The sequence below is a fragment of the Clostridium ljungdahlii genome, assembly GCF_001636845.1.
GTDB lineage: Bacteria > Bacillota > Clostridia > Clostridiales > Clostridiaceae > Clostridium_B > Clostridium_B ljungdahlii_A.
The window spans coordinates 1-52,106 of record NZ_LITT01000015.1 but is presented as its reverse complement, the minus strand read 5'-3'; the positions used below and the strand labels follow the sequence as shown (position 1 = coordinate 52,106).

Here is a 52,106-nt window from a genome sequence, read left to right as displayed (position 1 = left end):
GCCACCAAGGGTGGTTGCTGGAAATGTTTTGCGATTGGCGGTCTATTCAGGGCGCGAGTAGCGCTTGCCAGTACCATGCCCTTATAGGGCTTAATCAAGCCACCAGCTTAGCTGGTGGTACTTGACTGCATTAATTTATCAAAAATGTCAGTATACTCTTTTGATTGCTGTGGCGTTAATCGACCATCAATTCTTAATAAAACATTTTTCTTTTGATCCAGATATTGTACTAAAGGTGCCATATTTTTTTCAATATTATCTACATAGTTTTTTCTGGTTATAGCATCTTCACTATTTTTAAAGATTTCAACAGTACAATCAGTGTGAGAATCTTTTGCTCTGCTATCCTTCCAGTTAATTTTTTCTGTGTATTGATGTGGCCTACCTAAAAGTTTATTCTCATCATTATCAGCAGTAGTTACGACTATATCAGTCATATAATTACCTTCTTTAGCTTTCAAAGTATCAACTATGTATTGGGCTGTTATTTTTGGCTTTGGTTTAGGTTTAGGTTTATTACTAGAAGTTGTATTCACAGTATTACCACATCCTACTAAGGCAAATATTAAAAACACACTCATAAAAAATACAGAAATCTTTTTAATTATATTATTATGCATATACATCCCCTCCTAAACAATATTGTAATAATTTATTTACAAATTGTCCATTGCTTATTTATAGTAATATACCAAAATAGACAATATATTAATATTTTGTTACAATATATTTAAAGTTACATAATTAAGGGGGATTTAAGAATGAAAAAAGTTATAGGAATTATAAGTATTGTATTATTTATAATTGTGGCTTTTCAATCATGTGCTGTAGGAGTAGGAAATACATTAGCCAACAACAAAGAGGCTAGTGGGTCTGCAGGTTTATTTTTAGCTTTTTGTATGCTTATTGCGGGAATTATAGCAATTATATCTAAGAATAGTAGAGGTGTAACTATTACGGCAGCAGTATTTTATTTGTTGGCTTTTATTATAGGAATTTCAAATGTAGGAACTATATATAAGGATTTACAAATATGGTCAATACTTAATTTGATATTTGCTGCATTATTGATATTTCATATATTTAAAAATAAGCAATTATATAACAGCAATAAAGATGGAAATGCAAAAGAATAATAAATATAGTGACGTAGAAACTCCAGCCTAAAACTAAGCTGGAGTTATGTTTTTATGCCTATAATTTATTATATTAATTGTGGACTTAATTGGTGGAGGCGAGGGGAATCGAACCCCTGTCCAAAAGCAGAAACATTTGAGCATCTCCGAGTGCAGTCCTTAATTTAAAATTCCCTCCTTCAGACGCCTAAGGACAGGCTTCTGAATTCAGTAGCTTCATAAATTCCGTTCCTAGGTCAAAGCTTTCCTAGGCTCGTTTTCCCGCTATCGGCGCCAGACCCTAGATCGCGGGAAGTCTAGGCTGACGGCTAGCAGACTATGCTGCTAAAGCTAAATTTTCGTTATTATTTTCGTTTATATTTAATCCTATAGTTTTTTTACGCGGGCCCACAGGTTCCCTCGACTCGCTTCTCAAACACATCACACCCCTGTCGAAACCATTGCGCCCCCATGTTGGGTTAAGTGTTTGAATACTTAATACTGCATAATTATTATCTTATGCAGTATTAAATTATATCACCCAGATTGCTATAAGTCAAATATTAAAAAAATGGGAAAAATATTTTTAAAAAATGGGAAAAAATAAGTCGTCACATGACAGAAATAGCATTTATATGAAGATTAATGGAAAACATGTTATAATTAAAATAGATTTGAGTATAAAGTATTTGGAGGAAATATGAGAATAAAAAAACCTAGATTAACTTTACAGACCACTATAACTTTACTTGTTTGTGGCGTGGTGGCCATTTCTCTATTAGTAACAGATGTTCTTATAAGCGCAAAAATATCAAGTAACGCAGAAAAAAATCTATCTAATAAGGCGTCCTATATTGCTAAGATGGTTGCCAATTCACCTACTATAATTGAATCTTTAAGTGATAAGAAGAATGAAAAATCCATTCAAGAACTAGCGAATAAAATAAGAAAATCAACTGATGTAGAATTTGTTGTAGTTACTGACATGAAAGGTATAAGAAAATCACATCCAGATATAAATCAGCTAGGAAAGCATTTTGTTGGTGGTGATGATGTAGAGGCTCTGAAAGGTCATGAATACGTTTCAACTGCTCAGGGGACATTGGGTAAGTCACTTAGAGCATTTGTTCCAATATTTACTGCAGACGGCAAGCAAGTAGGAATGGTTTGTGTTGGTATATTGTTAAACACTGTACAGCAGGCTGTCTGGCAAAGTAGAATGATTATATATTTAGGTATAGGTATAGGGTTTATAGTTGGAGTTATAGGAGCTATGCTGCTTGCCAAAAGCATTAAAAAAACTATGTTTGGATTAGAACCTTGGAAAATTGCAAAGATTTTAGAAGAGCAGAATGCGATGCTTTACTCAATAAGAGAAGGTGTTATAACTGTAGATGAAAACTGCCGAATTACTCTGGTGAATGAAGAGGCTGCTCGGATATTCGACAAAGCAGGCATTACCGACCTTATTGGTGAAAAAGCAGAGGATTGTGTTCCAAATACCAGATTAAATCATGTTCTAAGAACTGGCCAACCAGAATTTGATCAGGTGCAAGATCTTAGAGGAATAAAGATTTTGACCAATCGTACGCCAATTTTAGTAAATAAGAAAATAGTAGGTGCCATATCAACTTTTCGTGATAAAACTGAAATTAAAGTATTAGCAGAACAGCTTACTGGAGTAAAACAATATGCAGATGCACTTAGAGCACAAACTCATGAGTTTATGAATAAACTACATGTTATATTAGGTATGCTGCATATGAAATGCTATGATGAACTTACACACTATATAAGTGGCATTGCAAATAAATACCAGGAACAGATAGGATTTATAATAAGGCATGTAAAGGATCCTGTACTTGCTGGATTTATTTTAGGTAAAATGAGCTATGCTAGAGAAATCAATGTCAAGTTAAAAGTATGCGAAGATTGTTTTATCCCTGAGCCAGAAAATTCTGAGTTAACGCATGAAGTTGTAACTATACTTGGCAACTTACTTGAAAATGCAATGGAAGCTGTAAAGGATTCCAAAGAAAAGATAATAAATTTAACATTGCTATATGAGAAAGAAACTCTGACTATAGAGGTAAATGATAGTGGTTCTGGAATTGATGAAGATACGAAAGAAAAACTTTTTATAAAAGGTTATTCAACAAAAGGAAATGACAGAGGATTGGGTCTCTATTTAGTACAAAAAAGTGTAGAGAGATTAGGCGGCGAAATTGAGATATATTCAGAGGTAGGAAAGGGTACTCTATTTTCAATTTATATACCTTATAAGGAAAAAGAGGAGGGTGTTAAATGATTAATGTCTTAATTGTCGAAGATGATCCTATGGTTGCAGAATTTAATAAAAAATACCTCAGTCAGGTAGGTGGATTTAAATTAAAAGCTGTAGCACATTCCTTTGAGGAAGCTGTAAAAGTTTTAAAAACAAGCGATATACAATTGATTTTATTGGATATATATATGCCTGGATTAAGTGGACTTGAGTTACTATCTCAAGTAAGAAAAATAGGCAAAGAAGTGGATATAATTATTGTATCGGCTGCTTGTGATATTCAAACTATAAAAAAAGCTTTACAATACGGTGCAGTAGATTATTTGATAAAGCCCTTTGAATTTGATAGATTTAACTCAGCATTATCTGCCTATAGAGAAGCACAGAATTTTATGGAACAAAAAAAGGAGCTTAGCCAGACAGAACTTGACCAGCTTATTTTAAATAATCGAGAAGAAAATCAAGTATCTCCACAGCTGCCAAAAGGACTTGATAAGAATACTTTAAAAAAAGTATGGACAAAGGTAATAGAAATGAAAGAAGATACATTTTCAACAAGTGAGATTGCAAGGTATGTTGGAATATCAAGAGTTTCCATGAAGAAATATTTAAGCTTTTTAAATAAACTAGGTGCTCTACAAATGGAAGTTATTTATGGCTCTGTTGGAAGGCCTATTCATAAATATAAATGCATAGACATCGAAAATAGCTATATAAAAAAGTATATATGTTAAGAAAAAGCCTTTAGGTTAAAAACTAAAGGTTTTTTCTTTGCGCAAATTTAAGTTAAAGGTTTTCACTTACTTTAGTTACAAAATTATTTAGAAAGTTTCAATAACTTTATAAATTGCAAGATGAAATTTATAATAAACTTGAAAATAAAGTAATAAAGCAATTATTTTTATAATTTAAATATTGGTTGGAGGTAATATTCATGAATCTAAAAGAAACTGCACTAAAATTTCATAAAGACAATGAAGGTAAAATTGCACTAAAATGCAAAGTGCCGGTTAAAAACAAAGAAGACCTAACGCTAGCATATACACCTGGAGTCGCAGAACCTTGCTTAGAAATTAATAAAAATCCAGAATGCATTTATGACTATACATCAAAAGGAAATTGGGTAGCTGTTGTAACAAATGGTACAGCTGTTCTTGGTCTTGGCAATATAGGGGCAGGTGCAGGGCTTCCTGTTATGGAGGGAAAATCCGTTTTATTTAAAACTTTTGCCGGAGTAGACGCATTTCCAATATGTCTGGAAAGCAAGGATATCAACGAGATTGTAGCAGCTGTAAAACTTATGGAACCAACTTTTGGAGGAATAAATCTAGAGGACATCAAAGCTCCAGAATGCTTTGAAATTGAATCAAAGCTTAAGAAAGTTTGTAATATTCCTGTATTTCATGACGATCAACATGGAACGGCAGTTGTTTCATCAGCCTGTCTTATAAATGCATTAAAGATAGTAAATAAGAAATTCGAAGACTTAAAAATTGTTGTAAATGGAGCAGGAGCAGCAGGAACTGCTATTACAAAACTTCTAATAAAGATGGGAACAAAAAATGTAATACTTTGCGATACTAAAGGTGCTATATACAAGAAAAGACCAATTGGAATGAATAAGTTTAAGGATGAAATGGCAGAAATAACAAATCCTAATCTTCAGAAAGGAACTCTTGCTGATGTTTTAAAAGGTGCAGATGTATTTTTAGGAGTATCTGTAGCTAATTGTGTAACTGAAGAAATGGTAAAGTCCATGAATAAAGATTCAATAATTATGGCAATGGCAAATCCAAATCCAGAGATACTTCCTGATTTAGCTGTAAAAGCTGGAGCTAAAGTGGTATGCACAGGAAGGTCAGATTTCCCAAATCAGGTTAACAATGTACTTGCTTTTCCAGGAATATTTAGGGGAGCTTTAGATGTAAGGGCAAGTGAAATAAATGATGAGATGAAAATAGCTGCAGCATATGCAATAGCAGAACTTGTAAGTGAAGAAGAATTGAAACCAGACTATATAATACCTAATGCTTTTGACTTGAGAATAGCTCCAAAAGTAGCTGCATATGTAGCAAAAGCTGCTATTGATACAGGTGTTGCAAGGAAAAAGGATGCTACTCCAGAGATGGTTGAAAAACATACGAAAACTTTGCTTGGAATTTAATATGTGAGGATATGAAAACAAGGGGGAATTTACGTGCAAGATACAATTAACATGCCTAAATCTGAAAATAATAATTTTATTTCAAAATTTGTAAATTATAAAGTGGGGGTTACACCTCTTCCAATATTTATTGTACTGGCAGCAATAATCTATTTTGCTTCAGTAACTAAAAAACTTCCAGCAGATATGATTGGTGGTTTTGCCATAATCATAGTTTTGGGAACATTTTTCGGAGACCTTGGATCAAAGCTTCCAGTGTTAAAAAATATTGGTGGTGCTGCAATTTTATCAATAATAATACCTTCTATGATGGTATATTTTAAACTGCTTAATACAACATCTATCAAAGCGATTACCGGAATAATGAAAAATTCTAACTTCTTATATTTATATATTTCATGCTTGGTTGTAGGAAGTATACTAGGAATGAATAGGAAGGTACTGATAAAAGGTTTTGTCAGGATGTTTGTCCCTCTAGTTGTAGGAACTATTGTGGCAATTGCAGGTGGAATGTTAGTAGGATTATTATTTGGATATAAGCCAGGTTATACTTTCTTCTACATTGTAGCTCCTATACTTGATGGAGGAATTGGAGAAGGAATATTGCCACTAACTATGGGATATTCAGAAATTTTACACCAACCTCAAAGTCTCCTTATTGCAAAACTAGTTCCAGCAGCAGTACTTGGCAATATTGTTGCTATAGTAAGTGCTGGAGTATTGAAACGTTATGCTGAAAAGAGACCAGATCTTACTGGTAATGGACTGTTAGTAAAGACAAAAGAAGATAATGAAATACTTGCAGAACAAAAAGCTGAAAAACCTGTTGATTTTAAACTTATGGGAAGCGGACTTTTAATTGCTTGTACTTTTTATGTATTTGGTCTTTTAACTAGTCCATTTATAGGAATACCGGCACCTATCATCATGATATTTACTGCAGCAATAGTTAAGTGTTTTAACTTGATACCACCAGAAACAGAACAAGGCGTTCATCACTTATATAAATTTGTATCATCAACTTTGACTTATCCATTGTTAGTTGGTATTGGTGTATTATATACTCCATTTAGTGATTTGGTTAGAGCAATCACACCAGCATACATCATTATTTGTATTTCCATAGTTTTATCAATGATGGCATCAGGGTTTTTCGTTGGTAAGTTTATAAATATGTATCCAATTGAATCTTCTTTAGTTACAGCATGCCACAGTGGCCTTGGTGGTACAGGTGATGTAGCAATCTTGTCTTCAGCAAATCGTATGGAACTTATGCCATTTTCACAAATATCTACAAGAATTGGCGGAGCATCTATGGTTGTTATAGCAACATTGCTGCTTAAAATGTTTAGTTAATAAATTAATTTAGGGAGAAGTCATTATATATTGTTAATGACTTCTCCCATTTTAAATATTTCTATTTTGCTGAGTTCTTTTTACTGTTTTTATTATGATTTTGTCCTTCTTCAGTAATAGGTATCTGGCCTTTACTTTTTTTAGCTCTTGCCTTTTTGTTATCAGGCTGACTGTCCTTTGTCATTTATATTACCTCCTAAATTAATCCTGCTTTTTTATTTCCAGTTTTAGCTTTTCCCTGGATTTCTTTTACAGGCTTTACAGTATTTCTATTAGATTTCATCTTTTTATTACTTTCAGTACCATGAGGGTCACTTGGATCGGGCCTTCTCATTCCTGCTTTAGCCATAAAAATACCCTCCTTAGATTCAAAATACATAGTTATTTTTAGCATTGAATAAGAAAATATACACATAATAAGCAGAGATATTATTCATCAATAAATCTTACTTAGTAGGATAAAATATATGAATGATTAATAAAAAAGAGGTGGCAAGGTATGAAGAAAAAATTAAGCATTTTTATGTGCACTATGTTTCTAGTATCTTTACTTGGAGTACCTATAGTATATTCCAAGGAAGTTACAGGAATGCAAAGTGAAAATGTACAGCTTAAACAAATACAAAATAAAAATGTACAGCTTAAAATAGACTCTAAAAGGAAAGATAAGCTTCCTAAGAGATTCAGAAAAACTACAGATAACATTAAAACTTATGGTAAATCTATAAATTTAAAAGGACTATCTTCACTAAATGCCTCAGGCAGCGCACAGTTTACAGGGCAGAATATAAAAATGGTGAAAGAAGAAATAGGTGATGTACCTATATTAGTAGTAGATTTAAGGGAAGAGTCTCATGGTTTTATAAATGATTTGGCAGTTAGCTGGGTAGGAGAAGAAAAAAATAATGGAAATAAGGGACTTACTAAGGAGCAGGTATTAAAGGATGAAAGCGAAAGGTTAAAGGGTATCAAATTAAATGAAGAACTTGATATTGATAAAAAAGAAATAATTCCAACTAAAGTTCAAGATGAGAGGGAACTGGTAGAAGAAAATAAGATGTCCTATGTAAGAATACCTGTTACAGATACAGAAGGACCTACAGATGAAATGGTGGACTATTTCATAAGTATTGTAAAGAAAACTCCACCAGGTACATGGATGCATTTTCACTGCAAAGCTGGAATTGGAAGGACTACTACTTTTATGACAATGTACGATATCATGAAAAATGCTAAAGATGTAAGTCTAGAAGATATAATGGAGAGACAGATTTTGCTTGGAGGTAAAAATTTGCTTAAGCCTTCTTATAAAGTTGGCAGCAAGTCTTCGGAAAGATCTGAATTTATAAAGAAATTCTATGAATATGCAAAAGAAAATAAGGATAATTTTAATACCAGTTGGTCCCAGTGGCTAAAAAACAATAAAGATTCAGTTAAAGACTTAGATTAGGAGGTCCTATAGGTTGAAATATGAAAATAACATATTTGTCAAGATACTTGTACTTATGTGTATATTTTTTATGACAATAAACCCAAATGTGGTTTTCGCGAATAATTCAAAACATAGCTTGAATGAAGATTTACAGAAGGACAATAAAAAAATAATTTACTTGACTTTTGATGATGGACCTAGCAAACTTACAGATCAGTTTCTAGATATACTAAAGGAAAACAATATAAAGGCAACATTTTTTCTCATAGGTAATCAAATACAAGATAATGAGCAGGTAGTAAAGAGAATATATAGTGAGGGCCACAGTATAGGTCTTCACACATATACTCATAAATATAGGAAAATATACAGAAATGGTGACAGTTTTATAGATGAAATGAATAAATCTAATGAAGTAATAAAGAAAGTTACAGGGAAGGAAAGTCACTTAATAAGATTTCCAGGAGGGAGCAGGAAGCACCTAAATAAAAACTTTTTAGAAAAATTGCACAATAATAAGTTCAAAATATATGATTGGAACATACAGGCACCTGATGGAATTAACCCCAAAATTCCACCTTATAAACTAGTTAAAGAGGCTACTAAAGACCCAGACAAACACAATCCGGTAATACTTTTAATGCACTGCGATTATATGCATAAGAATACTTGCACTGCGCTGCCTCAAGTAATAAGTTATTACAAATCCCATGGCTATGAATTTAAGCCTATAACAGAAAATACAGAGGAACTTTATTTTCCGATAAAAACTAATAAGGCTTCTATATTTTTAGAAAAGTTATTTAAAAATTGACTTTTAAGTTAGAAAACCTAAAGAGACTTAGAATATGTATGATGTACGAGTTTATCTAAGTCTCTTTAGGTTTTTAAAATAATTTCTAAAAATTTAAAAAAATAAGAAGGAATTTTATATTTTCTATAGTTTATAACATATATAAATACATATGAACATATATAAACAGTATAAAACGAATTGTATGTTTGATTATAACAAAGGACTGCTTTTAAGGACTCACAGTGGAGCAGTATATAAAAACATTATAAATTATGAAGTATCATATATGGACAAGCAAGTAGCAAACAAAAATGAGAAATAGGAGGGTATATATGCCAAATGTTTTAGTGATGGCTGATGATTTTACAGGTGCAAATGATACAGGGGTACTACTTAAGACAAAGGGATTAAATGCTATTTCTTTTTTGAGAAGTGATGATGTGAAAAATTTTCATAATGATGAAGATGTTTTTTGTATAAACACAGACACTAGAGATAAGGAAAAGCAGTATTCATATAACTTGATTAAAAGTATAACCCATGAATTTAAAGATCAAGTTAAAGTTATAAGTAAAAGAATAGATAGTACCTTGAGAGGAAATGCAGGCAGTGAAATAGATGGTGTATTAGATGAATTGGAGAAAGAATATAAAGCTGTTGTAGTAGCTTCTTATCCTTTGTCAGGACGAATTTGTATCGGGGGATATGTTCTTGTAAATGGAGTACCCTTAGAAAAAACTAATGCTTCAAGGGATATTAAAACCCCAGTAAAATCATCTAATGTAATTGATATTATAAAATCTCAGAGTAGTAAAAGTGTTGGATATATATCTTTGGAAAAAGTTTTAAAAGGAAGGAATTTTTTAAGTAGAGAAATACAAGATGATTCTAATGAAATAATTGTTATAGATGCAGTAACAGATGAGGATATTAGAACTATAGCTGATGCATGTGTATCGTCACATCAGAAAATTGTATGTATAGACCCAGGACCTTTTACAGCATATTTTTCATTAAATTTGTTAACGTCAGGTAGAGAAGATTTTTGTAGAAGCTTAATGGTTGTAGGGAGTACTACAGATTTAACTAGAAAGCAAATAGAATATTTTAAAGAACATAAAAATATACTTATTTATAACGTAGACGTGAGCAATTTAATAGATAATTTTGAAGATGAATTGAAAAAGGCGTTAAGTTATTTTAAGCAAAATTATAAGAAGTATAAGTATCTGTGCATAAGTACTTCTTTAGAAAAAGGTGAAATTAAGGATAAAGCTGGTATGAGTACACCTTATATTATATCAGATAGATTAAATAAGATAGCAAAAGATATACTAACTGTAAAGGATTTCGATATTAACCTTGCTTATTTAACTGGAGGAGATATAAGCCAGGAGTTTTTGAAAAATATAAATTCAATTGGTGTGGAAATAATAGATGAAATAATTCCTCTTGCAGTGTATGGAAAAGTAGTAGGAGGGGAGTTTGATGGATTAAACATAGTAACTAAAGGAGGACTAATTGGAAATGAAACATCTGCAGACTTTATATTGTCTGCTGTAGAAAAAAACGTTAAAGGTGGTAGTAAAAATGAATAAAAAAATTGTAGCAATACCAATAGGGGATATAGCAGGTGTAGGACCTGAAATAGTAGTTAAATCTCTTAACAAAAAAATTATTTATGATAAAGTGAACCCTCTAGTAGTAGGAGAATTGAGGGCAATAAAAAGGGCCTTAGAAATAACTAACATAAATTTAAAAATAAATGTTGTGGATAAAGTAGAAAAGGCGAAATTTGGATTTGGAACGATTGATTTGATGGATCTAAATAACGTAAACGGATATGAAATAAGATTTGGAGAGGTACAAGCAAAGGCAGGAAAAGCAGCTTTTGAATTTATTAAAAAATCTGTAGAGCTTGCAGGGGAACATATGGTAGATGCTATAGCAACTACTCCTATAAATAAAGAAGCTCTAAAAGCTGCAAAAATAAATTATATTGGACATACTGAAATATTGGCTGGTCTTACAAGTACAGATGATCCTATGACCATGTTTCAAGTACGTAACTTAAGGGTGTTTTTTTTGACCAGGCATTTATCACTTAAGGATGCTGTAAATTCTGTAAAAAAGGATAAGGTTTATGAATACATTCTAAAATGCAGTAAGGGACTTATGCAGCTGGGAGTGAAAAATCCTAAGATTGCGATTGCAGGATTGAATCCTCATGCAGGGGAGCACGGACTTTTTGGAATGGAAGAAGTTCAGGAAATCGTTCCTGCGGTAGAAGATGCAAGAAAAAAAGGGGTAGATATAGAAGGACCTATAGGAGCAGATTCAGTATTTTATAAGGCATTAAAAGGTACCTACGATGCAGTAATATCACTATATCATGATCAAGGTCATATTGCTACAAAAATGGTAGACTTTGAAAAAACTATTTCTATAACTGTGGGACTGCCTTTTATAAGGACATCTGTTGATCACGGTACAGCTTTTGATATTGCAGGTAAAAATATTGTAAGTTCAGTAAGTATGGAGGAAGCAATTAAGTTGGCTTATAAATATGCCGAGGTGTACAAATAAAAACTTAGTTTTCTGTGCTAACTCATTTAAAACATACTATAATATAAAACTTTAAGTATAGAGAACTAGTTTATATAAAAATAAATTATAAGAAAGGATATGGTGTGAACATGGGGACATCAAAAAGATGGGTGAGAATTATACCCATAGCATTTGTAATGTATATGACTGCTTATATGGATAGAATAAATGTATCTATGATACTTCCATATATAGATAAGTCATTTAATTTGACAAGTGCAGATATGGGTATAGCCTCAGGAATATTTTTTGTAGGTTATATGGTACTGCAGATACCAGCTGCTATACTAGCAGATAAGTGGAGTGCCAAAAAAGTTGTATTTATACTGATTATGCTTTGGAGTATAGTTGCTATGTGTACAAGTTTAGTACAAAGTAAAGCTCAGCTATTTGCATTAAGGTTACTTTTAGGAGTATTTGAAGGTGGTGTATGGCCGTCAGTTTTAGTACTGCTTGCTAAATGGTTTCCGTCAGGAGAAAGAGCTCGTGCTAATGCTTTTTGGATGATTAACATGCCGTTATCTGCTGTTATTATGGCACCTATTACAGGATGGCTTATATCTATAACAAGCTGGCGTATGGTATTTTTAATTGAAGGACTTTTACCTCTTATTTGGGGATTTGTATGGTGGTTTACAATATCTGATAGTCCAGCTGACGCTAAATGGGTGTCTGACGATGAGAGAAAATATGTAGAAGATACAATTGCGAAAGAAAATGAAAATAAACCTAAAGCTACTGGATATGGTTCAGCTTTTAAAAATCCAACAGTTATATTGCTTTTGGTTGCCTACTTTTTCTGGATGTCTGGCTTTTATGGATATACTATGTGGGTGCCGAGTGTTGTAAAAGGCTTTAAAGGACTTAATTCTTCTGCAGTAGGACTTATAAGTGCAATACCTTTTATTTTTGCAATGGCATCTATGGCTGTTAACTCTTCTTTATCTGATAAGAGACATCAAAGGGAAACACATGTTGCTATACCTCTTTTAATTGGAGCATTTGGACTTATTGGAGGACAATATTTTGCACATACGGCTGTAGGAAAAATGATATTCTTAATTATAGCAGCTATAGGGGTATATGGACCTTATGGACCATTCTGGGCTATACCTACAGATATATTAAGACCTGAGCTTGCAGCAGCAGCTATGGGACTTATAAATGCTCTTGGAAACTTAGGAGGATTTTTAGGACCTTATATTGTAGGGTGGATTCAAGGAAAATTTGGAGGATTCTTAGGATTTGTTGTTTTAGGAATATTCTTAATGATTACGGCTGCTATTTCTATGGTAATTAAGTCTAGAAGAAGTGCTGCCAAACAAAATGTAGTGGTTTAATTAAAATGTTGTACTAGTAGTATTATAGGGGGAATTAAAATTGAGAATACTTCTTGCTCCAGATTCTTTTAAAGGAAGTTTGTCTTCAAAAGATGTTTGCAGTGCCCTTAGAGAAGGAATACTCAGGGTATCTCAGATGGATATAATGGAAGTTCCTATTGCAGATGGAGGAGAAGGCACAGTAGATGCAATTGTTTCATCTACAAAAGGTACAGAATATTTCCAAAAAGTTGATGGACCTTTAGGAGAAAAAATAAAAGCTCATTACGGAATATTAAAAGATAAAACTGCAATTATAGAAATGGCCTCGGCTTCAGGATTATATCTTGTACCTGAAAATAAAAGGAATCCACTTATAACTACATCTTATGGAACTGGACAGCTTATAGAAAGTGCTTTAAACAAAGGATGTAGAAAGTTTATAATTGGAATAGGAGGAAGTGCCACAAATGACGGTGGTGTAGGTATGCTGCAGGCTTTAAGTGCAAGTTTCTTAGATGAATGTAATAGGGAGATTGGTTATGGAGGCGGATGCCTTGATAAGCTGGCAAGGGTGGATTTAAGCAATTTAGATGGCAGAATATATGAAAGTGAATTTATTGTGGCATCGGATGTGGTTAATCCTCTATGTGGTAAAAATGGTGCATCTTTTGTGTATGGACCTCAAAAAAATGCATCGCCTGAAATGGTAAAATTGCTGGATGATAATTTAATGCATTACTCTGAGGTTGTGAAGAATACTCTCAATAAGGATTTATCACAAACTTCAGGAGCAGGTGCTGCAGGTGGAATGGGATTTGCACTTATGGCCTTTTTAAACGCTAAATTAGAAAAAGGTATAGATGTTGTAATTGATATTACTGGAATGGAAGATAAAATAAGAGCCAGTGATTTAGTTATAACAGGAGAAGGAAACACTGATTTTCAAACTGCTTTTGGAAAGGCTCCTCTAGGTGTTGCAAAACTAGCTAAAAAATACAATAAGCCTGTAATTGTATTGTCCGGTGGTCTTGGAGATAATTATAAGAGCTTATATGATATTGGTGTTACTTCCTTATTTAGCATCATAGATAAACCTATGCCGCTGGGATATTCTATGAAGCATGCATCTGAATTAATAAAGGATAGAATAGAAGATATTATAAGAACAATAGTAGGAGTTTTAAACTAAAATTTGACTTATACTAAATCATATAATGACAAATTGCGTCACCTTAAAAATTTTAGTAAGTCTAAAGTTCGGTATTTTGAAAAGCTAAGAAGCTTAGCTAAACTCGTGCCTCAAACATATCTAAGCTTCTAAGATTTTCTAAAATACCTCACTAAGACTTACAAAAAAATTTTTAAAAGTGCCTTCAATTTTGTCATTATATTTCATGTATAAGTCTAAATTTCAATTGAAAACTCTATGTGGGTATTCTAGCTTAAAATCAACTTATACGCAGGCATATTTTTACAATGCTGAAGCTCTTTTAAATATTTTGTATATAAGTCTTGGAAAAAATTCGTAAAAACTTAGAACTTTTGAATTGTCTGAGGTACGAGTTTTCAAAAGTTCTTAGCTTTTTTAGAATTTTTTACTTAGACTTATCAAAATATTTAACGAGCTGAAGGTTGTAAAAGATATCCGGAGTATAAGTTGATTTTTGCTTAGATTCCCCTATAGAGCTTATTCCCTGATATTATTTTTCATAATATCCATAAATGTATCTGGTGGAACAACTTTTATTTTAGGATTTTTATTTAACTCGGTTATTACTTTTTCTACGTCTTTCATAGATTTAGTCCATGCATGAACGTACACAAATGTATAGGCCTCAGGTTTAGATATGTTGGTGTAGCCTTTATTAACGTAATTGTTTATGTTACTTATAAGGGCATCTTCCTCTTCCAGTCCAGACCAGAGTATATCTCTGCAGGATACCACTGGTTTTCCATTGCTCCATACAATTTTACCTTTATAGTCATTTTGCTTGCTATAATTAAGGTAGAATATACCGTCAACATTTGAACAAGTAGTGTATTTATCCCATAATTTAGTATCATAAAGTGACCAGTCATCCAAAACTGATACATACCTTTCATCTACATCTGCCATATAATTGTTTAATCTTTTCAGATATGCATTTAAAGAATCTTCCTTAAATTTACTAGGGTACATATAACCATTGCCAGAAGGTGATACTACAAAGTTATCTCTATAAGGAATTGAAGATGCATTTTTATAATACAGTTTAAAGACAGTAGGTGCTAGTTCATACATAGAAGGACTTATGCTGAAGCCCATATTAAACTTACCTCTTTTAGATGAGTTGTACCATTTTTCAGATCCATAATTACTTCCGAGGTTCCACTGCTGGTTATCTCCATCTGACATTATAAAAGTTACGTAGTGCATAGGTTGAGAAAAAAATTTTTTATCAGGTTTTACACTGCTTTTTTGTGTTAAAGGTATTGATGGAAAGGCACTTAACACTGTTAAATTGTAAGACCAATCTGAAGGAACCATACTTACTCCATTTTTAGAGGCTGCACTTACATTACCATGTTCGTCAGGCCCCCACCCAAGGCACGTAGAGTCCTTTTTCATAGACCCAAAAACTTTATCTCTTAGTGAGAAATCTTTTAAATCATCCTCATAAAACACTAAACATTTACTCATGATGCCATAATCTCTAAGAGGAGCATTTTTATTTGGAGACAGCTGAATTACAACGGAATGGTTTAGTCCTGAATTCCATAAATTATTATAAGCCCAATATTTATCGGTGTTTACACAATCGCCCTGCATTTTAATTCCTGCACTTTTAGCCTTATCTTCTATAGATTTATCTATAACTATAGAATTTTTTAATGCTGCAAGAGAGCAGGCGTTGTTAATGGAAGGGTTTTTTTCAGGATAACTGCTGTAAAGTACATATCCAGATACTAGTGATTTAAATTTATCTAGCAAATACCAGGGATCTTTTACTGTGGTATAGGTTACCCCGTAATTTGTTTTTAAATCATCCAGCCATATTTTGTAATCAGGTTGATTTTTATTTAAAGTATATATTTGAGAATTTGACTTATTTGATATTACTCCTTGAAGGGTGACTATCATAGTTTTTTCTGCAGGAGTTAGATCATTTTGGTAAATTACATAAAGGTGATGTGGTATTTTCGAGTTTTTTACATAATAAGGCTTGCCTAAAAAAGCATGTACATTTGGGATAAATATACCAAATAAAAAAATAGAAAGAATTAGTACAATAGATTTTTTAAATTTCATATGAATTTACCTCCTAATTTTATTATGCAGTTTTTTGGTTAGTTTATTAGAGATTTGATTTGGTAAAGTATAGCAGCAGCTGTTTAAAAAATAGGAATATTTTTAGACGCATAATATTTGGAGAAACTCTAATTTTAAAAAATATATTGACAATAAATTTCCTGTATTCTATTATATAGAAAGAGTTTAATTAAATATAGTGATATGCAAAGAAGAGGACTAGTAGAAATGATATTTTTTTAAGAGAGGAAACGGGTGGTGAAAGTTTCTAAATGTACATTTTGAACCTACCTTTGAGTTCTGTTAGAATACAGCGGTAATTGCCGTTATAATTTATAGTTGAGAGAATATGTTTAATATTTTAAATATATTAATCAGGGTGGTACCGCCGACGTAACCTCGGTCCCTTTTGGGATTGGAGGCTTTTTTATATTTAAAGGAAAAAGTAGCTATACTAGATTCAAATTTTGGAGGTAATTAGAATTGAGTAAAAAGATGGTAGAACAAATAACATCAAGAGATGAAGATTTTGCACAGTGGTACACAGACATTGTAAAAAAAGCAGAATTAGCTGATTATTCAAGTGTAAGAGGCTGTATGATAATACGTCCTTATGCCTATGCTATGTGGGAAAATATTCAGAGTTATTTAGACAAGAGATTTAAGGAAACAGGACATCAGAATGTATATATGCCTTTATTTATTCCTGAAAGTCTTCTTCAAAAGGAAAAGGATCATATAGAGGGATTTGCGCCAGAAGTTGCCTGGGTAACTCACGGTGGTAATGAGGAACTTGCAGAAAAATTATGTGTTCGTCCAACATCAGAAACATTATTTTGTGAACATTATGCTAAGATAGTTCAGTCTTATAAAGACCTGCCTAAGCTTTACAATCAATGGTGTTCTGTAGTTAGATGGGAAAAGACTACAAGACCTTTCCTTAGAACTACAGAATTTTTATGGCAGGAAGGTCATACTATACATGAAACTAAGAAGGAAGCCCAAGAAGAGACTACAAGGATGCTAAATGTATATGCGGATCTTTGTGAAAAAGTACTGGCTATTCCAGTATTAAAGGGACAGAAAACTGACAGTGAAAAATTTGCAGGAGGAGAAGCTACATATACTATAGAAGCACTTATGCATGATGGAAAGGCACTTCAGGCTGGTACATCCCATTACTTAGGACAGAACTTTGCAAAATCTTTTGGAATGCAGTATTCAGATAAAGAAGGAAAGCTTCAATATGTATACCAGACTTCCTGGGGTGTAACAACCCGTCTTTTAGGAGCAATTATAATGGTACATGGTGATGATAATGGGCTTGTAGTTCCACCTAGAATAGCTCCTACTCAGGTAATTATAGTACCTATAGCACAGCATAAAGAAGGAGTACTGGATAAGGCAAATGAGCTAAAAGATAGAATAGCTAAATTTGCAAGAGTTAAACTTGATGACAGCGATAAAATGGCTGGATGGAAGTTTAGTGAATATGAGATGAAGGGAGTTCCTATACGTCTTGAAGTAGGACCAAAGGATATTGAGAAAAATCAAGTTGTACTTGTAAGAAGAGACAGTGGAGAAAAGATGATAGTATCCATGGATAACTTGGAGAAGGATATACCAGATTTTTTAGATAAAATTCATGACGGTATGTTTGAAAAGGCAAAAAATCTTATAGAAAACAATACAAATAATGCTGTAAATATGGAAGAGTTTAAAGATATAATGGAAAATAAAATAGGTTTTGTAAAGGCTATGTGGTGTGGAGACGCTAAATGCGAAGAAAAAATTAAAGAAGTTACTGGTGCATCTTCAAGGTGTATTCCATTTGAACAGGAACATATTTCAGATACCTGTGTGTGCTGTGGTAAAAAAGCTGATAAATTGGTTTATTGGGGAAAAGCATACTAAAATATATTTAATATAATACTTTAATTTGTGGAAATACTATCAAAATTTTGATGGTATTTCTTTTTGGTGAATAAATTTAGTGATTACTTACAAACATTATAGGCATTTGGTTAAAAATAACTTTAAAAATATTTTGTAAATACTAGTAGGAAAAAGAGTATTTATTGCTATAATATAAATAGATCACGAGTTGAAATAAAGTGGAGGCTTACATATGTTTAATAGCAAAAAATTTAAAGGTAACAAATTCAAATATGTTGTTTATTATTCACTATTAGCTGTTATAATTGTGTTTATAGTTAATGAATACTCTAGTCAATTAAAATATGAGCACATAAAATATAGTGATTTTATAAATTATATTAACCAAAATAAAATATCTAATGTACAAATATCAAAGGATAGGCTAATAATAATCCCTAAGGATAAGGATAAAGCTCACAAAGGGAAAATACTTTATACTGAAAGGGTAGATGATCAGGATTTAATTAAAAAGTTAAATAATGCAAAAGTTCAGTATGAAGGTGTGTCACAAGAAAGCGCTATAATGAAAAGTCTCTTTATGAATTATGTTTTACCTCTAAGTATAATTATATTTTTTGGAAGTATTTTAATGGGAAGACTAGATAAAAAAATGGGCAGTGGAGTTATGTCCTTTGGAAAGAATACTGCTAAAATATATGCGGAAAATGAAACTGGCGTGAACTTTAATGATGTGGCAGGGCAGGAAGAAGCTAAAGAGTCTCTCATTGAAATAGTTGATTTCTTGCATAACTCTCAAAAATATGTATCAATAGGTGCAAGGCTTCCTAAGGGGGCACTTCTTGTAGGACCACCTGGAACAGGAAAGACTCTTCTTGCGAAGGCTGTAGCAGGAGAAGCTAAAGTCCCATTTTTCTCTATATCAGGTTCTGCTTTTGTAGAGATGTTTGTAGGTATGGGTGCATCTAGAGTTAGAGATTTATTTAAACAGGCACAGGAAAAGGCTCCTTGCATAGTATTTATAGATGAAATAGATGCTATAGGTAAAAGTAGAGGTGGCAATGTATCTGGAAATGATGAGAGGGAGCAAACATTGAATCAACTTCTTGCAGAGATGGATGGATTTGATTCTTCTAAAGGAGTTGTAATTTTAGCAGCTACCAATAGACCGGAAGTACTTGATAAGGCACTTTTAAGACCTGGAAGATTTGATAGGAGGGTTATAGTAGATAGGCCTGATTTAAAGGGAAGAGAAAGTATACTTAAAGTTCATACTAAGGGAGTTAAAGTTTCAGAAGCTGTAGATTTAAATTCTATAGCAAAATCGACTCCTGGAGCTGTAGGAGCAGATTTGGCTAATATGATAAATGAAGCTGCTTTAAGGGCAGTAAAAAACGGTAGAGAAGAAGTAATTCAGGAAGACTTAGAAGAATCAGTAGAAGTAGTTATGGCTGGAAAAGAAAAGAAGGATAGAATTTTATCTGATGCTGAAAAAAGAGCTGTTGCTTTTCATGAAGTAGGTCATGCACTTGTAGCTGCATTATTAAAACATACGGATCCTGTACATAAGATAACTATAGTTCCGAGGACCATGGGTGCACTAGGCTATACTATGCAGCTTCCTACAGAAGAAAAATATCTTGTTAGCAAGGAAGAAATGATAGATAAGATATGTGTCATGCTAGGGGGAAGATCTGCAGAAGAAGTAGAGCTTAATAGCATATCTACAGGTGCATCTAATGATATCGAAAGAGCTACAGAAACAGCTAGGAGCATGGTGACTATGTACGGAATGACAGATAGATTTGATATGATGGGTTTAGAGTCAATGCAGGATAGATATTTGGATGGAAGACCGGTGCAAAATTGTAGTGCGGAAACGGCCTCAATTATAGATGATGAAACCTTGAACATAATAAAAGAATGCCATGAAAAGGCAAGAAGTATTATTAAAGAGAATAAGAATTTACTCATAAAGATATCTGAAAGTTTAATTGAAAAAGAGACCCTAATGGGAGAGGAATTTATGGGTATAATAAAAGAATATAATGACAAAAAACAGGAAACTCAGGATACAAAACTCTGATTATGGACTAATCTAAGGCATTTGAAAGAAAATAGGCTAGCTTATTAGTTATTTCTTTGAAAATGCCTAATGGTTAACTTATGAAATGGAGATAGTAATATGTATAGAGACGATTTAAAAAAGGAATTGGAGAAAGAAGTCGAGCTGAATCTTGAAAGGGAAAAATTAAAAGAAGTCTTAAAGGAAATTGAGACACAAATTTTAGAATATATTGAGATTAGAAAAAAAGTAATAGATTATATTTTAAAACTAAGAGAAAAAGATTTGGAACAGTACGAAGATGATGAAGACAAAGTTATAGAATATTTTAACCATGAAATGTACGAAAAGGAAGAACAGTATAGGTTAGTAAATAAAAGTATAAAAGAACTTACTATATTGAGCAATTCACCTTATTTTGGAAAGGTAAGGTTTCAGGATAATTATGGAGAGGAAGAAATATACATAGGTAGGTTTGGTGTGACAGGGAGGAAAAGTTACGAACCTATTGTAATTGACTGGAGATCACCTGTATCTGCTTTGTTTTATGCAGGTAAACTCGGAACCGTAAAATATACATCTCCTATGGGAGAGGTAGAAACAGAAGTGCTTTCTAAGAGACAATTTATTATAAAAAAATCTAATCTAGTAGGTATGTTTGATTCAAGCATAGATGTAAAAGATGAAATCCTACAAATGGTACTTAGCAAAAATGCTGGTGAAAAGTTAAAAGATATTGTAATGACTATACAAAAAGAACAGGACAATTTAATAAGACAGCCTAGAACAGGAGCTATTGTGGTAAATGGAGTAGCAGGAAGTGGAAAAACTACTATAGCACTGCATCGAGTAGCTTACTTATTATACAATTATAGAAAGGTTCTTCAAGGAAAGGTACTGATATTAGGTCCTAATAGCATATTTATAGATTATATTTCACTTGTACTTCCAAGTTTAGGAGAGGAAAAGGTTACTCAAACTACTTTCAGAGAATTTGCAGAGGATATGCTAAATGTACCTTATATAATGGATTTTAAGGATTATATGGAAAAAGTATTAAGTCACCAAAAAGATTTTTCTGAAGAAATTAGGTATAAGGGTTCTTTACAATATGTGCAGGATATAGATAATTTTATTGGCAGTTTGGAAAAAGATTGTTTTACAATAGAGGATGTGTTTTTTTACGATAAACTTATAATATCTGGAGAAGACATAGATAAGATGCTTAATTATTATTTTAAAGATATGCCTCTGTTTAAGAGAAGTGCCAGGATAAAAAGAGTCATATACTCAAAAGTAAGGGATGAAAGAAACAGGCTAATAATATCTATACAAAACGAATATGAAAATAAGGTGAAGAGTCTAACGGAAAGTGAACTAAATGATTGTGGAAATGAGCTGGAGTACAAAAGACGAAATGATATAAGAGATGTAATAAAAGAAGTAATTAATATCAAAAAAAATAAGTTAATCTGGCTTAAAAATCCTGATGTAATTACATTATACAATGATTTTAATGGAAATAAACTGTTGATTTATGATGACTTAGCTCCTATTTTATATTTAAAAATAAAGTTGGAAGGGTTAAGATATAGAGATGAAGTAAGACATATAGTGATAGATGAAGCACAAGATTATTCCCCACTACAGTTTCGGGTTATTTATGAACTTACAAAGTGTAAATCTTTTACTATAGTAGGAGATATCAATCAGAAAATTATATTTTCAAAAGAGACACCTGCTGTGGAGAAACTGGAAAACATACTCCCAGATTTAGAGATAAAGCGTTTTTCATTAAATAAAAGCTATAGATCTACAAATGAAATAATTGATTATGCCAATAAATATCTAGAGGGGGATAAAACCGTACCCCTAGTTAGAAGTGGAAAAAAAGTTGTGGAAAAAAGGGTAGATAATTCCAAAGAACTTGTGGACAAAATACTCGATAATGTTGTAAAATTAAAAGAAAGAGGTTATGAAAGTATAGCCATAATTTGCAGGGATTTAAAAGACACGGAAGCTATAGGTAATTTAATAAAATCAAGAATTCATATAAATGTGCTTGATAGAGAAGATATGATTTATTCCAGCGGCGAAGTTATACTTCCAAGTTATTTTGCCAAAGGTTTAGAATTTGACGCGGTTATAATGATAGATACCTGTGAAAAAAATGAAAATAAATTAAAATATATAATGGCTACAAGGGCGCTGCATGAATTATATGTGTATAAGACTTCCTCGATTAATTAAAAGTTTACTGAGCTTCAGGTTTAAATCAATTATCCTGAAGCTCAATGTTTTGTAAAGGAGATATGAGCTGTGGGGGATAAATTATTAGAATCAATTGAAAAAGCTGAATTGAATCATACACTTGATAAAAGTGAAATAGTTGAATTATTTAACAGTAACGAGCATAATGAAGAACTTTTTAAAGCGGCAGACAGGGTAAGAAAAAAATATGTAGGGGATGAAGTACATTTAAGAGGACTTATAGAATTTTCTAATATATGCAAAAGGAATTGCATGTACTGTGGACTTAGACGTGATAATAAAAATATTAAAAGGTATAGAATAGAGCCGGATAAAATAATTGAATTAGCAAAAAAAGCAGTAGGATACGGCTACAAAACAGTTGTTTTGCAGTCTGGAGAAGACGATTACTATACTGTAGATAAGCTTAAATACATAATATCAAATATAAAAAAAATTGACATAGCTGTAACTCTCAGCATAGGTGAAAAAACTTTTGAAGAGTATAGAGCTTTTAAAGAAGCTGGAGCAGATAGATATTTAATAAGAATAGAAACTACGGACCCGGAATTGTATGCAAAAATGGACCCTGGCATGAGCTATGAAAATAGAAAGCGATGCTTGAAAGATCTTGGAAAGTTAGGGTATGAAGTTGGTACAGGATGTCTTATAGGTCTTCCTGGCCAAACTTTTGAGTCGCTTGCAGAGGATATATTATTTTTTAAAGAAATAGATGCAGATATGGTAGGAGTAGGACCTTTTATTCCAAATGCAGATACACCTTTAAGAGATGAAAAAGGTGGAACGTTTATAAATGCTCTTAAAGTTATGGCTATAAGCAGACTGATTATGCCAGATATTAATCTTCCTGGTACAACAGCTATGGAAACTTTAAATCCAAGAGGAAGGACTATAGCGCTTCAGAGTGGAGCTAATGTAGTTATGCCAAATGTAACGGAAGGTGTGTATAGAAAACTTTATGCACTCTATCCAGGCAAAATTTGCACAGGTGATACTCCTGCCCACTGCAGAGATTGTATAACTGGTAAAATAATTACCATAGGAAGGGTCATATCTGGTTCTAAAGGATTTAGAGTAAAAAATAGTTGAAATCATTAAATATTTGTGATAAACTTAGAACAATTTAATAAATTAGTTACCTTAGGGTAGAGGTGCTGTAACTATCAGTATTTATTTTTAGTCGGCGGACGTTGAAAAATAAAGAAAGGAGCTGCAGCCGAAAAAACTAGTTTGGCGAAACTGTTTTTGGCTTTGTACATAATATGTTCAAAGTTGTCATTGAAAAGGCATATTCATTTTATATAACTTAATGGATATACTTTTAGTGGAGAGCTACAAAGGTACACGACCATGCATATTTGTGCAGTATAGGTGTTGTGTCCCTTTACTGCACTATTTTTTTACAATCAACAATTTAGGGAGGAGTATTATGGCGATTATTGTTCAGAAATATGGAGGGAGTTCAGTAGGAACTCCAGAGAAGATAAAAAATGTAGCAAAGACGGTAGTTAGTAGGGTTGAAAATGGAGACAGTCTAGTAGTTGTAGTATCAGCTATGGGAGATACTACAGATGACTTAATAGCCCTTTCCAAAAAAATTACAGATACCCCAGATAAGAGAGAATTAGATGCACTTTTGTCTACTGGTGAAATGATGTCCTGTGCACTGCTTGCTATGGCTATCAAAGATTTAGGATGTGATGCTGTGAGTTATACAGCTTATCAAATTGGTATAAAAACTAGTGGTCAATACGGCAAATCTCTTATATGTGATATAAATGGAGAAAAAATAAAGAAAAGTTTGGATGAAGGAAAAGTTGTAATTGCAGCAGGTTTCCAGGGTATAAATGATAGAGGAGATATAACTACTCTGGGAAGGGGAGGATCAGATACCTCAGCTGTTGCAATAGCTGTAAAACTAAAAGGAAGTTGTGAAATATATACAGATGTAGATGGCATATACAGTGTAGATCCTAGAAAATATAAAGATGCTAAAAAGCTAGATGAAATAGATTATGAGGAAATGCTTGAACTTTCAAGTTTAGGTGCTCAAGTTATGCATTCTAGATCCATAGAATTAGCTCAAAAGTATAATATACCTGTATATGTGGGATTAAGCAATAGTGATATAAGAGGAACAGTTATTAAGGGGGTAGATAGTATGAATTTAGAGAGTAAACCAGTAACAGGACTTGCAACAAGTGATGAAGATGCAGCAATAACGCTAACAAATATTGATAACGACATAAACATTATTTCCAATTTATTTGAGAAGATAGCAGAAAAGAGAGTAAATGTAGATATGATAAGCCAAACTGCACCTGTAAGTGGAAAGGTGAATATATCATTTACTGTACCAAAAGTTGATTTAAAAGATTGTCTTACTATTTTAAAAAGCTATTTCAATGAAGAAACTAAGGTTGATATAGATGAAAACATTACTAAATTTTCAATAGTTGGTATAGGAATGAAAACTACTTCTGGAGTAGTTGCAAAGATGCTTAAATTATTTAAAGAAAACAATATAGGTGTAAAGATGATAACTACATCTGAGATAAGAATTACTTGTGCTATAAAACAAGAAGATAAAATGAAAACTATAAACGTAGTAGCAAAAGAATTTAATTTATAGTTTTATTCGGGTAAAATTTATTGATAGTTATTATAAATCTTGACGTATATTCGGAGTATGCTTATGAAATTAGAAGCATATTTAAAAGCTTTTAGGAGGAAACCAGTGTGAAAATGATGGGTAGTATGGAAATAAGAAACAATGTTTTATACATTGGTGGGATGAGTACGGGGGAATTAGTGAAAGAATTTAAGACTCCTCTCTATGTAATGGATGAAGAATTAGTAAGGGATAGGTGCAGAAGATATTACAAATCTTTTGAGGCAGATAAAGCTAATAAGGTCACTTATGCAGGTAAAGCCTTTTTGACTTTGGCTATGTGTCAGATAATAAACAGTGAGGGATTGTATTTGGATGTAGTATCAGATGGAGAATTGTATACTGCACTAAAAAGCGGATTCCCTATGGAAAAGGTCTATTTTCATGGAAATAATAAAACCTTAGATGAAATAGATATGGGAGTAAAACTGGGAGTAGGTAAGTTTGTAGTAGATAATTTGTATGAGATGGAAAAGATAAATTCTACAGCAAAGAAATATGGTAAAATACAAGAAATACTCCTTAGAGTGACACCAGGAATAGAGGCTCATACCCATGACTATATAAAAACTGGTCAAATAGATTCTAAATTTGGATTTACAATGTTAAATGATGAAGTTATGAATATAATAAAAAGTGCAGTTGATTTTCCTAATTTAAAATTCGCGGGAATCCACTGTCATATAGGCTCTCAAATATTTGAAACCAAACCTTATGAAGATGAAGTTGAAATTATGTTAAATCTAGTTAAAAAAATAAAAGATAAATTGGGCTGTGAAGTAGAAGAATTAGACCTTGGTGGAGGATTTGGAATATACTATACTGAAGGGGATAAACCTAAATCTGTAGAAGATTTTTGTAGTATTATACTTCAAAAGGCAAAGGAAAAGGCTAAAGATCTTGATTTAAAACTTCCTACTCTTGTGATAGAACCTGGCAGGTCTATAGTTGGCAATGCGGGAACAACGCTTTATACCGTAGGATCTATAAAGAATATTCCAGGTGTAAGAAAATATGTATCTGTAGATGGAGGCATGGCGGACAATATAAGGCCGGCTTTGTATGGTGCAAAGTACGAATGTGTTTTAGCAAATAGAGTAAATGATAGTTTGACAGAGATAGTTACCATAGCGGGAAAATCCTGCGAATCGGGAGACATATTGATAAAAGATGTGGAGCTCCCGGAAAGCAAAAGCAGTGACATATTAGCTGTGTTTACCACAGGAGCTTATGGATATTCTATGTCTAGTAATTATAATAAGATTCCAAAACCTGCAGTAGCTTTGGTAAAGGAAGGAAAGGCAAGGCTAATTGCTAAAAGACAAACCTTTGATGATCTAATAGAAAATGAAATAATGTTATAATTTAAATCCATCCTGAGTGTGAATTAATATTTTGTGATTTTATTGGGAACAATAATCAAAGCGAAATTCTTTTTCACAGGAAAGGATGGATTTTTTATGCTTTACATTGTATTCATTATAGGTATAGGGATAATTTTATTGCTCATGATGACTTATAGCAAACTCAATAGGGTTGATTGTAGAAATGAAAATGTAGGAGAGGATATTTCTACACTAATTGTTGATAGAGAAGAATTAAAGAAATATGCTAGAGAAATATCAACTGTTCCATCTGCAGTTCAAAGAAAAAGCTGCAAGAAGCAATTAATAAAGAGTTTGGATAAAAGTTACGGAAGAATTTTAGCTGGATACAATTTTTTTGATGAGGAAATTAAAAATAGAGAGGAAATAGTATCCTGTGCCGAATGGCTTTTAGATAATTTGTATTTGGTAAAAAAGGAATACAAAGATATAAAAAATAATATGTCTGAAAAATATTATAAAAATCTCCCTGTAATGACTGAAGGTACTATGAAGGGTTTCCCTAGAATATATTACATTGCGAGGGAAATGCTATCAAAAACTCAAGGAACTGTAAAAGAAGATACCATAGAGACATTCATAAATGCATATCAGGAAAACACAATATTAAGAAGTGGAGAACTCTGGGCAATACCTATAATGATAAGGATAGCTTTGATTCAAAATATAAGTAGTATAACTGATCGTATGGTATTTATGCAAAAAGAAAGAAAGAGGGCAAAAAGTGAAGCAGAGGATATTATAAATTCTAAAGAGAATGAAAATGAAATAATTCATAAGTTAAGGGATAAAAATATTAAATTTACACCCCATTTTACAGAAGGATTCATTAAAACATTAAGGGATAATTTTATAGGAAATGCTGAAATATACAAATGGATAGATGAAGAGTTAGATAAAGAAGATAGCAGCGTTAAAAGGATGGTAAATATAAATCATCAAAAGCAGGGTATATGCCAGATTTCTATGGAAAATTCCATAAGTGGAATGGTAGAAATATCTTCATTGAACTGGAAAGAGAATTTTGAAAGATTGTCCTATGTAGAAGAAATATTGAAAATGGATCCTGCAGGAATTTACAGTGAAATGGATTTTAAGTCTAAGGATTATTACAGACATAGAATAGAGAAAATGTCTAAAAATATAAACATACCTGAATCTTTCATAGCCAAGAAAGCTATAGAATGTGCAAAAGAAGCTTGTGGAGAAGAATACGAAAAACATGTAGGGTATTATTTAATCGATAAGGGTATAAGCTGTCTTGAGAAAAAAATAAAAAGCAGTACAAGAGAATATAAAAATTTGCATTACAAAGCTCAAAATAAAATAACAGTTAACTTCTATATAGGTAGTATTGTGTTTGGAACTATTTTTCTAGATGCGCTCATAAGTGGTATAAATTTTTATGTAGACAATTTACCTTTGTGGGAATATATACTAGGGGCAATTGTACTCTTTATACCTTTAAGTGATATATTTATATCTATATTCAACTGGAGTGTAAATAAACTTGTAAAGCCAAGGTTTATACCTAAAATTGAATTTAGAGATGGTGTGCCTGAAAGGTTCAGTACGGCAATAGTAATACCTGCTATTATAAACGACAGTGAGCAGGTTAAAAAACTTGTAGGTGATATGGAGGTCTATTACCTAGCAAATGAAGAAAAAAATTTGTATTTCGCACTATTGGGGGATTTTAAGGATAGTCTTGAAAGAGAAAAGAAAGATGATAAATTAATAGTAGATACAGCTTTAAGTGAAATAGAGAAATTAAATAAGAAATATTCTGTAGAGGGAAAAGATAAATTCTATTTTTTGAGCAGATTTAGAAAATATAATGAGAAAGAGGGAAAGTGGATCGGATGGGAAAGAAAACGTGGCAAGTTAATGGAGTTCAACTCTCTTATAAGGGGAGATGATAATACAAGTTATGACGTTATAAGTGGAGACATAAAAAATTTGTATGATGTAAAGTATGTTATAACTCTGGATGCAGATACTAAATTGCCTAAAGATACAGCTAGATTCCTCATAGGAGCTATGGTTCATCCCCTAAACATACCTTATTTGAATCGTGACGGTAAAAAAGTAACAAGGGGACACGGCATTATGCAGCCTAGAGTAAGCGTTAGTGTATTAAGTGCAAATAAAACGCTTCATTCCAGTATATTTTCAGGCGAAACAGGAATAGACGTATATACAAATGCAATTTCTGATGTGTATGAAGATTTATTTGACGAAGGTATATTTACGGGTAAAGGCATTTATGATGTAGATGTATTTAACAGTGTTTTAAAAGGTGAAATACCCGAAAATTCTGTATTAAGCCATGATCTTTTAGAAGGATCTTATGCAAGAGCTGCTCTTGTGACTGATATAGAACTTGTAGATGGATATCCTGCTTACTATAATACCAGTTGTAAAAGACTTCATAGGTGGGTAAGAGGAGATTGGCAGCTGCTTCCCTGGCTATTTAAAAAAAGTTCTTTAAATAGATTATCAAAGTGGAAGATAATAGATAATTTAAGAAGAAGCATTATAGCACCCTCCATAATGGTGTTAATTATAGTGTCTATGATATTATTTAAAAATTTAAATGATTTTTTGGTAGTAGCTTTTGTTTCAATACTTTCACCTATACTTTTTGATGTATCTGAAACAGTAGTTTCTCCTATAAAGGGAAATGGACTTTCAGGTAAAATAAGTAATTTTAAAACTGTAGTAGAACAATTTTTTCTAATACTAAGTTTTCTACCTTATCAGGCATATTTAATGCTGGATGCTATAATTAGGACTCTTTACAGGCTTTTTATAAGTAAAAAAAATTTGCTACAATGGCAGACTGCAGCAGATGCAGAGGCCACCTGTAAAAAGGGACTGGAAAGTTATTTAAGATCTATGTGGATAGGCAGTGCACTGGGTATTATTATAGCTTTTTTGGGATTTAGAAGCTCTGTAGAAGATGCTGTTTTGGTAATACCTTCCTGCATAATCTGGATTTTTTCACCGTGGATTGCATTTAACATAAGCAATGAGAGAAAAAATACTGAGGAAGAAATTAATAAGGAAGAAAAGGATATATTGAGAAGATTGGGAAGAGAAACTTGGGCTTATTTTGAAGATTTTATATCACCTGAAAGTAATTGGCTTTCTCCGGACAATTATCAGGAAGAACCTTATAAGGGAGTGGCCTACAGAACTTCTCCTACTAATATGGCTATGGGAATTTCCTCTAATATAGTTGCTTACGACTTAGGATATATAGGCATAAAAGAGCTCATATATAGACTCCAACATATAATATCCAATATGGAGTCCTTAGAAAGGTATAGAGGACATTTTTATAATTGGTATGACATAAAAAATAAAGTTCCTCTAAGACCTAGATTTATATCTACAGTTGATAGCGGGAATTTAGTGGCATATATGTGGCTTACAGAAGAATCACTGGAAGAATATCTGAGCTATCCTATAATAAATAAAAATTTGCCAGATGGATTTAAGGATACTTTGAAGCTAGCCCAAAATGAATTATATAGTAAACTTAAAATTGAATATGCTTATGGTAATTTTATAGATAAACTTTCTAAGGACAATTTAACCGTATTTTCCCTAGAAAGTTTATTGCAGGATTTAAATACAGAATGTGTGAAGTTTATAGGGACTGGTAAGAACTTATATTGGAATGAGAAAGTTAAAAATATGATCTGTAAATTTATGGATGAATTAAATGGATTTTTCCCATGGATTTATTTAATAAATGGAAATGACAAATTTCATGATTTTAGGTCTGAATTGAACGAATTGGCAACTAAGATTCCTTTAAAAGAGGTTCCACAAGCTTTTGACAAATTAATTGATCGTATAGATAAAGATAATAAAAAAGATTTTTCAGAGGAAGAAAATAGACGTAGAAGTGACTTGAAAAAATTATTATTGGACAGCAAATTAAATTTATGTAAATTCATATCTAATGTAAAAAATGTAATAGAAAAATTGAAGGCTATTGATGAAGATCATAACTTTAGTATGCTTTATAGTAAAAAAAGACAGCTTTTTTCTATAGGATATGATGTTGAAAAAGATACTATTGGCAAAAATTATTATGACCTTCTAGCATCTGAGGCAAGGCAGGCTAGCTTTGTATCCATAGCTAAAGGTGAGATTAAACAAAATCATTGGTTTAATCTTGGTAGATCCATGGCTTCTATGGGAGGAGGAAAGGCATTAGTTTCTTGGTCTGGAACTATGTTTGAATATTTAATGCCCCTTATAATTATGAAAAACTTTCCTAATACCTTGTTAAGTGAAACCTATGAATATGTAGTTAAAGCCCAAAAAAAATATGGTGAAAAAAGAAGAATTCCCTGGGGAATTTCAGAATCTGCCTACTATGACTTTGATATAAATTCTATATATCAGTATAAGGCTTTTGGAATACCGGCAGCTGGATTAAAAAGGGGTCTTATTAATGAATTGGTAATTGCACCTTATGCATCCTTAATGGCTCTTCAGGTTGATTTTAAAAGTGCATTTTGTAACATAAAAAATCTTATAAAATCTAAGGCTGAGGGCAGATATGGATTTTATGAAGCTATAGATTATACCAAGGAAAGACTTGTAAGAAAGCAAAAGTGTGCCTTGGTAAAGTGTTTTATGATACATCATCAGGGAATGAGTTTTATGTCACTGGATAATGTGCTTATGAAAAATGTACTTCAGGAAAGATTTCATAAGATCCCTAAGGTAAAATCTGCAGAACTTTTACTCCAAGAGAAGATTCCTAAGAATATAATCTACAATCATGAAGAACATAGTACAAATGAAAAACCTATAGTAAAGAATGAAAATGTAATTGCTAGAAAGTTTACGGGAGCATGTACAGAAATACCAGTAGTTAATATAATTTCTAGCAACAGTTATTCTATGATGGTAACCAATAGTGGTAGTGGATATAGTAAAAAAGGGAACATGACAATTTATAGATGGCGTGAGGATGTCACAAAAGATGATACGGGAATGTTTTTTTATATAAAGAATATAAATTCAAATGAATATTGGAGTGCTGCTTATGAACCTTGTGAATGTGAAGGAGAGAACTATGAAGTAGTATTTTCGCCTGATAAGTCAGAATTTAGAAGAAAAGATGGAAACTTAAGAACTTATACAGAAGTTACTGTATGCCAAGAAGAAGAAGGTGAAGTGAGAAGAATTTCTATTACAAATACAGGTGAAAAGAGGAGAGAAGTTGAAATAACCAGTTATATGGAAGTAACCTTGTCACCTTATAATGCAGACTTAGTTCACCCTGCATTCCAAAAATTATTTATAGAGACTGAATTTATACACAATCCTGTATGTTTGCTTGCAAGTAGGAGACCTAGAAAAAAGGATGAAAAAAGGCCATGGCTAGTTCAGACTATAGCAGTGGAAGGAGAACAATTGGGCTCAATCCAGTATGAGACCAGTAGGATGAAGTTTATAGGAAGAAATAGAAATCTAAGAAACCCAAGGGCAATGGATAATGATGTGCAGCTTACTAAGTCCGTAGGAGCTGTAATTGATCCTATAATAAGCATTAGAGTAAGAATAGCTGTAGACCCAGGAAAGACCTGTAAGGTAGCTTATACTACAGCAATTACAAGCTCCAGAGAAAAGGCAATCGAAATTGGAAATAAGTATAGGGATATGTTTAATGTAAATAGAGTATTTAAGTTGTCATGGACAGAATCTCAGATGGAAATGAAGTATTTGGGTATAAAATCCAATCAAATAAATATGTATCAAAAAATGGCCTCAAGGATTTTATTCTTAAATAGCTCCCTTGAGCAAAGAAAAGAATATATTATGGATATAAGAAAAGGACAGTCTGCTTTATGGGCTTATGGAATTTCAGGTGATTTACCTATAGTAATTGCAATTATAAGGAATGAAAATCACATGTCACTTGTAAGACAGCTTTTAAGTGCACATGAATATTGGATGTGGAAAGGGTTGTCGGTAGATTTAGTTTTTATAAATTTACAAGATAGTTCATATATGCAGTCTCTTCAAAATAAGTTAGGGGATGCTGTTAATTCTAAAGCTTCAAGATATAAGAAAAATATAGATGGGGGAATATTTTTATATAATAAAGATACCATGAAGAAAGAAGATATAGAACTCCTTATAGGCATATCTAGATTTGTAATAGATGGAGATAAGGGAGAACTGTTTGAGCAGATTGAAGATAGTATATATTTACCAGATAGTAGTACGGAGAAGATTGGTGAAAATACAAGTTTAGCCTTTGAAAACAAATCTTCTTATCATTTTGAGCTCCCAGAGCTTCAGTATTTTAATGAGATAGGTGGATTTTCTTCAGAAGGAAAATCGTATATTATAGTGCTAAAAGATAATAATCATACTCCAGTTCCCTGGATAAATGTAATTTCAAACAAAAAGTTTGGATTCCATATTTCTGAAAGCGGTGCTTCTTATACATGGAATAAAAATAGTAGGGAAAATAAACTTACAACCTGGTCAAATGACCCAGTTATGGATGGGGAGTCTGAAAGTATTTATCTAAGAGACGAGATTACAGGACAGATATGGAGTATATCTCCCGAACCTATAAGAGATTCAGGACAATATGTAATAGAACACGGGTTTGGGCATTCTAATTTTAAACATGAGGCTAATGGAATAGTAGGCGAAATGGATGTTTTTGCTGATATGAATGAAAGCGTAAAAGTGTTCAAAATAAAGTTAAAGAATATAAGTGGAAAGAGAAGAAAGATTTCAGTAACTTATTATGCGAAATTAGTATTGGGAGTTTGCCATGAGCAGACAGCACAGTATATATGTACAGGATTTAATAAGGAATCGGAATATATATATGCTAAAAATCCATATAGTGAGCACTTTAATCAAGGAATATGTTACATGAAAATTTTAGGAGGAGAAGAACTTTCTTATACTGCTAGTAGAAAAGAATTCATAGGTAGGGGAGGAGATATATCTAAACCTAAAGCACTGGAATGTGATCAATTTTCCAACAAAGTAGGGGCAGGATTTGATCCTTGTTTAGCTGAGAATGTAAAAATAGAACTGGATACAAATTCAGAAGAAGAAGTACTAATTCTATTTGGAGAAGAAGATAGCTCTGAAGAAGTAAGAAGGGTAGTTGAAAAATATAGTAGTATAAAAAATGCATATATGGAATTAGAAAAGGTTCAGGAGTATTGGTCAAAATTGTTTGGAACTATACAAGTGGATACTCCAGATGAATCTATGAATATAATGTTGAATGGCTGGCTTATGTATCAGGTTATATCTTGCAGATACTGGGCGAGAACAGCTTTTTACCAATCCGGAGGTGCCTATGGATTTAGAGACCAGCTTCAAGATGTAATGGCTATTTGCTATATAGATCCATCTGAAACTAGAAAACATATAATATACAGCGCTTCAAGACAGTATCTTGAGGGAGATGTACAGCATTGGTGGCATCCATTTGTTGAAAGTGGAATTAGAACTAGATTTTCCGACGATTTGCTTTGGCTTCCTTATGTAGTAGAAGACTATATACAAAATACAGGCGATTACAGCATATTGTCTGAAAAAGCTTTGTATTTGGAAGATGCTACCCTTCAAGATGGAGAAGATGAAAGATATAATATATCAAATGTGTCAGAAAAGAGCGGAACCGTATATGAACACTGTATAAGAGCAATTGAAAAATCCCTTAAATTTGGAAGTCATAATATACCACTTATTGGTTCCGGAGATTGGAATGATGGTATGAGCACTGTAGGAAATAAAGGACAGGGTGAAAGTGTATGGCTTGGATGGTTTTTATATAATATACTGGATAAATTCATACCTATATGTACATTTGAAGGAGATGTGAAAAGTTCAAATAAATACTCAGAGCTAAAAGAATTTATAAGGGAAAACATAGAGGAAAATGCATGGGATGACGGCTGGTATAGAAGAGCCTATTTTGATGATGGAACTCCACTTGGTTCTGCAATGAATGAAGAGTGTCAAATTGATTCAATTTCTCAATCTTGGGCTGTTATATCAGGTGCTGCAAAAGAGTCTAGAGCAAAAGAAGCTATGGAAGCCCTGGAAAGAAATCTCATAAGAAGAGATAAGGGAATTATATTGCTTTTAAGTCCGGCTTTTGATAAATCCAATTTAGAACCAGGTTATATTAAAGGATATGTGCCTGGCGTCAGGGAAAATGGAGGCCAGTATACCCACGCTGCTATATGGTCAATTTTAGCACTAGCTAAAATGGGATATAATAATAAGGCATACAGTGCATTTTCTATGATAAATCCTATAAACCATAGTAACACATATTTAAATTGCCAGGTTTATAAAGTGGAACCTTATGTTATGGCAGCAGATGTATATGCAGTTGAGCCTCATACAGGAAGAGGAGGATGGAGCTGGTATACAGGTGCGGCAGGATGGATGTATAGAACTGGAATAGAGTCAATACTTGGAATGAAATTCAAAGAAAAATTAGGATTTACAGTTTCTCCTTGTATACCAGACAGTTGGAATGGTTTTAGTATGAAATACACGAGAGGAAAGTGTATTTATAACATACAGGTTTCAAAAGACAATGAAAAGGGAATATGGTTAGATGGAAACAAGGTTTCACAAGATATAATACCTTTTTTAAGAGAGGGCGAGCATGAAGTAAAAGTATATATGTAATCTAGGTAAAAATTTCCATAGCATTTTTTACAGGTTTATAGTAGAATATATGATAATATTCGATATAGTTTAAATCCTTTGAAAGAAAGCAAGTAAATTTAAAAACAGATTTTTAGAGAGCTGTATGAGGTGAAATTACAGTAATTATGCTTGAATTGAATGGATTCTGGAGGAGAAAAGTGAATTGAATTAGTAGTTTTAACCGTAAGTCTTACGTTATAAAGACAGGATATTTTGTAATCCATATGAGAAAAAGATGTAATTTTATCTTTTTAAATTTAGGTGGTACAGCGATAAATACGCCCTATGATTTTTATATCATAGGGATTTTTTTTATAAATGCTTAAAAGGAGGCAATAATCATGGAAGAAAAGAAAAAAGTAATATTTAGTGGCATTCAACCTTCAGGAAATTTAACTATAGGAAATTATTTTGGAGCTTTAAAAAATTGGGTAAAACTTCAAGACAAATATGATTGCTATTTTTGCGTAGTAGATTTACATGCAATAACTGTAAGGCAGGAGCCAAAAGATTTGAGAAGGAGAACCCTGGAAGTGCTTGCAATATATTTAGCAGCAGGTATAGATCCAGAAAAAAATACTATATTTATTCAATCTCATGTTCCTACTCACTCGGAAGCAGCATGGCTTTTAAATTGTTTTACTTATGTAGGAGAATTGGAAAGGATGACTCAGTACAAAAGTAAATCTAAAAAATATGAAAATGGCGGTTCTATAAGTGCAGGACTTTTAAACTATCCCGTACTTATGGCGGCAGATATATTGATTTATAATGCAGACCTTGTTCCTGTAGGTAAGGATCAAACACAGCATGTAGAATTGACTAGAGATATAGCAGAAAGGTTTAACAATCTGTATAGTCCTACATTTACTATACCAGAAGCATATATACCAGAGGATGGAGCTAAAATAATGGATTTACAAGATCCTACAAAGAAAATGTCTAAGTCATCAGATAATCCTAACAGCTACATACTTATTATGGATAAACCAGAAGATATAAAAAGAAAGATAAATAGGTGTGTTACTGACAGTATTGGAAAAGTAAAATATAATGATGACCAACCAGGAGTTAAAAATCTTATAAATATAATGAGTGCTGTAACTGGAATGAGCCATGAGGAAATAGAGAAAAAATATGAAGACAAAGGTTATGCTGAATTTAAAAATGATACTGCAGAAGCTTTAATAGGTGAACTAAAGCCAATACAGGATAAAGTCAATGCTTTCCTTCAAGATAAGAAATATCTAGAGGACATATATAGGAAAGGTGCAGAGAAGGCTTATTATGTATCAAGCAAGGTACTTAGAAAAATGCAGAAAAAGATAGGATTTATTCCTGTTTCAAAGTAAATAAAATTTTTATGAAGAAAGTAGCCAGCTTCAATTCAGTAGAGAATTAAAGCTGGCTTATTTTATTCTGTTTTACCTATATCTGATAGTTCAAGGCCTTTATTGTGTTCAAGTGCCCAGCTAATAGACCACTCACTTTGAAATATTAAAAGGTCTCTTCCTTTTAGGTCTTTTACTTTTTTAGTATCACTTGTTAAAATAAGATCTTCTACCTTTGCAGAAGAGCTTTCTATCCACCTTATAGCTCTATAAGGCAGCATGTCGACTTTTATATCTACATTGTATTCATTTTTCATTCTGTACTCTAGTACTTCAAACTGAAGAACGCCAACTACACCTATGATGATTTCCTCAATTCCTATATTTAACTGCTTAAATACTTGAATTGCACCCTCTTCTGAAATCTCACTTATACCCTTTATAAATTGCTTTCTTTTCATGGTATCTATGGTTTTTACTCTGGCGAAATGTTCTGGGGCAAATACCGGAATGCTTTCAAATTTGAATTTTTTATTTGCAGGACATAATGTATCTCCTATATTATAAATTCCAGGATCAAATACACCTAGTATATCCCCTGCATAAGCTTCTTCTACTATTTCCCTATCCTGAGCTAGGAACTGCTGGGGCTGAGAAAGCCTTACTTTATTTCCTCCCTGGAAATGAAATACTTCCATACCCTTCTTAAACTTACCTGAACATATTCTCATAAAGGCAATTCTATCCCTATGTGCAGGATTCATATTTGCCTGTATTTTAAATATAAAAGCAGAAAAATCATCACTAAAAGGATCTACTTCTCCACTGTCTGATTTTCTTGGTAGAGGTGGTGTAGTTAAATTTAAAAATTCCTTTAAAAAAGGTTCTACCCCGAAATTGGTGAGGGCACTTCCAAAAAATACAGGAGTAAGTGAACCTTCTCTAACTTTTTTTATGTCAAATTGGTCTCCTGCAATATCTAAAAGCTCTATATCGTCTTTTAGTTTTTCATGTAAAGCTTCACCTAATAAGTCTTTAAAAACATTGTCATCTACAGAGCCTTCTATGGATTCTACTGCTGTTTGACCGTGGTTCCCGCCATTAAATACTTCTATTAGACTTTTTTCCCTATCATATATTCCCTTGAAGTCTTTACCAGATCCTATAGGCCAGTTCATTGGGTAGGATTTTATTCCTAAAACATTTTCTAGATCATCCATTAATTCAAAAGGATCCTTACTTTCTCTATCCATTTTATTTATAAATGTAAATATGGGAATTCCACGTAAACTGCAAACATTAAACAGTTTTTTAGTTTGTGCCTCAACTCCCTTTGCTGCATCTATTACCATTACTGCACTATCTGCTGCCATTAAAGTTCTATATGTATCTTCACTAAAATCCTGATGGCCTGGTGTATCTAATATATTTATACAAAAATTATTATAGTTAAATTGCATTACTGATGATGTTACAGAAATACCTCTTTGTTTTTCTATTTCCATCCAATCAGATACTGCGTGTTTTGAAGCCTTTCTTGCCTTAACAGAACCAGCAAGTCTTATGGCGCCCCCATATAATAACAGTTTTTCAGTAAGAGTTGTTTTACCTGCATCTGGGTGAGATATTATTGCAAAAGTTCTTCTTTTTTCTATCTCTTTTTTTAAGTCTGCCACTACCTTTTCTCTCCTCTTTTTTTATTAGTTTCATCACTGATTTTAACTTTATTATATATTAATGTCAACTTGTGTTGTTTGTAAAATTTAAACGTTTAATTCTAATGCTTATAGGTCAATATAAGGTCTTTTACGATTTAAACTTATTTTTCGTAAATGATATAATTATTATGAAATATTATTTGATGGTATAAAATAGTACCTATATATGGAGGAGATTTATGTATAAACTAGTAGGAATTGATATGGATGGTACTTTGCTTAGAGATGACAAAAGCATTTCAGAGGAAAATTACAATGCTATTCAAAAGGCTAAAGAGCTTGGAATAAAAATTGTACTAGCTACTGGAAGACCTTTAAAGGGAATTGAAAAGTATTTAAAACAATTGAAATTGACTTCAGAAGGAGATTATTCTGTAGCATTTAATGGAGCAGTAGTTCAAAAAAACAATAATGATGAAGTTATAAGTGAAAATTTACTTAGGCATGAAGATTTAAAATACTTATATAGCTTAAGTAAGAAATTAAATGTAAATATTCATACTCTTACTTTTGATTTTTGTGCTGCAGCTAAGCTAAATAAATATAGTAAATTGGAATCTTCGTTAAATAAGATGCCGCTTAAAATATTAGATCTGAACGAAATTCCTGATTATGTACCTATAATAAAAGTTATGTTTGTAGATGAAGAAGCAAAGCTTTCAAAGGCCATAGAAAATTTACCTAAGAAAGTATATGAGAAATATACTGTGCTTAGAAGCGAACCATATTTTTTGGAGTTTATAAACAAGAATGTAAACAAAGGATTTGGTATACAGGTTTTAAAGGAAAGATTGAATATAAGTAGGGATGAAATAATATGCATAGGCGATGCAGGAAATGATATTCATATGATAAAATATGCAGGATTAGGTGTGGCTATGGGAAATGCTTTTCCCGAAGCAAAAAGAGCTGCAGATTATATTACAAAAACTAATGAGCAAAATGGAGTGGCACACGTAATAAATAAATTTATACTAGAACAATGTGCTGTAAAATAGAATCTCCATAGAGTTCCTAAACCCAAAATCAACTTATACTTCGGATATTTTTTACAACATTCAACTCGTTAAATATTTTGATAGGTCTAAGTAAAAAATTCTAAAAAAGCTAAGAACTTTTGAAAACTCGTACCTCAGACAATTCAAAAGTTCTAAGTTTTTACGAATTTTTTTCTAAGACTTATATACAAAATATTTAAATGAGCTTCATTGTTGTAAAAATATGCCTGCGTATAAGTTGATTTTTAAGTTAGAAAGCCTATTCGTTGATCCTAATTAAAGTTTGAACTTATACATGAAATATAGTGGAGAGTTGGAGAAAAATTATCATTCACTCTCCACTTTCAATTATCAACTTTTAACTTAATATAATATAAGCGTGCTAGAGTTAGAACTAATTTTTCATAGTTTCTAAATAGTAATTACTTACATATATAGCCTTTTTCTTCTTGTAATAAAACATGTCTAATGGCTTCTGGACAAGTGCTTTACCTTTAGCCAAAATAAAGTCTACTAATTTTACAGTTACATAAGCTAATATCATTCCAGCAAAAACATCTATTACCCAATGAACCTCTAGATATAGAGTTGCAAATATTACACTTAAACAGAAAAAACCAAACACACATTTCCATATTTTGTTCCTTTCTCTAAGAACTAGTAAAAACATGGCAAAGCATATAGATGTATGCATAGATGGAAAACAATTAAGAGCAACACCTGCAGCAGCACTTGGGCTTAAATGTCTATCAAGACCATCAGGTTGTCCAAGTACATACCATACTTCCTGTAAATGGAAAATAAGATAAAATGGAGTTATTAAAAATATCTGTACTACATGTGCGGATAAAATATAACGCAGCATTTTTTTAAAGTCCTTGGCTAAGGTAGATCTATATACTGCAAGTAAAACAGGTAGAACAAAGCCGTTATTATATACCATTCTAAAAAACCAGGTTAAAGTTTCTGTCTTATAAATTCTTGCAAAACTTCCATTATTAAAAGGTATTTTACTAAATATAGGATTAAGATCTACTACTATTTTTCTACTTATTTGCCAACTCAGCATTTTCCCCCAAAACGCGTATCCATGCTGTTCTATGTAAAATATGAACGCAAAAAATGGAATACATAATATCAAGAAAGGAAATATTTTAATATCATTTCTAATATCTGAGTAGACTGTAAAACACATTAAAGCAAGCATACCCAGATATATTTTACTAGTCAAACTAATAGATGGGTATTGAACTAGATATAAAGTCTTATGCAAGAAATATAAACCTATAAGAATAAAGTAGTACTTACTTAGTAAATTCAATAATATTTTAAACGTGTGCTGCGTAGTTTCCCATATTTTATTTTCTACAAATTTATACATGAAATTTATACCCCCCTTATGGACAAATAAATTATATCACTAGTAAAAGGGTAAGTATATAAAAAAATTTAACAATATTTTATCTTATTTTACATAAATATAACCTAATTATCTTTTCTATATTTATTTGGCATTAGGGAGGGATAAACTAAAATCAAGTATAAAATGTTAATTTTATACAGTATATTAGAATCGTTTTTTGCCGATAAATGCTGTGTCTATTATAAAAACAAAAGCACATATTAAAAGCAGCATATTTATGAAAGTTAATCCTATTTTAAATATGGCACCTATAAATAGGAATATCAAAAAAAGGCTGCAGAGCCATTTAAAAAAAGTCATTTTAAAATCTCCCTTATATAATTAAAAATATTAGATGTATAAAGTAGTATTTCCTCTTTTATATGAATTAATACAAAAGCGTACCGTTACATTTTGAATTTTCTATAAAAAAAAATATAATGTTATTAGTTCAAATTTAGGGGGTTATCATTATAATGGAACAAAAAAGATTAAGTGTAAGTCGTTTAAAAGTCAGAGACATTATTCAGGTATCACTTATGGCTGCAATAACTTATATTGCAACAGCTATAATTAATATACCAACAGGAGTATTGGTTAAAGGTGTTGTACACATGGGAGACAGTATGGTACTTTTAGCAGCTATATTAATTGGAAGAAAAAAAGCATTTTTATCTGCAGCTATAGGAATGAGTTTATTTGATGTTCTTTCATCTTATGTTATTTGGGCTCCTTTTACTTTCATTATAAAGGGTGTTATGGCTTGGATTGCAGCAACTATTGCTTACAGAGGAGAATGCAATGGCGAAAAGTTTTGGAATAATATAATCGCATTTATTGTAGCTTGTATTTGGATGGTGTCTGCATATTATGCAGCAGGAGTGGTTATAATGCATTTTGTCACAAATATAGCTTTTTCAAAAGCCATCATTTTATCTGCAGCAGAAATTCCGGGAAATATAGCTCAAAGCATTGTAGGGATAGCTATAGCGCTTCCACTAGCAAAAGTTTTAAAGAGGGCTAATTTAGGTAAATAATAAAGGAGAGGTTTTTACCTCTCCTAATTATTTACCTAGCTCTCATTCTATTCTTTTCAGCTTTTCTTTTTCTTCTACATTCAGGACATCTTACAGGATCATTTTCAAATCCCTTTTCCTTGTAGAATTCTTGTTCACCCTCTGTAAATACAAATTCTTTTCCGCAATCTTTACATACAATTGTTTTATCTGCCATAAAAAAACCTCCTTAACCTAGGACTAATTTTATTCTTGATAACCTACCTCCTAGGATTAAAAGGAGAATATAGCACCTTGAAAAAATTTGACCTAATATAAATATTATAATTAGAGTAAAACTCTAAGCTAATTATACCATATTTTAATAAAAAAACAATATTTTAAACAATTATAGCTTGTACCAATTCATTGATATAACTGGCATAGGAGAAGGTGTTAATTAATACGTATGTTAATTTTAATTAAAGTTGAATGAATTAAAAATCTGTCAAATAACAATAGTAATAGGGTATAATTAAATTAAGTTTTATATATTAAACTCAAAAAAGTAATGGGGTTGTTTTCATGGATATAAAAAAATTTTTTAATTTATTAAAGAAAATGGAAGGACCGAAATTAGATTTTAAACAATTACTAAATATTGATACTGATAGTGGAAGAAAAGAGTTAGCTAAGGATATATGTGCTATAGCAAATTCTAGAGGGGGAAGAGGATATATTATAATTGGAATTGAAGATAAAACCAAGAAAATAATAGGAGTAGACAGGAATTTTAGTGAAGAACAAATACAGCAGATAATAAGCTCTAGAATAGAACCTCCCATACCAATTTCTCTAGAAACTTTAAAGTATAAGGGAAAAGATATAGTTATTATAAATATATATGATGGACCGCAAAAACCATATCAAATGAGAGAAAATGGAGCCTTTTACACGAGAAGAGGTTCAACAAATGATACGATGCGTAAACAGGAAATAATATCGGCTCTTCAGCAAAATTTAAATGTAAATACGGAATTGTGTCCTATACCACATAGCAAATTAAACTGTATAGATAATTGTATAGTAGATAAGTATTTTTTGTCTCAAGGAATAAAGGTGAATGATGAAAATAGATTGGGGTTAATGGAAGATGCTTCAATAATATATATAGATAATGATTCAGGTAAGTATATGGTAACGTTAGGAGGACTTCTAATTTTTTCCAATGTAAACAATGTATATATTCCCCATAATATGATAAAAATAGTTAATAAGATAAATAAAGATTTTAGAAAGGTGAGTATAATTCAGGGAAATCTAATGTCAATTATGGATAAGGCACAAAAGGCTATTGAGAATATTATAACAGTGAAATCATATCCCACAGAGGGGGTAAGTGAAGGAATAAGAAATGCTGTAATGTATAGGGACTATTCTGATTTTTCTAGGGAAATAGAGGTTATAGTAAGCTATAATAATATAGTAATAACTAGCCCCGGAATGTTATCAAATAGAGAAAATGCAAGTTACTACAATTATGCCAGAAGGAATATGTGGATATATGAAAAGATAATTACACTGGATTCTAAAAAGAGATTTACAGGAACTACAGCAACTTTTAGTAGAATTCAAAAGCTGTTTAAGAATGTAGGGAAAGTTAAATTTATAAACTCTATAAAAAATGATTATTTTAAGATTATATACCCTGGTATTAAAAAGTTAGGCAGCTAATATGCTATTAATAATGATAGAAAAATAAAAATAATATTTTCCAAAATAATACACTTAAGTTATTGAAATAATATTCTGAATATTATATAATTTATCTATAAGGATGACACCTGAATATTAAATTAAGGGGTGATAAAAATGATTCATGTATTTTGCAGCAAAAGAGGATCTGGGAAAACTAAAGAACTGATTAATTTGGCTAATGAAAAGACAATGATAGGGAGGGGGCATGTTGTCTATATAGATGATGATAGGGGACCACTGTGGCAATTGAACAGGGGAGTAAGATTTATAGTAACAAGTGATTTTAAATTAAAAAAAATAGAAGAGTTTTATGGTTTTTTGTGCGGCGTACTTTCAGAAGATTATGATATTGATACAATTTTTATTGATGGATTGTTTAATATTGTAAAAGAAAATCTTCAGGATATGGCGCATTTATTTTATGCCATTGAAAAGCTGTCGGAGGAATACAAGGTTAATTTCTATATAAGTGTAAATGGAGAAAAAGAAGAGATACCTGAGTGTATTATGAAGTATGTAGCCTGATTAATGAAGTAAATTGTTTGTGAGAAAATAATGCTGGTTTTTATATAGTTAAGACTGGAGAATATATCTTCAGTCTTAAAATTTTTAAAATAGCTTTAAATTAACATTAGTTTACGCTAATTATGCTATTTATTTAACTAAATTAAAATTGCATAGGTAAATCACTTAAATGTTGATAAAAATAGGTTTTAAATATATACTATACAATATATAAGAGTACTATTGTACTGACTATTTGAAAGGTAGGGATTTAGGTTGCCTAACGTTTATGACATATTATTGGAACGTGGATACATAAAACAAAGTACACATGAAGAAGAAATAAGGGAGTTATTAGGAAAAGAAAAAGTGACATTTTATATAGGATTTGACCCAACAGCAGATAGCCTCCATGTAGGACACTTTTTACAAATGATGGTTATGCATTATATGCAGGAAGCAGGACATAGACCTATAGCTTTGCTTGGTGGTGGTACTACAATGGTTGGTGATCCTACTGGAAAAACTGATATGAGAAAGATGTTATCTAAAGAACAAATACAACATAATGCAGAGTGCTTTAAAAAACAGTTTTCAAGGCTCGTGGATTTCAAAGATGATAAAGCTATTCTTGCAAACAATGCAGATTGGCTTTTAAATTTGAATTATATCGAATTCTTGAGGAATATAGGAGTCCATTTTTCTGTGAACAAGATGCTTACAGCAGAGTGTTTTAAACAGAGATTAGAGAGGGGATTGTCTTTCCTTGAATTTAATTACATGCTAATGCAGGGATATGATTTTCTAGAGTTAAATAGAAGATATGGCTGTGTGTTGGAATTAGGGGGAGATGACCAGTGGTCAAATATAATAGCAGGAGTAGAATTAATTAGAAAAAAAGAGCAGAAACCTGCTTTTGGGATGACTTTTACCCTTTTAACTAAAAGTGATGGTAAAAAAATGGGTAAGACAGAAGGGGGAGCTATATGGCTGGACCCTGAAAAAACATCACCTTATGAATTTTATCAATACTGGAGAAATATAGGAGATGCTGATGTGGAAAAATGTCTGGCTCTTTTAACTTTTCTTCCAATGGATGAAGTTAAAAGACTTGGCTCACTTCCAGGTGAGAAGATAAATGAAGCTAAAAAAGTACTTGCTTATGAGGTAACGAAGATTGTACATGGTGTAAAGGAAGCCAAAAAAGCTAAGGAAGCAGCAGAAGCTTTGTTTTCTGGTGGACAGAATATGGAAAATGTGCCTACTGTAGAGATAGGTGAAAATTCACTTGGATGCTCCATAGTGGAATTACTTGTTAATCTACAAATACTTCCTTCAAAAAGCGAGGTAAGAAGGTTAATACAACAAAATGGACTCACTGTAAATGACGAAAAAATAACTGATCCAAAATTTTTAATTACAAAGGATAGTTTTAAAGATGGAGAAATGCTTATAAGAAGAGGAAAGAAAAAGTATAATAGGATTATACTAAAATGATACATAATTTAAGTACTAAACATTCGTAGTTTAAAAATATTGCATCGCAATATTTTTGAGAGGACAGATGACAATTGACAGAGGACAGTGAAGGAGGATTTTTCTCCGCTGCACTACGAAAAATCTTTGATTAAATTTTTAATGACTCATTTCGCTAAAGCGAAATATTGTTGACTTATATAAATTTTAGGCTTGTTTTGCATTAGCAAAACAAGCCTAAAAAAATAAATTAGTTTTCTGACGTAATGAGGAAAACTCACCTTCATTGTCCTCTGTCCTCTGTCAATTGTCCTCTTGAAAAAGTTGCGTCGCAATTTTCTTATATTAAGTCAAAATTTCATATATGTGAAAATTGAGTTAAATATTATATTTCCACATTATTAGAGCATCTTCTTTATTGTCTCTATAATATCCTCTACGTATACCATTTTGTAGAAATCCGTACTTTTTATATAAATTTTGAGCACGCACATTGGATTCTCTAACCTCTAAAGTCATACTTTTTATAAATTCAATTTTACATATTTCTATAAGGGATTCTAAGAGTAAACTCCCAACACCTATACCCCTGTATTCTGGGTGAACTGCGATATTTGTTATATGGCCTTCATCCAGTATAACCCACATGCCTGCATAGCCTATAACTATGCCTGATTTTTTTGCTACAACATATTTTGTAAGTGAACTGTTTTCGATTTCTTTCTCTAGAGACTCTCTACTCCAGGGCATAGGAAAACATAAAGAATCTATTACAAGAATTCTATCAATATGTTCTAGTCTTAAAGGGCAAATTTCTATATCACTCATGGATTTGAGACCTCAGCTTTTTTTCATATTCCCTTTCAGCTTGGGATTTTCTTAGATAAAAAGGTGCAAAACTATATAGATCGTCTTGTATACCAGATTCTAGAAGTTTTAATCCTAATTCACCTAAAGAAGAGGCTCTTGCCAAATTTAAATTCGTAGGTGAGAAACGAATTTGTTTTATATTTGAAATTAAATCATCCTTAAATTTCGGAACAGCATCTCCTATGAAAGACACGGGTTCATTATAGTTGTTCAATGTCTTAATTAGATCTTCTATGGAAAGGAGCATATAATCGCCTAGCATATTTAATTTATTATCTTTAAAGTTATAAAAGGCGGTATATACATTTCCTCTAAGTGCATCTAATATAGGACAAATAATGCCAGAGGTATAACATAAATTATAGGCTAACGCATCTAATGAAGATACTCCTACAAAGGGTTTGCCCGTACCTTGGCTTAATCCTTTTATTACAGCAGCTCCAATTCTAAGCCCTGTAAAAGAACCAGGACCCTTTGAAACAACAAAACCGCCTATAGAATGAATATCCATATTTAAGTTTTTTAAAAGAGTGTCTATCATAGGCATTAATACTGTGGAATGCTGCTTTTTATAATTAAAAGTAATTTCACCAAATAATTTATTGTCGTCCATTACAGCACAAGTTGCTGATTCTGTGGAAGAATCTAAACTTAATATTTTCATGTTCTTATTTTAGCTCCTTTATGTAATCATATCTATTACCATGATATTTTATTATTATTTTTCTATAATTTGGACCTTTTTCTGGCAGTTTATAAATACTTACCCATATGCATTCTTTAGGTATTAATTCCTCAATATAATTTGCCCATTCTATAATGCTTACAGCATCACTGAAAATATACTCATCAAATCCAATTTCAGCAATTTCATCTATATCATTAACCCTGTATACATCAAAATGGTACAATTTTAGCCTTCCATAGTACTCATTTACTATAGTAAATGTAGGACTTGTTATAGGATCATCTATATTAAGTCCCTTTGCTATTCCTTTTGTAAAATGGGTTTTCCCTGTACCCAAATCACCATTTAGACAAATTATGTCACCGGCATTTAATAAGCTGCCTATTTTCTTGCCTAGATTAATGGTATCTTCAACGCTATTTAAAATAAATTCCACAGCAATTCACCTCATAGAATATTGTATCTGAAATGTATTAAAAAGTGAAGAAATATATTATTTTATCTCAGGATTGTAGGAAATAGCTATATGATCTTCAGAAAAACTTAAGTTAGAAAGATTACTTATTGCTTCCTTTAGATGGTCTAGTGCATGGTCACATATAAATCCTCCAGATGCCATTTCGTTCATTATACTAAAGGCTTTTTCCGAACTCATGCCATTTCTATAAGGTCTATCTTCTGTAAGGGCTTGATATATATCACACACTGCCATAATCCTACATTCTTCAGATAATTCATCTGCTTTTAAGCCTTGAGGGTATCCACTGCCATTTAACTTTTCGTGATGATTTGATGCCCATTTGCTTATATTAGGAATATCGCCTATTTTATTTAATATTATTCTAGTATAATAGGCATGAGATTTTATTATGCCGAATTCCTCAGTTGACAGAGAACCATTTTTATCAATTATATATAGGGGAATAGATAGTTTCCCTATATCATGCAGGAGACCTGCAATCTTCATTTCATGACACTTTTCTTCTGGATATCCAATGAATTTTGAAACTAAATAGGCCAGGTTTGCTATACCCTTGGAATGAGTTGCAGTGAATTTACTTTTGTTATCTATTATGTCTGCAAATATTTTAGATATAGCTTCAAACCCCTTTAGGTCCATAAACATATTTAACTTGGGATGGGTTTCATCTAGTATAAAGTCAATGAAATCTATATTTTGAAGATTAAGCCAGAATACATCGGAAGATGCATTTCCTAAAAATGCATTTGCGATTGTTTCGGAAAAAATTTTTTTGGAATTTTGTTTGATCCATGAGATAATATTATTTTTTTGCTGATAGTTAGATATATTTTCGTTATATATAAGTTCTATTAAATCCGAAATTCTTATTATTTGACTTTCTAGAGGAATCATATTTCCCTTTAATCCCATGGCACCACTTCCATCAAAATTTTCATGATGATATAATATTATCTTTGATATATCATGAAAGTAGGGAAAAGCTTTAGTTATTCTGCTGCCAAGTTCACAATGCTCTTTTATAAATAAATTAGCAGAATGACTCTGAGATAAAAATGTAGCAGCTCCTATATCATGCAGTAGAGCTGATACATAAAGTTGTTTTTTAAATTTATCACTTAATTTCAGATAATTTGCAATTTCAAGTGCTATATAGGTAGTCCTCTGGGAATGATGGATAAATCGATGATCTGAATAGTTTATATTAGTTATATTTTCAATGATTGGATCATTTCCAGTAAAGCTATCATATTTAGAACTCATTTGAGCTAAATCCAGTGCAATTGACATGGCTCTTATTGTTTTGTCCATACTAACCTTCATGGATAAACCCCCCCTTAAATAGAATAGTACGCTCTCGAAAACTCAGAGAGCTTGATTTTTATATATTGTAAGGTTCAGCATATCTGCTTCACCCCCTAATATCTCAGCTAAATTATTATGATATTTTCCAATAAACTTATTACCAATAGCATCCTAAGCTAGAAAACATTTCGTTTGATAGAACATCCCTTTTTATGAGTAAAATTGTATTGTGATTTTAAAATACTATTTTCTCAAGGAGGTTCATTATGTTACGAAATTGGATTTCACATTTGGAATATCAAGAACAGCTATATCTTAAAATGCTTCTTCACTATGAAATGCAAAAAAGCAGGCTGGTTGCACTTGATAAAAGTATTTCAAAACTCTATCTTCTCAACCTAGATAACCTGCTCCCTGTAATCAAGCCTTTATATTCTGATTTAGGCCGTCCCGCCAAAAATCAGCAAGGTATAATACGATCTCTAATATTAATGCTTGATCAACAGAAACATTCTATCACAAAATGGGCTAAAAAAATAGCTTTTGATCCTTTAATTCTTGATATATGTGGTTTTGAGGATGGTGTCCCATCTGCATCCTCTTATTATGACCTTTTAGTACGTTTATGGATTTCAGACCATAAACTTCAAGTTGAACGTAAACTTACAGTTAAAAATTTTTCATCCAAGCCTAGAAAAAAACTCAAAGCTGGAGAAAAACAACCTCCTAAGCGTTCTGGTACTGTTAAAAAGCTTGTTGATAAAGCTTTGGGCGGTAAGCTTAGAAACTTCTGTCCTGAAAACATTTTTCAGAAGTTTATCGCCCGATGTGTTGTTGATGCCTCTTCTAAAATGGGTATTCTTGGAGATATCAATAACTTATCCCTTGCCTTTGACGGTTCATCTTTCTATTCTGGTGCTAGCCATTATGGAGTTAAAGTTTGTGACTGTAAATCTAAAGGCATATATAACTGTCATTGTCCCAGACGATATTCAGATCCTGATGCCCGTTGGGGATGGGATAGTTACAGGGCGCAGTGGTTCTTTGGAAATACTCTCTTTAATGTAACTGCTTCCGATAGTCCCTATGATCTTCCAATCTACATTAAGATGGTACAGGCTAGTCGCCATGACAGCATCACTACAGTTTTTGCACTTGAAAGTATTCTCAATCTTTATCCTCACCTTCACTTTAAAAACTTTATTGCTGATGGAGCCATGGATAACTATCCTACTTATAGGCTGCTTAAACACTATGATATTCTGCCTTTTATTTCCTTAGATTCTAGAACCAAAGCTAAATTTGATTATCCCCATCCTGATATACTTTGTTTCGATAACAAAGGATTTCCTATTTGCATGGGTGGTATTCCTTTTTACAATTGGGGATTTTCCAAACCTAAAGAAATCAAATACCGTTGTTATTTTGCAGCAAAAGGTTTAGAACCTCCTGCAGAGTGTAAATGCTCTAACAGTAAATATGGTAAAGTTATTCACATTAAACCTGACTATGATCCGAGGATGTTTCCTCCTGTACCACGTAATTCTGAAAAATTTAAAGATAAATTTAAAACCAGAACCTCTGTCGAACGCTCAAACAAACGAATGTTTAATGATTATAACATTCAAGAATATAAATCTCGAAGTGCTATGCTGCGTATGGCTTTAGCAACTTTTTCTGTAATCAATATACACTTAGATGCTTGGATAAAGCATACCGGCTTTAGCTTTGGCAATCTTATACAAAGTAAGACTGCATAGAACACTTATTGAATATTTTGACAAGCCTAAACCTTAGGCTTTTTTGTCACACTCTTTTTTATATCCTTTATCTCGTAACAATATGTGCTTTTCAAAGTACGCCAATAGTTTTCCAGTTACTGCTAAGTAGTTGGTTAATTAAATATCTTTTCATAATTTCCATCTACTTTTCGAGTGTCTTCAGAATATACTCTGTACACCTAATTTTATCACAATGAAATGTGTCAATAAATACTTATGGATAAGCAATGTAAAAATAAAAATTATTGATAAAATGAGCATTGTGATTTGCAATGTTAAAATACATTATGTAAAATGTATTTGTTATGAGTTAATTTATAAAATAATATACTTTGATTTGCATTATGGATAGGAAGGTGAAAGACTTGAAAAGAGTATTGAGCTTAATTATGTCTTTTTTAATAATTTTTATTGTTGTTGGATGCAATAGTAAAGAAGAATATAAAAGTAATAGCAAATTGCAGGTAAGAAATAATGTACAATTAAATATAGTTACTACAGATAAATTTTTATATAATATGGTAAAATCTATAGTAGGAAACAGACATGTAGTAGAATACATGTTTAATGATAGAAAAAGTGAAGTAGATTTTAAGTTTACTGAAGACAGTGTAAATAATGTATCTAAAAAAGATCTGTTTTTTTATGTAGGTGCAGATTATGAGCCTTGGGTAGATACTTTTGTGGACAAATTAAACAAAAGTAAGGTTGGAGTTATAAATGTTTCAAGAGGAATAAATTTTTTATCTTATAGCAGAGTAGTAAAATATAATAATACAATTTTAAAAGATAACCCTTATTATGTTAACAATATTGATAATTACAGGATAGCACTTATGAATATTAAAAACGCGCTTGAGGATAGAGACGCTAAAAATAGAGATTTTTATGAGAAGAATTTTTCTGAAACTTTGAATAAATTAGATAGTTATAAAAAAGACTTAAAGTCAGTAGATGGAGAATTGAGTAATTACACTTTTATTGTTATAGAAGATGAACTCAGTTATTTTGCAAAGTATAATAATTTGAAACTTTTAGATGTAAGTCCAAGGGAAGATAATAGTATAATACCTTTGGATTCAGCAGGTCAAAAAGATTTAGAACAAAAGTTAAAAGACAATAAGGTAGTTCTTCTTTATAATAATGATGCTGTAGTTAAAAGTAATGAAGAGTTGATAAAAAATTATAATATAAAAACTTCTAAAATAGAAATTTATAATGGGGATTTTAACTATGAAGAAACCCTTAAACATAATATAAATAGCCTAGAAAATATTTATAAAAAACAGAAGTTTAGCACTTAAAAAATTTTTAGGACGATAGTCCTTTGTATTATAAAGCCTTATGAATATTTATAGTAGAATTAATAGATTCCGATTTTTACTGGAAATTATATGAGTAAAATTTGCATAA

38 protein-coding genes, 1 other RNA gene, 1 riboswitch and 1 other annotated feature are annotated in these 52,106 nt (G+C 31.9%); of the genes, 26 read left to right on the top strand and 13 right to left on the bottom strand.

Features of this window, described 5'->3' with window-relative positions:
- Positions 1 to 107: 107 nt before the first annotated feature.
- Positions 108 to 620 (bottom strand): hypothetical protein, encoded by a 513-nt coding sequence (locus WY13_RS08500; RefSeq protein ID WP_063555267.1) that lies wholly within the window; start codon positions 618 to 620, stop codon positions 108 to 110.
- Between the two features lie 141 nt (positions 621 to 761).
- Here WY13_RS08500 and WY13_RS08495 point away from each other — a divergent pair, with 141 nt between their 5' ends.
- The gene (locus WY13_RS08495) at positions 762 to 1,136 is read left to right on the top strand and encodes a hypothetical protein (RefSeq protein ID WP_063555266.1); all 375 of its coding nucleotides are present in this window, start codon (positions 762 to 764) and stop codon (positions 1,134 to 1,136) included.
- A gap of 90 nt (positions 1,137 to 1,226) precedes the next feature.
- Here WY13_RS08495 and ssrA read toward each other — a convergent pair.
- Positions 1,227 to 1,586, bottom strand: a transfer-messenger RNA (tmRNA) gene (gene ssrA, locus WY13_RS08490).
- 229 nt (positions 1,587 to 1,815) lie between these two features.
- Here ssrA and dcuS point away from each other — a divergent pair.
- The 4 genes from dcuS (at position 1,816) to WY13_RS08470 (ending at position 6,919) form a co-directional block, all read left to right on the top strand.
- Complete coding sequence (gene dcuS, locus WY13_RS08485; protein ID WP_063555265.1) at positions 1,816 to 3,423, top strand: DcuS/MalK family sensor histidine kinase; 1,608 nt, start codon at positions 1,816 to 1,818, stop codon at positions 3,421 to 3,423.
- Positions 3,420 to 4,133 carry a response regulator gene (locus WY13_RS08480; RefSeq protein WP_063555264.1) on the top strand — a complete coding sequence of 238 codons (714 nt, stop codon included), beginning with the start codon at positions 3,420 to 3,422 and terminating at the stop codon, positions 4,131 to 4,133. The genes dcuS and WY13_RS08480 overlap by 4 nt, the downstream gene beginning before the upstream one ends.
- A 200-nt stretch (positions 4,134 to 4,333) precedes the next feature.
- Complete coding sequence (locus WY13_RS08475) at positions 4,334 to 5,563, top strand: NAD(P)-dependent malic enzyme (RefSeq protein ID WP_063555263.1); 1,230 nt, start codon at positions 4,334 to 4,336, stop codon at positions 5,561 to 5,563.
- Between the two features lie 33 nt (positions 5,564 to 5,596).
- Positions 5,597 to 6,919, top strand: a complete 1,323-nt coding sequence (locus WY13_RS08470; RefSeq protein WP_204377956.1) for a 2-hydroxycarboxylate transporter family protein — start codon at positions 5,597 to 5,599, stop codon at positions 6,917 to 6,919.
- Positions 6,920 to 6,980: 61 nt separating this feature from the next.
- On the opposite strand, the gene WY13_RS22080 is transcribed toward WY13_RS08470, so the two are convergent.
- Complete coding sequence (locus WY13_RS22080; protein ID WP_278321780.1) at positions 6,981 to 7,103, bottom strand: hypothetical protein; 123 nt, start codon at positions 7,101 to 7,103, stop codon at positions 6,981 to 6,983.
- 12 nt (positions 7,104 to 7,115) lie between these two features.
- Positions 7,116 to 7,268, bottom strand: coding sequence for a hypothetical protein (locus WY13_RS21355; protein ID WP_013240447.1), 153 nt, complete (start codon positions 7,266 to 7,268; stop codon positions 7,116 to 7,118).
- Between the two features lie 150 nt (positions 7,269 to 7,418).
- Here WY13_RS21355 and WY13_RS08465 point away from each other — a divergent pair, with 150 nt between their 5' ends.
- From WY13_RS08465 to WY13_RS08440, 6 genes are all read left to right on the top strand, one after another.
- A complete protein-coding gene (locus tag WY13_RS08465) occupies positions 7,419 to 8,369 on the top strand; it encodes a fused DSP-PTPase phosphatase/NAD kinase-like protein (RefSeq protein ID WP_063555262.1) in 951 nt (316 codons plus the stop codon).
- A 55-nt stretch (positions 8,370 to 8,424) separates the two neighbouring features.
- Positions 8,425 to 9,165 (top strand): polysaccharide deacetylase family protein, encoded by a 741-nt coding sequence (locus WY13_RS08460; RefSeq protein ID WP_192845012.1) that lies wholly within the window; start codon positions 8,425 to 8,427, stop codon positions 9,163 to 9,165.
- Between the two features lie 314 nt (positions 9,166 to 9,479).
- Positions 9,480 to 10,745, top strand: coding sequence for a four-carbon acid sugar kinase family protein (locus WY13_RS08455; protein WP_063555260.1), 1,266 nt, complete (start codon positions 9,480 to 9,482; stop codon positions 10,743 to 10,745).
- The gene (gene pdxA, locus WY13_RS08450) at positions 10,738 to 11,733 is read left to right on the top strand and encodes a 4-hydroxythreonine-4-phosphate dehydrogenase PdxA (RefSeq protein ID WP_063555259.1); all 996 of its coding nucleotides are present in this window, start codon (positions 10,738 to 10,740) and stop codon (positions 11,731 to 11,733) included. The genes WY13_RS08455 and pdxA overlap by 8 nt, the downstream gene beginning before the upstream one ends.
- Positions 11,734 to 11,843: 110 nt before the next feature.
- Positions 11,844 to 13,094: an MFS transporter gene (locus WY13_RS08445; protein WP_063555258.1), complete on the top strand. Its 1,251-nt coding sequence runs from the start codon at positions 11,844 to 11,846 to the stop codon at positions 13,092 to 13,094.
- 40 nt (positions 13,095 to 13,134) lie between these two features.
- Entirely contained in the window at positions 13,135 to 14,265 is a 1,131-nt protein-coding gene (locus WY13_RS08440; protein ID WP_063555257.1) for a glycerate kinase, read from the top strand.
- 498 nt (positions 14,266 to 14,763) lie between these two features.
- Here the strand turns inward: WY13_RS08440 and WY13_RS08435 are convergent, their stop codons facing one another.
- Positions 14,764 to 16,365 carry a GxGYxYP domain-containing protein gene (locus WY13_RS08435; RefSeq protein WP_156499003.1) on the bottom strand — a complete coding sequence of 534 codons (1,602 nt, stop codon included), beginning with the start codon at positions 16,363 to 16,365 and terminating at the stop codon, positions 14,764 to 14,766.
- A gap of 200 nt (positions 16,366 to 16,565) precedes the next feature.
- Positions 16,566 to 16,776 (top strand) — a binding site (T-box leader).
- Between the two features lie 84 nt (positions 16,777 to 16,860).
- Here WY13_RS08435 and proS point away from each other — a divergent pair.
- The 8 genes from proS (at position 16,861) to trpS (ending at position 36,738) form a co-directional block, all read left to right on the top strand.
- Complete coding sequence (gene proS, locus WY13_RS08430; protein ID WP_063555268.1) at positions 16,861 to 18,279, top strand: proline--tRNA ligase; 1,419 nt, start codon at positions 16,861 to 16,863, stop codon at positions 18,277 to 18,279.
- A 214-nt stretch (positions 18,280 to 18,493) separates the two neighbouring features.
- Positions 18,494 to 20,347, top strand: a complete 1,854-nt coding sequence (gene ftsH / locus WY13_RS08425; RefSeq protein WP_063555255.1) for an ATP-dependent zinc metalloprotease FtsH — start codon at positions 18,494 to 18,496, stop codon at positions 20,345 to 20,347.
- 99 nt (positions 20,348 to 20,446) lie between these two features.
- Positions 20,447 to 22,576 carry a HelD family protein gene (locus tag WY13_RS08420; RefSeq protein ID WP_063555254.1) on the top strand — a complete coding sequence of 710 codons (2,130 nt, stop codon included), beginning with the start codon at positions 20,447 to 20,449 and terminating at the stop codon, positions 22,574 to 22,576.
- Between the two features lie 69 nt (positions 22,577 to 22,645).
- The gene (gene hydE / locus WY13_RS08415) at positions 22,646 to 23,686 is read left to right on the top strand and encodes a [FeFe] hydrogenase H-cluster radical SAM maturase HydE (RefSeq protein WP_063555253.1); all 1,041 of its coding nucleotides are present in this window, start codon (positions 22,646 to 22,648) and stop codon (positions 23,684 to 23,686) included.
- Between the two features lie 49 nt (positions 23,687 to 23,735).
- Positions 23,736 to 23,940, top strand: a riboswitch (Lysine riboswitch).
- A gap of 86 nt (positions 23,941 to 24,026) precedes the next feature.
- Positions 24,027 to 25,229 carry an aspartate kinase gene (locus tag WY13_RS08410; RefSeq protein WP_063555252.1) on the top strand — a complete coding sequence of 401 codons (1,203 nt, stop codon included), beginning with the start codon at positions 24,027 to 24,029 and terminating at the stop codon, positions 25,227 to 25,229.
- Between the two features lie 116 nt (positions 25,230 to 25,345).
- Positions 25,346 to 26,632, top strand: coding sequence for a diaminopimelate decarboxylase (gene lysA / locus WY13_RS08405; protein ID WP_431602449.1), 1,287 nt, complete (start codon positions 25,346 to 25,348; stop codon positions 26,630 to 26,632).
- A 96-nt stretch (positions 26,633 to 26,728) separates the two neighbouring features.
- Positions 26,729 to 35,365, top strand: a complete 8,637-nt coding sequence (locus WY13_RS08400) for a GH36-type glycosyl hydrolase domain-containing protein (protein WP_063555250.1) — start codon at positions 26,729 to 26,731, stop codon at positions 35,363 to 35,365.
- 362 nt (positions 35,366 to 35,727) lie between these two features.
- A complete protein-coding gene (trpS, locus tag WY13_RS08395) occupies positions 35,728 to 36,738 on the top strand; it encodes a tryptophan--tRNA ligase (protein ID WP_063555249.1) in 1,011 nt (336 codons plus the stop codon).
- 62 nt (positions 36,739 to 36,800) lie between these two features.
- Here trpS and WY13_RS08390 read toward each other — a convergent pair whose 3' ends face one another.
- Positions 36,801 to 38,393 carry a peptide chain release factor 3 gene (locus WY13_RS08390; RefSeq protein WP_063555248.1) on the bottom strand — a complete coding sequence of 531 codons (1,593 nt, stop codon included), beginning with the start codon at positions 38,391 to 38,393 and terminating at the stop codon, positions 36,801 to 36,803.
- Between the two features lie 221 nt (positions 38,394 to 38,614).
- On the opposite strand from WY13_RS08390, the gene yidA reads away from it, so the two are divergent.
- Positions 38,615 to 39,433, top strand: coding sequence for a sugar-phosphatase (gene yidA, locus WY13_RS08385; RefSeq protein WP_063555247.1), 819 nt, complete (start codon positions 38,615 to 38,617; stop codon positions 39,431 to 39,433).
- A 394-nt stretch (positions 39,434 to 39,827) separates the two neighbouring features.
- On the opposite strand, the gene WY13_RS08380 is transcribed toward yidA, so the two are convergent.
- Together WY13_RS08380 and WY13_RS21350 are read right to left on the bottom strand one after the other, a co-directional pair.
- Positions 39,828 to 40,814, bottom strand: a complete 987-nt coding sequence (locus tag WY13_RS08380; protein WP_063555246.1) for a phosphatase PAP2 family protein — start codon at positions 40,812 to 40,814, stop codon at positions 39,828 to 39,830.
- 186 nt (positions 40,815 to 41,000) lie between these two features.
- Positions 41,001 to 41,156 (bottom strand): hypothetical protein, encoded by a 156-nt coding sequence (locus WY13_RS21350; protein WP_192845010.1) that lies wholly within the window; start codon positions 41,154 to 41,156, stop codon positions 41,001 to 41,003.
- 155 nt (positions 41,157 to 41,311) lie between these two features.
- On the opposite strand from WY13_RS21350, the gene WY13_RS08375 reads away from it, so the two are divergent.
- The gene (locus WY13_RS08375; RefSeq protein WP_063555245.1) at positions 41,312 to 41,872 is read left to right on the top strand and encodes an ECF transporter S component; all 561 of its coding nucleotides are present in this window, start codon (positions 41,312 to 41,314) and stop codon (positions 41,870 to 41,872) included.
- Between the two features lie 31 nt (positions 41,873 to 41,903).
- On the opposite strand, the gene WY13_RS08370 is transcribed toward WY13_RS08375, so the two are convergent.
- On the bottom strand, positions 41,904 to 42,068 hold the full coding sequence (locus tag WY13_RS08370; RefSeq protein ID WP_013240427.1) for a zinc-ribbon domain-containing protein: 165 nt from the start codon (positions 42,066 to 42,068) through the stop codon (positions 41,904 to 41,906).
- 347 nt (positions 42,069 to 42,415) lie between these two features.
- On the opposite strand from WY13_RS08370, the gene WY13_RS08365 reads away from it, so the two are divergent.
- The 3 genes from WY13_RS08365 to tyrS all read left to right on the top strand — a co-directional run bounded on the left by WY13_RS08365 (position 42,416) and on the right by tyrS (position 45,589).
- The gene (locus tag WY13_RS08365) at positions 42,416 to 43,564 is read left to right on the top strand and encodes an AlbA family DNA-binding domain-containing protein (protein ID WP_063555244.1); all 1,149 of its coding nucleotides are present in this window, start codon (positions 42,416 to 42,418) and stop codon (positions 43,562 to 43,564) included.
- A gap of 138 nt (positions 43,565 to 43,702) precedes the next feature.
- Positions 43,703 to 44,113 (top strand): hypothetical protein, encoded by a 411-nt coding sequence (locus WY13_RS08360; RefSeq protein WP_013240425.1) that lies wholly within the window; start codon positions 43,703 to 43,705, stop codon positions 44,111 to 44,113.
- A 255-nt stretch (positions 44,114 to 44,368) separates the two neighbouring features.
- Entirely contained in the window at positions 44,369 to 45,589 is a 1,221-nt protein-coding gene (gene tyrS, locus WY13_RS08355; RefSeq protein WP_063555243.1) for a tyrosine--tRNA ligase, read from the top strand.
- 357 nt (positions 45,590 to 45,946) lie between these two features.
- Here the strand turns inward: tyrS and rimI are convergent, their stop codons facing one another.
- Genes rimI through WY13_RS08335 form a run of 4 tightly spaced genes read right to left on the bottom strand, consistent with a single transcriptional unit; the run spans position 45,947 to position 48,930 of the window.
- Positions 45,947 to 46,396 (bottom strand): ribosomal protein S18-alanine N-acetyltransferase, encoded by a 450-nt coding sequence (gene rimI / locus WY13_RS08350; RefSeq protein ID WP_063555242.1) that lies wholly within the window; start codon positions 46,394 to 46,396, stop codon positions 45,947 to 45,949.
- Complete coding sequence (tsaB, locus tag WY13_RS08345) at positions 46,389 to 47,102, bottom strand: tRNA (adenosine(37)-N6)-threonylcarbamoyltransferase complex dimerization subunit type 1 TsaB (protein ID WP_063555241.1); 714 nt, start codon at positions 47,100 to 47,102, stop codon at positions 46,389 to 46,391. The genes rimI and tsaB overlap by 8 nt, the downstream gene beginning before the upstream one ends.
- A 4-nt stretch (positions 47,103 to 47,106) precedes the next feature.
- Complete coding sequence (gene tsaE / locus WY13_RS08340; protein ID WP_013240421.1) at positions 47,107 to 47,562, bottom strand: tRNA (adenosine(37)-N6)-threonylcarbamoyltransferase complex ATPase subunit type 1 TsaE; 456 nt, start codon at positions 47,560 to 47,562, stop codon at positions 47,107 to 47,109.
- A gap of 57 nt (positions 47,563 to 47,619) precedes the next feature.
- A complete protein-coding gene (locus tag WY13_RS08335) occupies positions 47,620 to 48,930 on the bottom strand; it encodes an HD-GYP domain-containing protein (protein ID WP_063555240.1) in 1,311 nt (436 codons plus the stop codon).
- A gap of 248 nt (positions 48,931 to 49,178) precedes the next feature.
- Between WY13_RS08335 and WY13_RS21770 the strand changes: the two genes are divergently transcribed.
- Complete coding sequence (locus WY13_RS21770) at positions 49,179 to 50,672, top strand: hypothetical protein (protein ID WP_063555239.1); 1,494 nt, start codon at positions 49,179 to 49,181, stop codon at positions 50,670 to 50,672.
- A gap of 377 nt (positions 50,673 to 51,049) precedes the next feature.
- Positions 51,050 to 51,997, top strand: coding sequence for a metal ABC transporter substrate-binding protein (locus WY13_RS08325; protein WP_242866397.1), 948 nt, complete (start codon positions 51,050 to 51,052; stop codon positions 51,995 to 51,997).
- Positions 51,998 to 52,106: the final 109 nt, after the last annotated feature.

Coding starts and splice junctions, on each gene's coding strand:
- WY13_RS08500 (WP_063555267.1), bottom strand. CDS start 620: ATGCATAATAATATAATTAAAAAGATTTCTGTATTTTTTATGAGTGTG.
- WY13_RS08495 (WP_063555266.1), top strand. CDS start 762: ATGAAAAAAGTTATAGGAATTATAAGTATTGTATTATTTATAATTGTG.
- dcuS (WP_063555265.1), top strand. CDS start 1,816: ATGAGAATAAAAAAACCTAGATTAACTTTACAGACCACTATAACTTTA.
- WY13_RS08480 (WP_063555264.1), top strand. CDS start 3,420: ATGATTAATGTCTTAATTGTCGAAGATGATCCTATGGTTGCAGAATTT.
- WY13_RS08475 (WP_063555263.1), top strand. CDS start 4,334: ATGAATCTAAAAGAAACTGCACTAAAATTTCATAAAGACAATGAAGGT.
- WY13_RS22080 (WP_278321780.1), bottom strand. CDS start 7,103: ATGACAAAGGACAGTCAGCCTGATAACAAAAAGGCAAGAGCTAAAAAA.
- WY13_RS21355 (WP_013240447.1), bottom strand. CDS start 7,268: ATGGCTAAAGCAGGAATGAGAAGGCCCGATCCAAGTGACCCTCATGGT.
- WY13_RS08465 (WP_063555262.1), top strand. CDS start 7,419: ATGAAGAAAAAATTAAGCATTTTTATGTGCACTATGTTTCTAGTATCT.
- WY13_RS08460 (WP_192845012.1), top strand. CDS start 8,425: ATGTGTATATTTTTTATGACAATAAACCCAAATGTGGTTTTCGCGAAT.
- WY13_RS08455 (WP_063555260.1), top strand. CDS start 9,480: ATGCCAAATGTTTTAGTGATGGCTGATGATTTTACAGGTGCAAATGAT.
- pdxA (WP_063555259.1), top strand. CDS start 10,738: ATGAATAAAAAAATTGTAGCAATACCAATAGGGGATATAGCAGGTGTA.
- WY13_RS08445 (WP_063555258.1), top strand. CDS start 11,844: ATGGGGACATCAAAAAGATGGGTGAGAATTATACCCATAGCATTTGTA.
- WY13_RS08435 (WP_156499003.1), bottom strand. CDS start 16,365: ATGAAATTTAAAAAATCTATTGTACTAATTCTTTCTATTTTTTTATTT.
- proS (WP_063555268.1), top strand. CDS start 16,861: ATGGTAGAACAAATAACATCAAGAGATGAAGATTTTGCACAGTGGTAC.
- ftsH (WP_063555255.1), top strand. CDS start 18,494: ATGTTTAATAGCAAAAAATTTAAAGGTAACAAATTCAAATATGTTGTT.
- WY13_RS08420 (WP_063555254.1), top strand. CDS start 20,447: ATGTATAGAGACGATTTAAAAAAGGAATTGGAGAAAGAAGTCGAGCTG.
- WY13_RS08410 (WP_063555252.1), top strand. CDS start 24,027: ATGGCGATTATTGTTCAGAAATATGGAGGGAGTTCAGTAGGAACTCCA.
- lysA (WP_431602449.1), top strand. CDS start 25,346: ATGGGTAGTATGGAAATAAGAAACAATGTTTTATACATTGGTGGGATG.
- WY13_RS08400 (WP_063555250.1), top strand. CDS start 26,729: ATGCTTTACATTGTATTCATTATAGGTATAGGGATAATTTTATTGCTC.
- trpS (WP_063555249.1), top strand. CDS start 35,728: ATGGAAGAAAAGAAAAAAGTAATATTTAGTGGCATTCAACCTTCAGGA.
- yidA (WP_063555247.1), top strand. CDS start 38,615: ATGTATAAACTAGTAGGAATTGATATGGATGGTACTTTGCTTAGAGAT.
- WY13_RS08380 (WP_063555246.1), bottom strand. CDS start 40,814: ATGTATAAATTTGTAGAAAATAAAATATGGGAAACTACGCAGCACACG.
- WY13_RS21350 (WP_192845010.1), bottom strand. CDS start 41,156: ATGACTTTTTTTAAATGGCTCTGCAGCCTTTTTTTGATATTCCTATTT.
- WY13_RS08375 (WP_063555245.1), top strand. CDS start 41,312: ATGGAACAAAAAAGATTAAGTGTAAGTCGTTTAAAAGTCAGAGACATT.
- WY13_RS08370 (WP_013240427.1), bottom strand. CDS start 42,068: ATGGCAGATAAAACAATTGTATGTAAAGATTGCGGAAAAGAATTTGTA.
- WY13_RS08365 (WP_063555244.1), top strand. CDS start 42,416: ATGGATATAAAAAAATTTTTTAATTTATTAAAGAAAATGGAAGGACCG.
- WY13_RS08360 (WP_013240425.1), top strand. CDS start 43,703: ATGATTCATGTATTTTGCAGCAAAAGAGGATCTGGGAAAACTAAAGAA.
- rimI (WP_063555242.1), bottom strand. CDS start 46,396: ATGAGTGATATAGAAATTTGCCCTTTAAGACTAGAACATATTGATAGA.
- tsaB (WP_063555241.1), bottom strand. CDS start 47,102: ATGAAAATATTAAGTTTAGATTCTTCCACAGAATCAGCAACTTGTGCT.
- WY13_RS08335 (WP_063555240.1), bottom strand. CDS start 48,930: ATGAAGGTTAGTATGGACAAAACAATAAGAGCCATGTCAATTGCACTG.
- WY13_RS21770 (WP_063555239.1), top strand. CDS start 49,179: ATGTTACGAAATTGGATTTCACATTTGGAATATCAAGAACAGCTATAT.